This is a genomic window from Paenibacillus sp. cl130 (assembly GCF_900116035.1).
GTDB classification, from domain to species: domain Bacteria; phylum Bacillota; class Bacilli; order Paenibacillales; family Paenibacillaceae; genus Paenibacillus; species Paenibacillus polymyxa_B.
Map to the genome: position 1 here is coordinate 1 of NZ_FOYG01000014.1, position 57,671 is coordinate 57,671.

At 46.4% G+C, this 57,671-nt stretch carries 56 protein-coding genes, 1 tRNA gene, 1 rRNA gene and 1 riboswitch (1 of these 59 running past the window's edge); of the genes, 38 read left to right on the plus strand and 20 right to left on the minus strand.

The window, feature by feature from the left end; all coding sequences use genetic code 11:
- The first annotated feature begins 184 nt into the window (after window positions 1-184).
- The 11 genes from rrf to BM358_RS25015 all read left to right on the plus strand — a co-directional run bounded on the left by rrf (window position 185) and on the right by BM358_RS25015 (window position 9,103).
- A 5S ribosomal RNA gene (rrf, locus tag BM358_RS24970) occupies window positions 185-301 on the plus strand.
- A gap of 346 nt (window positions 302-647) precedes the next feature.
- Complete coding sequence (gene guaB / locus BM358_RS24975) at window positions 648-2,105, plus strand: IMP dehydrogenase (protein ID WP_028542610.1); 1,458 nt, start codon at window positions 648-650, stop codon at window positions 2,103-2,105.
- 328 nt (window positions 2,106-2,433) lie between these two features.
- The gene (locus BM358_RS24980) at window positions 2,434-3,822 is read left to right on the plus strand and encodes a D-alanyl-D-alanine carboxypeptidase family protein (protein ID WP_028542609.1); all 1,389 of its coding nucleotides are present in this window, start codon (window positions 2,434-2,436) and stop codon (window positions 3,820-3,822) included.
- Window positions 3,823-3,953: 131 nt separating this feature from the next.
- Window positions 3,954-4,835 carry a pyridoxal 5'-phosphate synthase lyase subunit PdxS gene (gene pdxS, locus BM358_RS24985; protein WP_025720037.1) on the plus strand — a complete coding sequence of 294 codons (882 nt, stop codon included), beginning with the start codon at window positions 3,954-3,956 and terminating at the stop codon, window positions 4,833-4,835.
- Between the two features lie 16 nt (window positions 4,836-4,851).
- Window positions 4,852-5,418 (plus strand): pyridoxal 5'-phosphate synthase glutaminase subunit PdxT, encoded by a 567-nt coding sequence (pdxT, locus tag BM358_RS24990; protein ID WP_028542608.1) that lies wholly within the window; start codon window positions 4,852-4,854, stop codon window positions 5,416-5,418.
- A 36-nt stretch (window positions 5,419-5,454) separates the two neighbouring features.
- Complete coding sequence (gene serS, locus BM358_RS24995; protein ID WP_025720034.1) at window positions 5,455-6,738, plus strand: serine--tRNA ligase; 1,284 nt, start codon at window positions 5,455-5,457, stop codon at window positions 6,736-6,738.
- A gap of 88 nt (window positions 6,739-6,826) precedes the next feature.
- Window positions 6,827-6,915, plus strand: a tRNA-Ser gene (locus BM358_RS25000).
- Window positions 6,916-7,059: 144 nt separating this feature from the next.
- A complete protein-coding gene (locus tag BM358_RS25005; protein WP_013308177.1) occupies window positions 7,060-7,401 on the plus strand; it encodes a hypothetical protein in 342 nt (113 codons plus the stop codon).
- A gap of 28 nt (window positions 7,402-7,429) precedes the next feature.
- Complete coding sequence (locus BM358_RS26615; RefSeq protein ID WP_007428073.1) at window positions 7,430-7,600, plus strand: hypothetical protein; 171 nt, start codon at window positions 7,430-7,432, stop codon at window positions 7,598-7,600.
- A gap of 72 nt (window positions 7,601-7,672) precedes the next feature.
- Complete coding sequence (locus BM358_RS25010) at window positions 7,673-7,828, plus strand: small acid-soluble spore protein P (RefSeq protein ID WP_028542607.1); 156 nt, start codon at window positions 7,673-7,675, stop codon at window positions 7,826-7,828.
- A gap of 198 nt (window positions 7,829-8,026) precedes the next feature.
- Window positions 8,027-9,103: a hypothetical protein gene (locus BM358_RS25015; protein WP_028542606.1), complete on the plus strand. Its 1,077-nt coding sequence runs from the start codon at window positions 8,027-8,029 to the stop codon at window positions 9,101-9,103.
- A 115-nt stretch (window positions 9,104-9,218) separates the two neighbouring features.
- On the opposite strand, the gene BM358_RS25020 is transcribed toward BM358_RS25015, so the two are convergent.
- Window positions 9,219-9,785 carry a GNAT family N-acetyltransferase gene (locus BM358_RS25020; RefSeq protein ID WP_028542605.1) on the minus strand — a complete coding sequence of 189 codons (567 nt, stop codon included), beginning with the start codon at window positions 9,783-9,785 and terminating at the stop codon, window positions 9,219-9,221.
- A gap of 60 nt (window positions 9,786-9,845) precedes the next feature.
- Window positions 9,846-10,346 (minus strand): tRNA adenosine(34) deaminase TadA, encoded by a 501-nt coding sequence (tadA, locus tag BM358_RS25025; protein WP_028542604.1) that lies wholly within the window; start codon window positions 10,344-10,346, stop codon window positions 9,846-9,848.
- A gap of 328 nt (window positions 10,347-10,674) precedes the next feature.
- Between tadA and BM358_RS25030 the strand changes: the two genes are divergently transcribed.
- Both BM358_RS25030 and rluF read left to right on the plus strand, forming a co-directional pair.
- A complete protein-coding gene (locus BM358_RS25030; RefSeq protein WP_028542603.1) occupies window positions 10,675-12,951 on the plus strand; it encodes a PAS domain S-box protein in 2,277 nt (758 codons plus the stop codon).
- 51 nt (window positions 12,952-13,002) lie between these two features.
- Window positions 13,003-13,704 (plus strand): 23S rRNA pseudouridine(2604) synthase RluF, encoded by a 702-nt coding sequence (gene rluF / locus BM358_RS25035; RefSeq protein ID WP_028542602.1) that lies wholly within the window; start codon window positions 13,003-13,005, stop codon window positions 13,702-13,704.
- 135 nt (window positions 13,705-13,839) lie between these two features.
- On the opposite strand, the gene motB is transcribed toward rluF, so the two are convergent.
- Complete coding sequence (gene motB, locus BM358_RS25040; RefSeq protein WP_025723781.1) at window positions 13,840-14,667, minus strand: flagellar motor protein MotB; 828 nt, start codon at window positions 14,665-14,667, stop codon at window positions 13,840-13,842.
- Window positions 14,660-15,454 (minus strand): flagellar motor stator protein MotA, encoded by a 795-nt coding sequence (gene motA / locus BM358_RS25045; RefSeq protein WP_028542601.1) that lies wholly within the window; start codon window positions 15,452-15,454, stop codon window positions 14,660-14,662. The genes motB and motA overlap by 8 nt, the downstream gene beginning before the upstream one ends.
- A gap of 187 nt (window positions 15,455-15,641) precedes the next feature.
- Between motA and BM358_RS25050 the strand changes: the two genes are divergently transcribed.
- Together BM358_RS25050 and BM358_RS25055 are read left to right on the plus strand one after the other, a co-directional pair.
- Window positions 15,642-15,935: a hypothetical protein gene (locus BM358_RS25050; protein WP_028542600.1), complete on the plus strand. Its 294-nt coding sequence runs from the start codon at window positions 15,642-15,644 to the stop codon at window positions 15,933-15,935.
- A 117-nt stretch (window positions 15,936-16,052) separates the two neighbouring features.
- The gene (locus BM358_RS25055; protein ID WP_007428083.1) at window positions 16,053-16,352 is read left to right on the plus strand and encodes a 4a-hydroxytetrahydrobiopterin dehydratase; all 300 of its coding nucleotides are present in this window, start codon (window positions 16,053-16,055) and stop codon (window positions 16,350-16,352) included.
- 78 nt (window positions 16,353-16,430) lie between these two features.
- On the opposite strand, the gene BM358_RS25060 is transcribed toward BM358_RS25055, so the two are convergent.
- The 4 genes from BM358_RS25060 to BM358_RS25075 all read right to left on the minus strand — a co-directional run bounded on the left by BM358_RS25060 (window position 16,431) and on the right by BM358_RS25075 (window position 21,012).
- Window positions 16,431-16,937 (minus strand): GNAT family N-acetyltransferase, encoded by a 507-nt coding sequence (locus tag BM358_RS25060; RefSeq protein WP_028542599.1) that lies wholly within the window; start codon window positions 16,935-16,937, stop codon window positions 16,431-16,433.
- A gap of 303 nt (window positions 16,938-17,240) precedes the next feature.
- Window positions 17,241-17,741, minus strand: coding sequence for a C40 family peptidase (locus tag BM358_RS25065; RefSeq protein ID WP_025723776.1), 501 nt, complete (start codon window positions 17,739-17,741; stop codon window positions 17,241-17,243).
- 5 nt (window positions 17,742-17,746) lie between these two features.
- Window positions 17,747-17,884: riboswitch (cyclic di-AMP (ydaO/yuaA leader) on the minus strand.
- Between the two features lie 276 nt (window positions 17,885-18,160).
- Window positions 18,161-18,988 carry a hypothetical protein gene (locus BM358_RS25070; protein WP_028542598.1) on the minus strand — a complete coding sequence of 276 codons (828 nt, stop codon included), beginning with the start codon at window positions 18,986-18,988 and terminating at the stop codon, window positions 18,161-18,163.
- Window positions 18,989-18,999: 11 nt separating this feature from the next.
- Complete coding sequence (locus BM358_RS25075; RefSeq protein WP_028542597.1) at window positions 19,000-21,012, minus strand: M1 family metallopeptidase; 2,013 nt, start codon at window positions 21,010-21,012, stop codon at window positions 19,000-19,002.
- Between the two features lie 124 nt (window positions 21,013-21,136).
- On the opposite strand from BM358_RS25075, the gene BM358_RS25080 reads away from it, so the two are divergent.
- Both BM358_RS25080 and BM358_RS25085 read left to right on the plus strand, forming a co-directional pair.
- Window positions 21,137-21,643, plus strand: a complete 507-nt coding sequence (locus tag BM358_RS25080; protein ID WP_028542596.1) for a YwhD family protein — start codon at window positions 21,137-21,139, stop codon at window positions 21,641-21,643.
- Window positions 21,644-21,813: 170 nt separating this feature from the next.
- Window positions 21,814-22,365 carry an NAD(P)H-dependent oxidoreductase gene (locus tag BM358_RS25085; RefSeq protein WP_028542595.1) on the plus strand — a complete coding sequence of 184 codons (552 nt, stop codon included), beginning with the start codon at window positions 21,814-21,816 and terminating at the stop codon, window positions 22,363-22,365.
- A gap of 9 nt (window positions 22,366-22,374) precedes the next feature.
- On the opposite strand, the gene BM358_RS25090 is transcribed toward BM358_RS25085, so the two are convergent.
- A complete protein-coding gene (locus tag BM358_RS25090; protein ID WP_025723772.1) occupies window positions 22,375-22,734 on the minus strand; it encodes a winged helix-turn-helix transcriptional regulator in 360 nt (119 codons plus the stop codon).
- A 304-nt stretch (window positions 22,735-23,038) separates the two neighbouring features.
- On the opposite strand from BM358_RS25090, the gene BM358_RS25095 reads away from it, so the two are divergent.
- The gene (locus tag BM358_RS25095; protein WP_025723771.1) at window positions 23,039-23,545 is read left to right on the plus strand and encodes a PTS sugar transporter subunit IIA; all 507 of its coding nucleotides are present in this window, start codon (window positions 23,039-23,041) and stop codon (window positions 23,543-23,545) included.
- Between the two features lie 99 nt (window positions 23,546-23,644).
- On the opposite strand, the gene BM358_RS25100 is transcribed toward BM358_RS25095, so the two are convergent.
- Window positions 23,645-24,394 (minus strand): MBL fold metallo-hydrolase, encoded by a 750-nt coding sequence (locus BM358_RS25100; protein ID WP_028542594.1) that lies wholly within the window; start codon window positions 24,392-24,394, stop codon window positions 23,645-23,647.
- Between the two features lie 142 nt (window positions 24,395-24,536).
- Between BM358_RS25100 and BM358_RS25105 the strand changes: the two genes are divergently transcribed.
- From BM358_RS25105 to BM358_RS25115, 3 genes are all read left to right on the plus strand, one after another.
- A complete protein-coding gene (locus BM358_RS25105) occupies window positions 24,537-25,082 on the plus strand; it encodes a histidine phosphatase family protein (protein WP_028542593.1) in 546 nt (181 codons plus the stop codon).
- 61 nt (window positions 25,083-25,143) lie between these two features.
- Window positions 25,144-25,494, plus strand: a complete 351-nt coding sequence (locus tag BM358_RS25110) for a YunG family protein (RefSeq protein WP_028542592.1) — start codon at window positions 25,144-25,146, stop codon at window positions 25,492-25,494.
- A gap of 84 nt (window positions 25,495-25,578) precedes the next feature.
- Window positions 25,579-26,169: a hypothetical protein gene (locus BM358_RS25115; RefSeq protein WP_028542591.1), complete on the plus strand. Its 591-nt coding sequence runs from the start codon at window positions 25,579-25,581 to the stop codon at window positions 26,167-26,169.
- Between the two features lie 228 nt (window positions 26,170-26,397).
- Here BM358_RS25115 and BM358_RS25120 read toward each other — a convergent pair whose 3' ends face one another.
- Both BM358_RS25120 and BM358_RS25125 read right to left on the minus strand, forming a co-directional pair.
- Window positions 26,398-27,210, minus strand: coding sequence for a pentapeptide repeat-containing protein (locus BM358_RS25120; protein ID WP_049828494.1), 813 nt, complete (start codon window positions 27,208-27,210; stop codon window positions 26,398-26,400).
- A gap of 118 nt (window positions 27,211-27,328) precedes the next feature.
- A complete protein-coding gene (locus tag BM358_RS25125; protein WP_028542589.1) occupies window positions 27,329-27,721 on the minus strand; it encodes a VOC family protein in 393 nt (130 codons plus the stop codon).
- 124 nt (window positions 27,722-27,845) lie between these two features.
- Here BM358_RS25125 and BM358_RS25130 point away from each other — a divergent pair, with 124 nt between their 5' ends.
- Window positions 27,846-28,895 (plus strand): hypothetical protein, encoded by a 1,050-nt coding sequence (locus BM358_RS25130; RefSeq protein WP_028542588.1) that lies wholly within the window; start codon window positions 27,846-27,848, stop codon window positions 28,893-28,895.
- Between the two features lie 135 nt (window positions 28,896-29,030).
- Complete coding sequence (locus BM358_RS25140) at window positions 29,031-29,495, plus strand: hypothetical protein (protein WP_028542587.1); 465 nt, start codon at window positions 29,031-29,033, stop codon at window positions 29,493-29,495.
- Window positions 29,496-29,641: 146 nt separating this feature from the next.
- On the opposite strand, the gene BM358_RS25145 is transcribed toward BM358_RS25140, so the two are convergent.
- The gene (locus BM358_RS25145; protein ID WP_028542586.1) at window positions 29,642-31,699 is read right to left on the minus strand and encodes a transglycosylase domain-containing protein; all 2,058 of its coding nucleotides are present in this window, start codon (window positions 31,697-31,699) and stop codon (window positions 29,642-29,644) included.
- A gap of 282 nt (window positions 31,700-31,981) precedes the next feature.
- Between BM358_RS25145 and speE the strand changes: the two genes are divergently transcribed.
- The gene (speE, locus tag BM358_RS25150; protein WP_028542585.1) at window positions 31,982-32,809 is read left to right on the plus strand and encodes a polyamine aminopropyltransferase; all 828 of its coding nucleotides are present in this window, start codon (window positions 31,982-31,984) and stop codon (window positions 32,807-32,809) included.
- Window positions 32,810-33,078: 269 nt separating this feature from the next.
- Window positions 33,079-34,371: an MFS transporter gene (locus tag BM358_RS25155; RefSeq protein WP_028542584.1), complete on the plus strand. Its 1,293-nt coding sequence runs from the start codon at window positions 33,079-33,081 to the stop codon at window positions 34,369-34,371.
- A 214-nt stretch (window positions 34,372-34,585) separates the two neighbouring features.
- On the opposite strand, the gene BM358_RS25160 is transcribed toward BM358_RS25155, so the two are convergent.
- From BM358_RS25160 to BM358_RS25175, 4 genes are all read right to left on the minus strand, one after another.
- Window positions 34,586-35,167 carry an LOG family protein gene (locus tag BM358_RS25160; RefSeq protein ID WP_028542583.1) on the minus strand — a complete coding sequence of 194 codons (582 nt, stop codon included), beginning with the start codon at window positions 35,165-35,167 and terminating at the stop codon, window positions 34,586-34,588.
- 13 nt (window positions 35,168-35,180) lie between these two features.
- The gene (locus tag BM358_RS25165; protein ID WP_025718465.1) at window positions 35,181-35,495 is read right to left on the minus strand and encodes a MazG nucleotide pyrophosphohydrolase domain-containing protein; all 315 of its coding nucleotides are present in this window, start codon (window positions 35,493-35,495) and stop codon (window positions 35,181-35,183) included.
- Between the two features lie 209 nt (window positions 35,496-35,704).
- Window positions 35,705-37,444: an ABC transporter ATP-binding protein gene (locus tag BM358_RS25170; protein WP_028542582.1), complete on the minus strand. Its 1,740-nt coding sequence runs from the start codon at window positions 37,442-37,444 to the stop codon at window positions 35,705-35,707.
- On the minus strand, window positions 37,441-39,195 hold the full coding sequence (locus BM358_RS25175) for an ABC transporter ATP-binding protein (RefSeq protein WP_028542581.1): 1,755 nt from the start codon (window positions 39,193-39,195) through the stop codon (window positions 37,441-37,443). Before BM358_RS25175 ends, BM358_RS25170 begins: the two co-directional genes overlap by 4 nt.
- A 153-nt stretch (window positions 39,196-39,348) precedes the next feature.
- Between BM358_RS25175 and BM358_RS25180 the strand changes: the two genes are divergently transcribed.
- From BM358_RS25180 to argS, 3 genes are all read left to right on the plus strand, one after another.
- The gene (locus BM358_RS25180; protein WP_028542580.1) at window positions 39,349-40,239 is read left to right on the plus strand and encodes a LysR family transcriptional regulator; all 891 of its coding nucleotides are present in this window, start codon (window positions 39,349-39,351) and stop codon (window positions 40,237-40,239) included.
- 92 nt (window positions 40,240-40,331) lie between these two features.
- Window positions 40,332-40,766: a YwiB family protein gene (locus BM358_RS25185; RefSeq protein WP_013308207.1), complete on the plus strand. Its 435-nt coding sequence runs from the start codon at window positions 40,332-40,334 to the stop codon at window positions 40,764-40,766.
- Between the two features lie 2 nt (window positions 40,767-40,768).
- Window positions 40,769-42,448, plus strand: a complete 1,680-nt coding sequence (gene argS / locus BM358_RS25190) for an arginine--tRNA ligase (protein ID WP_028542578.1) — start codon at window positions 40,769-40,771, stop codon at window positions 42,446-42,448.
- Between the two features lie 111 nt (window positions 42,449-42,559).
- Here argS and BM358_RS25195 read toward each other — a convergent pair whose 3' ends face one another.
- The gene (locus BM358_RS25195) at window positions 42,560-43,420 is read right to left on the minus strand and encodes a hypothetical protein (protein ID WP_028542577.1); all 861 of its coding nucleotides are present in this window, start codon (window positions 43,418-43,420) and stop codon (window positions 42,560-42,562) included.
- Window positions 43,421-43,546: 126 nt separating this feature from the next.
- Window positions 43,547-44,440, minus strand: coding sequence for a LysR family transcriptional regulator (locus tag BM358_RS25200; protein ID WP_028542576.1), 894 nt, complete (start codon window positions 44,438-44,440; stop codon window positions 43,547-43,549).
- A gap of 202 nt (window positions 44,441-44,642) precedes the next feature.
- On the opposite strand from BM358_RS25200, the gene BM358_RS25205 reads away from it, so the two are divergent.
- The 4 genes from BM358_RS25205 to BM358_RS25220 are packed head-to-tail and all read left to right on the plus strand — an operon-like array spanning window position 44,643 to window position 49,789.
- Window positions 44,643-45,641 (plus strand): ABC transporter ATP-binding protein, encoded by a 999-nt coding sequence (locus tag BM358_RS25205; protein WP_028542575.1) that lies wholly within the window; start codon window positions 44,643-44,645, stop codon window positions 45,639-45,641.
- Window positions 45,642-45,661: 20 nt separating this feature from the next.
- Window positions 45,662-46,732, plus strand: coding sequence for an ABC transporter substrate-binding protein (locus BM358_RS25210; protein ID WP_028542574.1), 1,071 nt, complete (start codon window positions 45,662-45,664; stop codon window positions 46,730-46,732).
- Between the two features lie 4 nt (window positions 46,733-46,736).
- Window positions 46,737-48,407, plus strand: a complete 1,671-nt coding sequence (locus tag BM358_RS25215; RefSeq protein WP_028542573.1) for an ABC transporter permease — start codon at window positions 46,737-46,739, stop codon at window positions 48,405-48,407.
- Window positions 48,404-49,789, plus strand: coding sequence for an MBL fold metallo-hydrolase (locus tag BM358_RS25220; protein ID WP_028542572.1), 1,386 nt, complete (start codon window positions 48,404-48,406; stop codon window positions 49,787-49,789). The genes BM358_RS25215 and BM358_RS25220 overlap by 4 nt, the downstream gene beginning before the upstream one ends.
- A 14-nt stretch (window positions 49,790-49,803) precedes the next feature.
- On the opposite strand, the gene BM358_RS25225 is transcribed toward BM358_RS25220, so the two are convergent.
- Window positions 49,804-50,964, minus strand: a complete 1,161-nt coding sequence (locus tag BM358_RS25225) for a S8 family peptidase (protein WP_028542571.1) — start codon at window positions 50,962-50,964, stop codon at window positions 49,804-49,806.
- A gap of 404 nt (window positions 50,965-51,368) precedes the next feature.
- On the opposite strand from BM358_RS25225, the gene rpoE reads away from it, so the two are divergent.
- The 6 genes from rpoE to rho all read left to right on the plus strand — a co-directional run.
- On the plus strand, window positions 51,369-51,920 hold the full coding sequence (gene rpoE / locus BM358_RS25230; protein ID WP_013308216.1) for a DNA-directed RNA polymerase subunit delta: 552 nt from the start codon (window positions 51,369-51,371) through the stop codon (window positions 51,918-51,920).
- Window positions 51,921-52,322: 402 nt separating this feature from the next.
- Window positions 52,323-53,924: a CTP synthase gene (locus BM358_RS25235; protein WP_028542570.1), complete on the plus strand. Its 1,602-nt coding sequence runs from the start codon at window positions 52,323-52,325 to the stop codon at window positions 53,922-53,924.
- 213 nt (window positions 53,925-54,137) lie between these two features.
- Window positions 54,138-54,506, plus strand: coding sequence for a response regulator (locus BM358_RS25240; RefSeq protein ID WP_013308218.1), 369 nt, complete (start codon window positions 54,138-54,140; stop codon window positions 54,504-54,506).
- A gap of 247 nt (window positions 54,507-54,753) precedes the next feature.
- Window positions 54,754-55,608: a class II fructose-1,6-bisphosphate aldolase gene (gene fba, locus BM358_RS25245; protein WP_013308219.1), complete on the plus strand. Its 855-nt coding sequence runs from the start codon at window positions 54,754-54,756 to the stop codon at window positions 55,606-55,608.
- Between the two features lie 240 nt (window positions 55,609-55,848).
- On the plus strand, window positions 55,849-57,102 hold the full coding sequence (locus BM358_RS25250; RefSeq protein ID WP_013308220.1) for a UDP-N-acetylglucosamine 1-carboxyvinyltransferase: 1,254 nt from the start codon (window positions 55,849-55,851) through the stop codon (window positions 57,100-57,102).
- Between the two features lie 258 nt (window positions 57,103-57,360).
- Window positions 57,361-57,671, plus strand: partial view of a transcription termination factor Rho gene (gene rho, locus BM358_RS25255; protein ID WP_028542569.1) — the beginning only. 1,027 nt of this gene lie beyond the right edge of the window; 311 of the gene's 1,338 nt are visible here — the first part of the coding sequence; its start codon is at window positions 57,361-57,363; its stop codon lies off the right edge, out of view.

Below are 57,671 nucleotides of genomic sequence, written 5' to 3' on the forward strand. Positions count from 1 at the left end.
TGACCAATACTAATCGGTCGAGGGCTTATCCTAAAAATAAAACGCAATGAGTTTCGGATCCAGTTTTCAGGGTGTAACCTTGAAAGTATGTACAAGTGACATACAATAAGCGCATGGCTATTCATTCACACGATAAGTGATGAACCGAATAACCATACGGTAGAATTTACGATGTGAATTCATGTTTGGTGGCGATAGCGGAGGGGTTCCACACGTACCCATCCCGAACACGACCGTTAAGCCCTCCAGCGCCGATGGTACTTGGACCGCAGGGTCCTGGGAGAGTAGGACGTCGCCAAGCAACAAGTAAAGAGGACCATGATCTCATTGAGATTATGGTCCTCTTTGGTATATTGCGGTACAAACCACTTATATAATTGCTTCTATGCTGCGCATTCAAAGAGGAGATATGCTCTTGTAAATAGTTATTACCTTTGGAAACGCTTATTTTTAAAGGTTGTCCTTCGTAGGAGTACAGTTGTTTGTACAGGGAAATACTAAAGGTTAGGGCTATTGATGAAGGCTTGACACCCCTATACCGCTTTGCTAAGATTGCAATAATATATTTTCAGAGAGCCTTGATTTGTCCATGTCGGACAGACAACAAGACCAATACAGACTAAACAATTTGAAGGAGGATCATCTTGGTGTGGGAAGATAAATTCGGTAAGGAAGGCCTTACCTTTGACGATGTTTTGCTGGTACCTCGCAAGTCGGTGGTTCTGCCCAAAGAAGTAAGCGTGGCGACTCGTTTGAGTGATAACGTAAAGCTGAATATTCCTTTGATGAGTGCTGGTATGGATACTGTTACTGAGGCAGTGTTGGCAATCGCGATGGCTCGTGAGGGCGGTATCGGTATTATTCATAAAAATATGTCGATTGAACAGCAAGCGGTAGAGGTGGATCGGGTTAAACGTTCGGAGAGCGGTGTTATCACCAATCCATTCTCATTGACTCCGGATCATTTGGTATCCGATGCTGAAGCAGTTATGGGTAAATACCGTATTTCTGGTGTACCTGTTGTAAACGAAGAAAACAAACTGGTGGGTATTATTACTAACCGCGATCTTCGCTTTATTCACGATTTTAACCTTAAAATCAGTGAAGTCATGACGAAGGAAGAACTGGTAACTGCACCTGTAGGTACGACTTTACAGGAAGCGGAAGTCATTTTGCAAAAGCATAAAATTGAAAAGCTCCCTTTGGTCGATGATGAAAATTATCTCAAAGGCCTTATCACCATTAAAGATATTGAGAAAGCTATTCAATTTCCGAACGCAGCGAAAGATGCACAAGGCCGTCTTCTGGTCGGTGCGGCTATCGGCATTTCCAAGGATACATTTGATCGGACTGAAGCACTTGTAAAAGCTGGTGTGGATATGATTGTAGTGGACTCTGCTCACGGGCATCATATTAACATTATTGAAGCAGTCCGCAAGCTGCGTGAAGCTTATCCTGATCTGACGATTGTAGCAGGTAATGTAGCTACTGGTGACGGAACGCGCGAATTAATTGAAGCTGGAGCATCGGTCGTAAAAGTGGGTATTGGTCCAGGCTCCATCTGTACAACACGCGTAATCGCAGGGATTGGTGTTCCACAAGTAACAGCAATTTATGATTGTGCAACAGTAGCACGTGAATATAATATTCCGATTATTGCAGATGGCGGTATTAAATACTCCGGTGAAATTACAAAGGCCATTGCGGCAGGGGCTTCTGCGGTAATGCTGGGAAGTCTTTTTGCAGGTACGGAAGAAAGCCCAGGCGAATCTGAAATTTATCAAGGACGCCGCTTCAAAGTATATCGTGGCATGGGTTCTATGGCTGCGATGAAGCAAGGTAGTAAAGATCGTTATTTCCAAGATGACGACAAGAAATTGGTACCGGAAGGCATAGAAGGACGCGTTGCTTATAAAGGACCACTTTCCGACACTGTTCATCAGCTGTTGGGCGGTCTTCGTTCTGGTATGGGTTATTGCGGTACAGCTAATATTGAGGAGCTTCGTAACGATACAAGCTTTATCCGTATTACAGGTGCTGGTCTGCGTGAGAGTCATCCGCATGATGTGCAAATTACGAAAGAAGCACCAAACTACTCTCTATAAAGTTCGGCTGTAGTAGACTTGACGACAGGCAGAGCGTATTTCGCTCTGCCTGTCTTTTTTTAGAGATACCCCTGTGATAGAATAGACAAGTGTCCGCCTTTATGACGAAATTAGTGATGAATTAGGGCACGTAGGTCTTTTGGACGATTCCTACCAGTGAAGAAGATTCGAGCAGGAAATGCTCATGACAGGATACAACTAAGAAAACGAAATAAAACTGGATTTTATAACGTTAAAACATTAACTACATTGGCCAAGTAGAGGCTGTAACCACCGTCTCGTTATACATAGCGGATCGGGTTGAGGTACGAGAGGAGTTTGTATTCATTTGAAAGCGAACAATTTAAAGGAAAATACAAAACGCAGCATGATTAAAAAGAGTGTGACTGCAGTCATGGTGCTTAATATGATGTATATGTCGGCATTGCCTGTTGTAGGCAATTTCGATTCTAGCGTGGCTACTTTTGCAGCTGGAGCGGCAACACAGGCAACCAATATTACGGGGACAGGTTCTATTAACCCCCCTAGTCTGGCACTACGTTCTGCCATTTTGATCGAGCCTTCCACGGGGCAAGTATTGCTGTCTATGAATCCAGATGAGCCACTTCCACCAGCAAGTATGACTAAAATGATGACAGAGTACATCGTGGCTGAACAGGTTAAGCAAGGTAAACTCAAGTGGACGGATAAGGTTACGGTTAACGAGAATGCTTCTAAGAGCATTGGATCACGTATTTTTTTGGCTCAAGGGGATCAACATACGGTAGAAGAGCTTTATATTGCAATGGCGGTAGGTTCTGCTAATGACGCCACAGTAGCCCTTGCTGAACGCGTATCCGGAACCGAGCAGGACTTTGTAAAACTAATGAATGAAACAGCTCAGAAAATGGGCATGAAAAATACGTATTTTATCAACTCGACTGGTTTGGACCGTGGTGATATGCCGAAAGGCTTCCAGCCGGATACAGACCGGGAAACTGTGATGACAGCGAGAGATGCAGCTACTCTGGCTGGTTACATCATTAAAGATCATCCGGATTACACACGATTCACCACAATTCAATCTTACAAATTCCGTCCTACCGACAAGGCGCCGATTATTAACTATAACTGGATGCTAGAAGCAAACAAAAATATTACTAACTTTAGAAAGTTTGCTTACCCAGGTTTAGACGGGATGAAAACAGGCCATACGGCTAATGCTGGCAACTGTTTTACAGGAACCGCTGAACGCAACGGAGTGCGTCTTATCAGTGTAGTTATGGGAGCTGATTCAGATGCACACCGTTTTACAGAGACAGCTAAAGTGCTGAACTATGGTTTTGATAACTTTGAAGTGAAGCAGGTTGTTGCTCCAAAGACGGTGGTTAAGGGTGTTGAGAATGTGCCAGTGACCAAAGGTACGGAAACAGAAGTACCGATCGTCACCAAGGATGCAGTAAGCTTTATTGTACCTAAGGGTGCGAGCAATCCTAAGGTAACCTTTACAACGAACATTACACCAGCAAGCTCTCTGGTGGCACCTTTGAAGCAAGGGGCCAAAGTCGGAACAATTACGTACACTTACAAGACAGACGGTGTGGATAAAGGGCAGACGAAAACCGTAGATCTGGTTACTACGACGGCAGTAGAAGAGGGCGGCTGGTTCCGAATGCTTTTCCGGGCAATCGGTGATTTCTTCGGAGATCTGTTCCAAGGAATTAAGAACCTCTTCTAAAAAAGCAAAGCTAGGCGACCTACCTTGTTTTTCATTACTTATTTTGCAGCTTGAAATGATTGTGTATTTGGCATTCGTGCGGTAAAATATTAAGTTAGAATCTAAACGTAACCCTTACAGGAGGCAACGACATGGAAACGGGAACTTCGCGTGTAAAAAGAGGTATGGCAGAGATGCAAAAAGGCGGCGTAATCATGGATGTCATGAACGCTGAGCAGGCTAAAATTGCAGAGGCAGCAGGAGCTACAGCTGTAATGGCTCTTGAACGGGTGCCTTCGGATATCCGTGCAGCTGGTGGGGTTGCTCGTATGGCTGACCCAACGATTGTGGAAGAAGTTATGAAGGTTGTTTCTATTCCTGTTATGGCTAAGGCTCGCATCGGTCACTTTGTAGAGGCAAAGGTACTGGAATCTCTCGGTGTTGACTATCTCGATGAGAGCGAAGTGCTGACACCTGCGGATGAAGTTTTCCATATTGATAAGCGGGAGTTCACCGTTCCATTTGTTTGTGGAGCCAAGGATCTGGGAGAAGCGCTGCGTCGTATTGGTGAGGGTGCATCTATGATCCGTACGAAGGGCGAACCGGGAACTGGGAATATTGTTGAGGCCGTTCGGCATATGCGTTTTATCAATGGTCAAATTCGCAAGGTGCAAAACTTGTCGAAGGACGAGCTGTATGCAGAAGCGAAAAACCTCGGAGTTGCTTATGAACTGCTGTTGGAAGTGCATGAGCTTGGCAAGTTGCCTGTGGTTAACTTTGCAGCGGGTGGTGTAGCAACACCTGCCGATGCCGCGTTAATGATGCATTTAGGCGCTGATGGCGTCTTTGTAGGTTCTGGTATTTTCAAGTCGGATAGCCCTGAGAAGTTTGCACGTGCAATCGTGGAAGCAACCACTCATTATACGGATTACAAGCTGATTGCAGAAGTCTCCAAGAATTTGGGGACTCCTATGAAAGGCATTGAAATTTCCAAACTGGCACCGCATGAGCGCATGCAGGATCGTGGTTGGTAAGAAAGAAGGGACCGGCATGAAAATAGGTGTATTGTCGCTGCAAGGCGCTGTAGCTGAACATATACGAAGCGTTGAACGTGCGGGTGCGGAAGGTATAGTGGTGAAGAAGATCGAACAGCTCGATGAGCTGTCCGGTCTTATCATTCCCGGTGGTGAAAGTACCACTATCGGTAAGCTAATGCGCAAGTATAATTTTATAGAGGCTGTACGTCAGTTTTCCAATCAAGGCAAGCCTGTATTCGGTACTTGCGCGGGATTGATTGTACTGGCTAAAACGATTCAAGGACAGGAAGAAGCACATTTGGGACTCATGGATATTACAGTATCGCGTAATGCATTTGGTCGCCAAAGAGAAAGCTTTGAAACAGACTTGAACATTAAAGGGATTGAGGAACCGGTTCGTGCTGTATTTATACGCGCGCCATTAATACAGTCTGTTGGAACGGGAGTAGATGTGCTGTCTGAGTATAACGGCGAGATCGTGGCAGCCCGTCAGGGTCATTTGCTGGCTTCATCCTTCCATCCGGAGTTAACAGACGATTACCGGTTACATCAGTATTTTGTGGATATGGTCCGCGAATAGGGGAAAGTCAGGTTTGTAGTGTAGGAGGGATTACCTGTGTTAGATATAAAGATTTTACGTAATGAGCTTGGTCGGGTTGAGAAAGCTTTGCAGAACAGGGGGAAATCTCTGGATCTGATTAATGGTTTTACAGATCTGGATGTAAGCCGTCGTGAGTTACTACAAGAAAGCGAAGGACTCAAAAATCGTCGGAACGTGGTATCCGGTGAAGTAGCCAAGTTGAAGAAGAATAAGGAAAATGCGGATGATCTGATTGCAGAAATGCGTCAAGTTTCCGATCGTATTAAAGAATTAGATGAGCAAGTACGCGAACTGGAAGTACAGATCGACGAACTGGTGATGTCTATTCCGAATATTCCTAATGAAACAGTACCTGTAGGTGCATCGGAAGAGGATAATGTAGAAATCCGTCGCTGGTCGGAGCCACGCGAGTTTTCTTTTACACCCAAAGCGCATTGGGAATTGGCTCAGGATCTAGATATTCTTGATTTTGAGGCAGCAGCCAAGGTAACGGGTTCTCGTTTTACGTTCTACAAAGGACTGGGAGCAAGATTAGAGCGTGCGCTGATTAACTTTATGATGGATCTGCACAGCAGTGAGCATGGTTATGAAGAAATGCTTCCTCCATACATTGTAAATCGGGATAGTTTGTACGGAACAGGTCAACTTCCGAAGTTTGAAGAAGATTTGTTCAAGCTGCGTGATACTGAGTATTATCTCATTCCTACGGCTGAAGTTCCGGTAACGAACTACCACCGTGAAGAGATTATGAATGCGGAGCAGCTTCCCAAATATTATGTAGCATACAGCTCTTGCTTTCGCTCGGAGGCAGGATCAGCAGGACGTGATACACGTGGCCTGATCCGTCAGCATCAGTTCAATAAGGTAGAGATGCTTAAGCTAGTTCACCCGGATACCTCCTATGAGGAATTGGAGAAAATGACGAATAACGCTGAGCGTGTTTTACAGCTGCTCGGACTTCCATATCGCGTGCTGGCACTTTGCACTGGAGATATGGGTTTTACGTCTGCCAAAACGTACGATCTGGAAGTATGGTTGCCTGAGAGTGGCATGTACCGCGAGATTTCTTCTTGTTCAAACACAGAAGACTTCCAAGCGCGTCGTGCAAACATTCGTTTCCGTCCAGATTCGAAGGCGAAGCCTGAATTTGTACATACGCTGAACGGTTCAGGATTGGCTGTGGGGCGGACTGTGGCTGCTATTTTGGAGAACTATCAGCAAGAGGACGGAAGCATCGTGATCCCAGAAGTCCTGCGTTCATACATGCGAGGTATTGAGGTTATTGCTCCTAAGCAGTAAGTGTTGCATTCTTAGAAATCCTGTGGTAAAATAATTTTGTTGCGCCTGAGTATGTTAAAAGGGAAGCAGCTTTATCCATTTACCACCTGGAGAGGTACCGAAGCGGTCATAACGGGGCGGTCTTGAAAACCGTTAGAGTGCAAGCTCACATGGGTTCGAATCCCATCCTCTCCGCCATATTTTAAATAAACCAAGTCATTCAAATACGATAGCTGATACATTGGCCTTTATAAGCTAATGATCAGGAATTGTGGAGAATGGCTTTTTTGTTGTATAAAAAGCTCGTTTTTTTCACACGTTATCAGATGTGGAGGTGCTGGCATGAATCGAGAAATGACAGTAGACCAGCAAAAGCTGGTAGAGGCCTGGCAGGAACAACTGCCGATTCTTTTGAATTCAGGGGACAAATCACAGGTACAGGCAGATGAAGCCAATAACCGGGCTATACGAATCCACATCGAGGTTGAAGGCCGACAAATGTACTCCTTTGATTTTGCATGTACTTATGTAGACTCCCGGGAAGTACAGGTTAGCTTAGTCGATGTAGAGCGGGACGGACAGTCTGTGGATGAACGAACAGATATCATTCAGCAGTTAGTGTCCGATTATACTCGGCATATTCACCAATGTGCCCAAACATTACAGTCGTTGACGCATTCGTAGGTCATGAAGGAATGAGGAGGAAGGCTACATGACAAAAGCCAAAAACGGACTGGATAAAAACCTGTCTAACATTGTTGATGATTTGGAGCAACGTCCAGTTAATAGTCATCAGGCACAGCAAGTGCAGCAGGATCGTAATGATCGCCGTCATCAGGATTCACTAAATCACGATAAAACGGAAGATCTACACCATCTATAGTCCTATTTTTAATGGTAATAAACGGATTCGTTGATGTACCAAAAATATAGACTGAGAATGGAGGATGCATAAATGAGCAAGCCTAAAGCCATTCCTGTTCCCGAAGCACAGGATTCTGGTGGAAGTAACGAAAAGCGTGATCGTAGTCATCAGCAGGAGCCGTTATCCGGTTCCAAGAAGGTGAAACAGCGGAATCACGTAGATCACCATAATAGAGAAGGCTCATAAGCAGGCAGACCTTTCTCCTAAAATATATTGCATAGTGTAAGACACCCTGGTTAGAGAGCCAGGGTGTCTTTGTGCTTATTGTAAGAAAATTTTCCAATAAGTGTTTCGCCGTTTGAGAATATGAGTTAAAATAGAAGGTGTGTATTTTTTTTGTTAGCATAAAAAAGGGGTTAATTACGAGAGGAGAGAATCTACACAATGAGTAAAAAGTTATCCGTCTTGGTACTCACTATGGTGTTGCTTTTGACGGTAGCCCTGGTAGGTTGTAGCAAGAAGTTAGAACCGAAGGAAGCTGTTACGACCGGTACAGCTAATGCAATGAAGTTGAACTCTTATGAATCCAAAAGTCAATTCACGATTAAGGAACTGACCATTACATCCGCTTCTGTTCCAAGTGAGCAAAGTGCAATGGTAACTAGCATGCTGAAAAATGCTGATATTACGCTGGATGGTGTATACCAAAAAGAACCTTTCCAATCTGAAATGACGCTCGGCATTCATTTGAAAGGTGATCTTTCCACCAGCTTCACGATTCCAATGGTAATGACTAAAGATAAACTGTACGTTAAAATTCCTAATATTCCATTTTACCCGCTTCCACAGGATGTTGTAGGTAAATTCCTGATCATTGATCCACAAGAACTGGCTAAACAATCAGGACAAGAATTTAATCCTGCAGCCATGGATCAGGAAAAATCGCAGAAATTTGCGAATGAAGTGATTGCTGCTATTATGAACGAGTATGATCAAGCAACGTACTTCTTTGATATTGATCCTAAAGACGCTAAATTGCCACAAGGCGTTGAAGCTAAACAAGTAGTTCAGTTCAAAATAACGAACGACAATGTGAAGCAAGCGACCAATACATTTATCACTAAGGCGCTTCCTAAAGTCCTTGATGTGATGTCTAAAGATGAATATGCTGGCATGCTTCAAGTGAAGAAGGAAGAGCTGGCTGAAGCGAAGAAAGAACTGCAATCCAACACCAGCGAAGTTAGCAAAAAGCTGGATGAGTTGAAAAACTATTTGACGGTGAAACAATTTGACATTAACACAGCTTTGAACAAGGATAACATTCCTGTGTATCAAGACCTAAATGCGAATGTAGAGATGAATGATCCGGCTACAAAAGACAATGTGAAATTGTCCGTAACAGGCTACACGCAATACAGCAAAATCAATGCTAAAGCAGCATTTAAAGTGGGTATTCCAACAGGTGATCAAGTCCTGACTATGGAACAACTGCAACAAAAAATGCAAACTGTTGCTCCTTAATTATGGGATGACATGATTGCAAAACATCATTTTTTTCGTATATGATGTAAGAAAACCGCTCGGCATAAGCCGGGCGGTTTTTTGTTTACTGTTAATGTTGTCCCTGTGCAGTCATTTAACTCTGCCACACGTCATCCTCAGCCAAAAGTCCAAACATCTGGTGATCCTGCCATGCGCCCTGAATCTGTATAAGCTTGCGAGCAATGCCTTCTGGCTGGAAGCCGCATTTTTTTAATACACGTTGTGAGGGATCATTATGCAAAAGGGTACCCGCTTGGAGACGATGTAGAGATAAGGCACGAAAGGCATATTGTATGATCAACTTTAAGGCAGCGGTCATATGCCCTTTACCCTGTTCATGATGATCCATCATGTAGCCGATATCAGCGAATTGTCCAACTCCACGTACTAGATTGGAAATAGAGATATAACCGATGAGCCGTTCTTCCTTTAAGAGAAAGATACCGAACACGTAACCTCGATCCTCATCGGCCTGATGCAATTTCTGACGGATATAATCCTGCTGTTTCTCTAATGTGAAAAATGAATCCTCGTAAAGCGGCTCATAAGGCGCATGGGAATCCCTATTTCGGTGCCTAAGGGCGAGAAGGGCTTCGCTATCCGCTAAGCTAAATGGCCGTAAAAAGATACCTTGAGGCGTATTATACAAGCTCATAGGCATGAGGTGATCTCCTTCCATGGGGAATTAGCAATGAGATGAAGTGTTTTGGAATTTTCCCCCTCAGGATGAAGATAGGGGAGGAGACAATTTGGCGGCCGCTCTTTTTTGCCGGAGATGCCGAAAAAAGCTCGTTAGCAGCGAGGCGCATTCCTCCTGCAGTACACCACTAGTTACTTCTGTACAGTGATTAAACCGAGGCTCCTGTAATAAATTCATCAGCGTGCCTGCGCAGCCTGCCTTGGGATCTGTAGTTCCGTATATCAAATGGGGAACCCGTGATTGAACAATGGCTCCGGCGCACATTGGACACGGCTCCAGAGTGACATACAGCCTACAATCCAGAAGGCGCCAAGCACCCAAATGCTCACTGGCCTGACGAATGGCAACCATCTCTGCATGTGCAGTTGGGTCAGCATCCGTCTCGCGCAAATTGTAACCGCGGCCGATGATTTCATTATCTTTTACGATGACAGCTCCGATGGGGACTTCACCTAACGTTTCTGCCTTATACGCTTCCTGAATGGCTTCTTTCATCCAATAGGCGTGATCCATAGTGGTCACTGGGAAAATGCTCCTTTCAAACGCGGAATTATCCAACGAACAAATATTCCGTTGTTAACATGATGTGAATAAAATTGTGGATAACACGGCACTTGTCCACAGGTTTATCCACAGTTTATAATAAAATCTGTGTATTTGTGGACTACCTGTGGATGATTATCTTCTTATATTGTAGGCAAACGCCCGTCTATTGACAATACTGTACACAAGGTGTGTATTTATGTATATCCGGTAAATGTAAATGCTGGTATCAGAGGCGCTATTACGGTATCATTGAGTTAGCAATTGCCAGTAATCGCCAGCATACGGCAAGAGGTGAGAAATCAGTGTGTCGATAAAAATCAGAATAACGATCATTTTGTCGGGGTCCGTCTTGTTTATCCTGTTGTTAAACATCGCACTCAATTATTACACGACCCACGAAAATCTAAGAAGTGACAGTGAAACTAAAATGGTTCTGACCGCTAAAATTATCGGAGGAGCTATCGAACAAACCCAACATAGCTGGGAGGCCGTTGACAAACAGCTCGGATATAATCTGTGGCTTTCTGCCACGTTGGCTGCCAATCAGCTCGATCCTGACATCCGAAATATTCAGCAGGAACAGCTTCAACAGATAGCCACACTCCACAGGGATATTAATATTTCTTTGATGATTCGAGACGGGCAGGGGTATAAGGTTGTCAAATCCTCCGATCCTAAAGAAGTAACGCCATCCGATCCATTGACCGGGCATTGGAAAAATGCAGTTGACCAATTATATGAGCATGGACAGGCTGCAATGGCGCAAGGTCAGAAACTGGATCATTTTTGGACCGGATCATTTGACTACACGGGTTCAGACTCCTCACATATTAATAAATGGGGATTTTATTATGACCAAAAACGTAACTACTTAATTCGAATTTCCTTTCAGGATACTTCAGTACAAAATTTCATAACCATCCTGAGTCCCGATGAGATCGTAAAGCAAACCCAACAAGTGGATTATCGCATCATGGAGATTACAGGAATTAACCCTGCAACCTTTGGTGGCGCTACGATGGACAAGAACGGGAACGACTGGAAATACTATTACATGTACAACAAACCGATCCAATTCGGCACGTATCAACTAACGAGAGTGCAGGAGGATCGTTTGGCCGTGTCCAGGGCTATCATCTCGGGGGAGAGTATTGTACAAGACTGCTATATTAAAGGCGAACGGGTTCTCGTCAGTTACATACCTTTTTATCCGGCTAACCGTGATGCCTATGTTATCCGTATTGTTATGAATTATGATACGATCACTTCTGTTATTTCCAAGCAATTGATTAGTTTAATTGCCATTTCTATTGTCCTTTTAGAGGTTGTGATCATTGGAAGCTATGTGCTTGCCAGTCTGTTTGTCCGTCCAATTCAGTCGATTCTGGGCAAAGTGAACGAGATGGCTGATGGTCATTTTGATACACGGCTAGAAATCAAGGGTGGTCATGAGCTTGCACAGTTGGGTGAGCGCATCAATGCGATGGCCTACAATTTGGGGGTGTACACGAGAAGACTCGAACAGATGTATGAAGAGAACCGTTCTGTAAAGGAGCATCTGGAATCGGTTATTAATCAGACAGCAGATGCGATTCATGTGACTGATGAGGAGGATCGTGTCGTTCGGGTCAATCATGCCTTCGAAGCTTTGTACGGCTGGACCAAGAAAGAATTGGTTGGTCGTAAGCTGGAGTTTGTACCTCCGCAGCAACAGGAGGAGTATGAATTTCAGAAGAAGAGCCTGCTTCAGGGAGAGAGCATCGTATCAAGTGAGTCTCTTAGAATGCGTAAGGATGGAAGTACGGTAGAGATTAGTATGAGCACGTCGCCTATTCTGGATGAAGAAGGCCAGATTTTGGGGTTTATCTGCGTGTCGCGTGATATCACGGGTCGCAACCGGATGGAGGAGCTGTTGCGCAGATCAGAGAAACTGACAACCGTCGGACAACTAGCGGCAGGCGTAGCGCATGAGATTCGTAATCCGCTAACCACGCTACGTGGCTTTCTCCAACTACAGCAGCAAAATCAAGTGTTGAATATGAAACACAACGATATTATGATGTCTGAGCTGGATCGCATTAATTTGATTGTAAGCGAGTTTTTAATTCTGGCGAAGCCACAGGCGGTGCATTTTCAGAAAAAAGATGTTCGCTATATTGTGAGCGATGTGATTTCTTTACTAGATAGTCAGGCGCATCTGCTGGGCATTGTATTCAATCTTCAGGTCACGGACGAGCCTGCCCTGGTATACGCCGAAGAAAATCAGTTAAAACAGGTATTCATTAATTTACTTAAAAATAGCATGGAGGCTATGAGTAAAGGTGGTATCATCACGATTCATTTGTTCTTGGAGGGAGAAAGCGTTAAAATCTTCATACGGGACCAGGGAACGGGTATTCCTGCAGAAATGCTGTCCAAGCTAGGAGAACCTTTTTTCACAAACAAAGAAACAGGGACAGGACTAGGACTTATGGTCAGCCAGCGTATTATACAGAGTCATAAAGGCACACTGGATATTGAAAGCACAGAGGGAGAGGGAACGACAGCCCTGGTGCAGCTTCCGATTGCCAAGCCGGAGTAACGGGCAGGGGCGCAGGAGGAAGTGTGTTAGTAGAAATGGAGGGTACACAGGTTGCGCATTAACAAGTTTATCAGCGAAACCGGTTTTTGCTCGCGTCGGGAGGCGGACAAGCTGGTAGAGAGCGGCAGCGTGACGATTAACGGCGAAGTGGCCGTGCTGGGTAGTCAAGCGGAGGAAGGCGATGATGTTCGCGTGAACGGCAAGCCACTGCGCGAGAAGTCCGATCACGTCTATATTGCATTGAACAAGCCGGTGGGCATTACAAGTACAACGGAGAGCCACATTAGAGGCAATGTTGTTGATTTTGTGGGGCACCCGCAGCGGATATTCCCGATTGGACGCCTGGATAAGGATTCGGAAGGTCTCATTTTACTTACCAATGATGGAGACATTGTGAATAAGATTTTACGGGCAGAAGGCAAGCATGAGAAAGAATATATCGTAACAGTGGATCGCCCTGTCATACCGTCTTTTGTGCAGGGCATGTCCAGCGGGGTGAAAATACTCGGCCAGCGGACGCTACCTTGTGAGGTGACGCGTGTATCTGAGTATGTATTCCGTATTATCCTGACTGAAGGGAAAAATCGTCAGATCCGGCGTATGTGTGCTGCCTTCGGTTATGAAGTAAAAAAACTGCAACGGCTGCGAATCATGAATATTCGGTTGGGGTCCCTTCAGAAAGGTGCCTGGCGTGATCTGACAGAGGCTGAGAAGCAGGAGCTTGGCCAGATGCTCGATTATACGCTTAGCTAATGCCAGAGGAGTTTCGTATAGCCTACAGCGTATGATCGTGTACCTGACAGGGCCAGAAGTACAGGAAGCATAAACAAAGAGGCACCAGCTGCATAAAAATGCGGCGGTGCCTTTGTTCATATAACATATGCATAATCAACCTTCACTCGAGCTTGAGGTAGGACTGATGACTTGTGTCCCGTTCTGATATTTGCGGAGAACAGATATTTCAACACGACGGTTTTTGGAGCGTCCTTGACCATCTTGATTGCTTGCCAATGGACGATACTCGCCATAACCGATGGATACAAACTTGGTTGGATCGAGATCTGGATTGAGCAACAAGATACGCAAGAAATTCAGAGAGCGCTTGGCGCTCAAATCAAAGTTGGACGGGAACTGGCTGTTGGAGATCGGTACATTATCCGTGTGACCCGATACGATAACATCATAGCCAGGGAACTGCTGAAGCATACTAGAAATAGACTTGGCCAGCTTTCTTGCTTCCGGCTTTACTTCGGCCTGCCCGGATGAAAACAAGGCATTATCACTAATGGTGATCATCAGCTGTGATTGGTTCAGCTTGGTATTCAGCAACGGGGTCAGGCCGTTATTTTGAATGTATTGATCCATTTGTTTTTTAAGTTTTTTTAAATCTTCTTCTTCCCGCTGGGCCAACTGTTTTTGCAGTTCAGAGGTAGAAGTAGCCTTCGATTTTAAGGGTTGTGATACTTGTTCTTTATTTTTGCCCATATCCATGGATTGTGACGACGGATTCGCGGCCGAGTGATCCAGCACGCCAGTGCCGCCACTAAAAGCTGCACTCAGGGATTGAGCCATAGTTTCAAATTTTTTGGCGTCGAGCGAGCTCATACCGAATAAGACAATGAAAAGAGCCAACAGAAGGGTCATTAAGTCGGAATATGGCAACAGCCAGCTTTCGTCAGCATGCTCTTCATGCGGTTCATGTCTCTTTTTACTCACTGGAATCGCCATCCTTCTGGGTCAACGTAGCCCGTTCGGTCGGAGTCAGGAAGATCGTCAGTTTCTGACTGATGGCAATCGTCGATATCCCCGATTGAATGGAAAGCAGACCTTCGACCATCATTAATTTAAGCTCCACTTCTTTTTTGGATAACCGTTTGAGCTTGTTGGACATCGGATGCCACAGGACATAACCTGTAAAAATACCGAGCAACGTCGCAATGAAGGCTGCTGCAATGGCATGAGAGAGCTTTTCCATGTCACTAAGGTCGGCCAGAGCGGCGATCAGACCTACAACCGCACCGAGTACCCCGAGCGTTGGAGCGTACATACCAGCTTGAGAGAAGATCAGCGCGCCAGAGCGATGTCGGTCCTCGGTAGCATTGATATCCTCCATCAGAACGTCCCGTACGAATTCCTGATCATTTCCGTCAATAATCATTCGCATGCCGCCACGCATAAAGGGATCGTCGATTTCCTCTACCTTAGATTCCAAGGCAAGCAGACCTTCACGACGGGTAATGGATGCCCACTCGGTAAACGTACCGATGAGCTCTTTGCGGTCTAACAGTTTTTGTTCGGTGAAAATAACCTTGAACAGCTTCGGAATCCGTTTGATTTCTGCCATCGGGAAGGCCATAAATATACTCGCTGCCGTTCCGACGAAAATAATCATGTAAGCAGCGGGATTATTGACCAGATTGACGACCGGAGCGCCTTTTAAGATCATCCCGACGACCAGTGACATAATCCCGAGCACAAGTCCGATAATGGTTGAAATTTGCATGATACACCTCATCCATGAGAATAGATTTTGAATCCTTTCATGCCGCCGGGGTCGTCCTTGCCCCAAGCGCGTCATTACAAGACGGATTATAGTATTTATCGACAAAACTCTCTTTTTTGTTAAGTGCGAATTTCCGGTATAATAAGGTGATTATGTATTGAATGGCGGAACCATTGGAGGAAATGGCATGGGAGTAAAGCATGGGCGTGAGTATGAACAAATTTTGAACGATTTGACAGAGGCTGTGGGACGCATCCCAGACAGCTATGAATTTTTTGAGATGGAAGCAGAAGATTGGGACAGGCTGGACCCGGCGGGACGCCAGGAAGTCAATGAAGCTTTGGCAGAAGACTTATTTTATGCACTGGGTACAGAGCCCATAATCACTGTAGGCAGTGGCGTTGTGATCTATGAGCCGGAGCAGCATCGTATCTATGTACTCATTGGAGACGAGGAGCTGACGTCAGTCCCTTTGATTTGAGGTCCGTCTTATGGATTTATCAACGGGGCCGTGGTAATATGTACACCAATATATCGTAGTTTTGGCCGTATTTAAGCGGTCGAAAGGCTTCCGTATAAACGGGGAGGAGTTCGTAACATGCCTTTTACACAAGAAGAGATTGAAGCACATCTGGAGAAACTGGAGGGCTGGGAACTGGAGGAAGGACGTTGGATCGTTCGGAAATATAATTTTTCCAGTTTTATGAAAGGGATTGCATTCGTGGATGAAGTTGCCGCTATATCTGAAGCATTCAATCATCATCCATTTATTACGATTGATTACAAGACCGTGACTCTGCGTTTGACCTCTTGGGACGACGGCGGTATTATGGCCGTGGATATTAAGGAAGCCCAACAATATAATGAAGCTTTTGAAAAAATGCGCAGCAGTCATTGAGCTTGTAATGATCTGTCGTATGATGATAAAAGCGCCTTCGCTATACAACATCGCGGTTGTATGCCGAAGGCGCTTTTATCATAGAACCTGGGTTTGGTGCTCGGGACGATATACCATACAAAAAAACGGTTTTTTGCCATCGGGAGTCTGGCGTTCATAGGTATCTGTAAGCTCAAATCCAGCCGCCTTGTAAGCCCGGATAGCGCGCCCATTCCAAGTGAGTACCTCTAGATCAATTTCATTCTTCGGGTTGCGTCGTTGGGCTTCCTCTGCAATGGCACGGACAAAATCAGCGCCTTTGCCATGTCCGCATCTTTCAGGATGCATTCCAAGACCTAGCCGGGTCACACCGATCATAGGAAAATATTGAGCAAATCCCGTCAGCTTATTCTCTTCATCCAGTACGGCAACATATTGCTCTTGACGAAGCGTGGGACTTCCAAATTCGACTTCAAGCGCCTTCATTTGTTCCCAGGGGAGCCAACCGTATATATTATAAGGTGGGTCATAGCGCCACTCACAGATTGCAGCCGCTTGATGCTCGTCCATCGGTACGATCCGATAGTTGGATATTGAGGCCGGCATGTGTTCCATCCTCCTTTTACAGGTACTTCAATCATTAACAACAGATTGTAGACAAGTTGCAGGGGAATGGCAAGCGTGTTTATTTCATACTCAAGTCGGGTATACATTCAATAAGAAGGAATTACTGCTCATATGCTCCCCCAGCGCTGACGGTAAAACCGACGATGTTCGCTAAAATTGAAACCTTTTGAGGCTTCAGTTCGTCAGTAATGATAATAATTGCTGATGTTGTGGACATAAAAAACCGCAATTCGATTCCGGCCAGAATCAAATTGCGGCTAGGGTTAGCTTGCTGTGCGTTAGTTATTCTACGTTGTCGTCATCAGGAATTTCTGAAGCTACAGAATGGTAAGCGTCTGTGCTCATAATTCTTTTTGCACCGACATAGCGGTTAGCGTAATAATTTTCGTTCAGTGAGCTAACTACTACACCACGTGAAGTCGAGGAGTGGGCAAATTTCCCTTCACCTACGAAGATACCTACATGGGAAATGCCTCTTCCTGTGGTGTTGAAGAACACCAGGTCTCCAGGTCTCATTTCATCGCGGGATACAGAAGATCCCATTTTGAATTGTGATCCGGATTGATGCGGAAGTTTAATTCCCAGTTTGTTGAATACATACATTGTGAAGCCGGAGCAATCGAATCCCTCGAGTGTAGTGCCTCCGCTTCTGTAGCTCGTTCCTTTGGCATCTTGAATGACCTGGTCCATCTTAGAGTCTGCATATGCACTGCCGCCACCGAATGTAAAAGATGTAAAGGCAATGGCAAGACCCATAGCTGCGATCGTTAGCTTCTTCTTCAAAAAAAATATACCCCTTCCAATGCCTGCGAGGTTAGCTTAAGGATTCGGTAGAAGGTTCCCCTATGACCACTCTGTTGCGAGATCAATTCACCCAAACTGGTTCCCCCGCTTCCTAGGTGCCAGGAATTAGGCTTAACTTAAGATGTGCACCTTGGAGAGCAGTATTCACAATAACGTTATTTTTGAGATAAAGGTTACAATAAAGATTACAAAGTTGTTACTATCAGTTCACTGCGATTATTGTAACAAAGACGGCTGGCTTTGGCAAATGTTTCATTGCAAAAAGTTACAAAAAAAATCTGCTCCTAATGTCCAAGGAACAGATGTTGTTAACAGTATTCAGTTATGTGTCGTTTGCGCGGATATGAATCAAGATTTTTCGACAGACGGAAATGAAGTAAAAAACATAAAGGCAGGGCTTAACTTCTACTGGAGATATCGGTATGCCATAGTCTGTACTGCGAACTGATATGCCACAGCCTGACCAGACTAGTAACAAAATGATACGATTGCTGGAGAATGAGCGCCAGCATGCCAGTCCAAATCATCGCCACGGTGCCAAATAGACCGAAGACCAGCAGCACACAAGCACCAAGCAAAAGAGATATACCGACAGCTGGAAGGAGCTGGCGAAAGAAGGCGAGCAGGGACGATAGTATGGCGTGACCACCGACAGTCCCCAGTTGCATATACAGGATGCACTGCCGAATGAACCATCCGTATGCCATCCATCCCATGACATAGGGCAACAAATGCAGCAGATAAGAGGAAGATTGAAGTGCTCCTGCTACAATAGGGTAGAGTCTCGGTACTACCCAAATGGCGGGAAGCAGCAGCAGTCCCAACTCGATGATGTAATACAACAGCGACGACATGCCATGGCGTTTCATACCCTTGAAAAAGGACAGGCTTTGCGGTTCAGTCGCATCGGTATGCAGGCTTTGATATATTCCGGCTCTAATGAAGGGAGTGATCAGTATGCGTAGTACAGTCGCCCCTAGTAGTATCCACAAATACACATGTACTTCCCGGCTGTCCATCAGAGCAATCTGGCTCTCCATCCAAAACAAGGTCTGTCCCAGCTCGTTTTGACCCTGATCAGGATAACGGAGCAGTAGCGGGATAACGGCAGACTGCACCAGCCGATAGAGAAACACCCCCCACAGTAGTCGATACAGAAATAAAATGATAACGATATAGAATCGTATGCGCACCAGCGCCCAGCCCTCTTTTATAACAGTCCGCATCTATAGACACCTCACCATGACAGACTTCCAAGCAGTGTTTCTAACAGCTTGGTTACACTTACATTCCAACGGGTTTGTTGCTTTTCGTCCAATTCGGCTTTTAGGCTATTGTTAATGTGCTTGTTCTCCAGTGCAATGGTATATAGAGGATCAAGGGTTACATAGGAAACGGGAGAAGTACTTTTGATCCGAAAAGTTGTGCTTTTGCCTGCGCCGTCCCAAGCCTTGAATATCGTGGTACCATCCTTGAAGGTAAATTGGACAGGGATCTTGGGATAATCCGCCCCTTTTTTGCTGACCGTCACGACTGCTTCATATCCATTCTCCAGCTTGTGGTTCGTGATATGATCCACCGAAAAGTCCGCCATCTGGCCGTCATATACATACTGTTCAAAATAGTGGCTCCATGAGCGTCCGGTGGCTCTCTCCACGATACGTTGAAAATCCTGGGAGGATGGATGCTTGAATCGGTACGTCTGGACGTAGGTCCGCATAATCCGATCCATTTTTTTCATACCCACCTGACGTTCAATGCCCCGTAGTACCAGCTTGCCTCGAGAGTAGGCGTTTTGCGCGTACTCAGCAGCCGAGCCGTACTTCCATGACTCGCGGTTTAGCGGCTGTGGGGAGGCTATCTGTCCCGATTGTAATGGCAAGTTGGGGGTAAGCCCATATTCTTGCTCCATAAGCCGCTCCTCTGCATAGGAGGTGAAGCCTTCATCCAGCCACGGCTCCTCAAATTCGTTATTGGCTACCATTCCGTAGAAATATTGATGTCCAATCTCATGAACTAATGTTCGTTCCAGACTATAGCCAGGATTTAGATTACCCGCAGCAGCGGCTGTGATGAGTGTCGGATACTCCATACCGCCGGCTCCATTGCCTGATTTGGGTGGAACCACGATGGATAGGGTGGAATATGGATAAGGCCCGTACCATTTGCTGTAGTACGAAAGAGCGGCCTTCGCTGCGCTCATATAGCGCCCTTTGAGCTCCTTGTGCGACGGGTCAAGGTAGAGCTTGATTTTGACACCAGGGACTTCAGCAGAAGAAAAGGGTTCTTCTACGGTTACAAAGTTGGGTGAAGCGGACCAGGCAAAATCGTGTACATCATCGGCATAAAATTGATATATTTTTTGGCCGTTCTGTCGGACGGCACCACGGGTGGGAAATCCGGTCGCTGCTACGATATGAGTTTCAGGCACCCGAATCCGTACGCTGTAAATTCCAAAATCGGCATAAAACTCGGAGTTACCATGATACTGGTGGAGGTTCCAGCCCTCCTCGGCGCGTCCACGTTGTCCTGCAGTCTCGTAGACGCTGAGCTTCGGGAACCACTGTCCTGCCATTACAAAATCATCTGTCGCACCCATACGAGCGAAGATGGCGGGCAGTTTTACCTCAAACTTCATATATAATGTGATTTCTTCGCCACCTCGTACCGGCTTGGGTAGACGCACCTTCATGAGCGAACGGTCGCCTGCGTTACCGTCATCTGGCTGCACATATTGGATGCGGTGCATGAGAGATAAACCGTCTTCTGTTTTTAGTTCAGTCAGCGTCATGGAGCCAAAGCCGTCTTTGGGCATGGTGTCTCCGCGCAGCTTTCCACCGGATTCCTTCATAAAGGTGGTTTCCATGGAAGAGAAGGCATTCGGGTATAGATGAAGATACAGATCATTCACGGTTTTCTTGCCCGGATGCCTCCAGGTCAGTGTCTCAGTGCCTCGCAAAACCTGTCCTTTTTCCAGAGACACATCAATGTGGTACTCTACCACCCGTTTGCTGAGGATTTCTGTAGCGGGCTGTGGAGGGTTCTTGGGCAGGTCAGGCAGGATGTTTGCCCCTAGAGGCATGCCCATATTTGGGGCAAGCGCAGACTCAGACAGGGAGCCGTATAGTGGTTGGCCTATGGACTGCGGGTCTGATTGCGATTGGGGCTGCCAGGCAAACCATAACGTCCCTGCGAGGAGACCGAGGGCTAGTGTAGACAATAAAACGATTTTAGTGCGTGCTGGGGTCATACAATGGATACCTCCCGTTGACAAGCATCTACAGCATGTATATGTTTGCTTTCAGGAGATTATTAGTTAAAATATTTATAGTGTAGAATGAGTGTGAAGACGGAAAATGGAGGTCTAGTGACGCATGAGTGAAAATCAGCCGGACGGCAAAAAACAGATTGCACTGAACATTGTCAGTGGCAAGAGTAAACATAAGGGTTTCGGCGCAGGCTCAATCGACCTGAACAGCATGTCTCCGGTCATCATTGACCGAGGAGAGGCAAAAATTGATATCGGTGCCATGCATGCCAAAAGTAAAGTAGAACGTGGTATCAAGTTCTCTACGAATAAAGAGGATGTACCGAACGGACGCCAGGTATGGCTCGTATGGGTAGCCGTGGATCGTACGCCCGAAGGACGTATGTACGGCGGCGCCACCGCCTGCGAGATGCTGATTGACGACGAAGCCAAACGCGGCTGGAAAATCCTCGCCGATCACGTCAACCGTATGGATTACGCGCTCAAGCGTCGTTTCATGCTGGATGATCTCGGCAGCGAAGATAGAGCAGCGCTTAAAAGCCTGCTAATTTCGCATAACGAGGAATGGTGGGACGCTTCGCCTGAGGAATTGAAGCAGGCGCTGGAAGGATAGGCCCAGCGTTAACGCAGTAAAAAAAGCAGCCACTTCTGTGGGCTGCTTTTTTTATTTATCTGAGTTGACACTAACCTTTTAGTAAGTAGTTGTCCTGAAAGTGCATACTTACATATTTGTAGCGCTCACTTTATACTCAAAAATAAATAATACTTAAGGAGGACAATTCTTTGAAAACTCTTGTTATCGTTACACATCCAAGCATCGAGGCATCTGTCATAAATAGGCGATGGGTAGAAGAACTCAAAAAATATCCAGAAAAGTATACTATCCACGAATTGCATAAGGTTTACCCTGACGGGAACATTGATGTGGAAAAAGAGCAGCACTTCATTGAATCACATAGCAATCTCATTTTACAGTTCCCAGTTTATTGGTTTAACAGTCCGCCTCTCCTTAAAAAATGGCTTGACGATGTTTTTGTTTATGGCTGGGCTCATGGTTCAAATGGAGGTGACAAATTAAAGAATCGTAAGGTTGCTTTAGCAGTATCTGCCGGAAGTAAAAAAGAAGATTATAGTGAAGAAGGAAGATATCGCCATACACTTGAGCAGCTATTATCTCCTTTTGAAACAACCTTCCTATATTGCAATGCAGATTATCGTTCGTTCTTTGCGTTTTATGGTACAGAAAAAGAGTCTGGCGAAAATGAGATTGGTACGTCCGAAAGCGAATTGGAGAAAAGCGCACGAGATTATTTGAATTTTATTGACAGCCTGTAATAGGAATGTCTATTGCTGTCCGTCCTCCAGAGCTGGCAAACCATTTTCCTCTCCCCACTCGCACATCATATTTAATAATGGAATGAGAGAAAGGCCACGTTTAGATAGTGAATATTCAACTTTTGGAGGGATCTGGGGAAATTCCTTGCGTATGATAAGGCCATCTGCCTCTAGCTCTTTTAACATGATGCTTAGTGTTTTGAAGGAAATGGTACCGATACTTCGCTTCAGCTCGTTATGTCGCATAACCTTATTTTCAAAAAGCCAATATATAATGATCATTTTATATTTACCGCTTATTAAGGACAACGTATATCCAAAGCCAGTGTCTTTTAGGACCACGCCAGACGGAACACAGGGTTCACTCATAAATTACACTCTCCTTTAGGTAAGTATATAATATGAATGTGCATACTTTACAACTGATCATTATGCAATTTTAGTGAAAGGATGTAAAGTATGCTCGCTATAAAATGTTTCTGTATCTTTAAACGGAGTGATTCTAGAAACGGAGAGGAGCATCTTGACATCCTGGAAAGGCATTCACTATAATTCAGATAGAAATCGCTTCCACTCCTTTTTTTATTCATTTTGTGGAACCGGTTCCTTGAAAGATGTAGTTAAGTCCTATTCACTGTTTATGAATGTAATCTCTAAATAAGGTGGCATCGTTATGTTTAAATGGTTGAAAAAGAAGGCGGCTCCTCGTATTGAAGAATTCGACATGGTAGCACCAATCAAAGGAAAAGTGGTTTCCCTTGAAGAGGTTCCAGATCCTGCGTTCTCTACGAAGGCTATGGGGGAAGGCATCGCTATTCATCCGACTGAAGGTAAAGTGACTGCTCCTTTTACGGGTAAAGTCGTCCACGTGATGGAGAAAAGTAAGCATGCTCTGATCATTGAGCATGAATCTGGTGTACAAATTTTGATACATGTCGGGATTAATACAGTTTCCCTCAAAGGACAAGGGTTTAACCCTCACGTTCAAACAGGAGATAACATTAAAGCAGGGCAATTACTGATGGAGTTTGATCTAGACGCGATTCAACAGGGGGGATTGCCTGTAATTACTCCGGTAATCGTTCCAGACGGGCAAGAGATGATCAGCCATGTGGAAATCTTGGAAGGAACATCTGCCTCTTCAGAAGTACCCGTATTAAGAGTCCACTTAAAAGCCTAGTTCTCATTCAGAAAAGACTAACCAGGAATTCCTGGTTAGTCTTTTCTTTAGATGATTATCTGATCGGTCAAGGATCGGGTATGACCATGTAATCAAAAGCTAGGATTCACATATTTCAGATATCCGCTGATTACAATTGCCTTCGTACAGCCCTCCATGAAAGCAGATCACTTTTTTAATATCATAAGGCAGCAGGTTTTTAAGAGATTCTTTGGCCATATTGAAATCACAGCAGTATTGCGGGTCTGGAGCCAATAATTTGCTGCTTACTACGCGTAGGGCATCTCCTGCAATCAGGGTTTGACTGGATTTATGATAGAAACTTAGGTGTCCTGGTGTATGACCAGCAGTATCTATAACTATGATCCCCCCACAGAAGGACAATTCCTCTCCGGCAACGATGGTGGAGTTTACAATAGCCTTTGGGGGATTTTCAAGTGTACGCCGGAATGCATGTCTCCATTCTACCGGAACGGATTCGGGCATGGAGCTTACAGCTTGATCTATTGCTTCTGGAGTCAGCTTTATAAGCTGTTTTTCTCCTTGTATATAAGGCCTTTCGATAGAACTGGCTAATACTTGAACTGGGGATGAGGAAGCCCGGATTATATCTGTTAAACTGCCGATATGATCAAGATCCTGGTGTGTTATTAATATGGAGGTAAGTTTATGGATTGCTAATCCGGTGTCTAGAATAGCCTCATGTAAAAGTGAGAGTTGCCCGGGGTAAGTCGTATCGACTAAAATCATGTTATCTTCGTCCCACATTAAAGTGGGGTGAATACTCTCTATACTTCCCATGATGTTAGCAGAAACCTGGAGTATGTGTATTCCCTTGTCTAATTGCATCGAATCCCTCCCATAAGAGTTGATGTAATACAAAGGAATCGTATCATGAAATCCAAATATGTAAACCAATATTATAACATAAAAATAATTATTTGTAAATATGCACAATTTTAAATTTGTGTGACAGTTAAGGAGTGATGACGTGAAGAAAATTTATTTTGTCAGACATGCCCAAGCAACCGGACAGGAACCAGATGCCCGACTCACCGATGAAGGTACCCGGCAAGCTGAGCAGTTGGCTGATTTTATGGAGAATGTAGGTGTGGAATATATTGTGTCCAGTCCATGGAAACGGGCCGTGCGAACCATTCAGCCCTTGGCTGAGCGTAGACAGTTGCAGGTATATACTGATCTACGTCTTCAGGAACGTGTATTAAGCGGTGAGCATCTGGATCATTGGCTGGACGTGCTGGAGCAGACGTATTTGGACGAGGACTTGAAGCTGGAGGGAGGAGAATCATCTCGTGAAGCAGCAGATCGAGGAATCCAGCTTGTCCAGGAGCTTATAGAGCGGGCGGAAAAAACGGTTATCATTGTAACTCATGGAGCTTTACTATCTCTTCTCATTCGACATTACGATCCGCAGTTTGGTTTTGAGGAGTGGAAAAAACTTTCGAATCCAGACATATATTTGCTAGAACTGAAAGAAGCAGAAGCCAAGATTCATAGAGTGTGGAATACGGGTTGAAATAAATAAAGCACGTTCACCATAAGTGCAGAATGGAATCGAAGAGGGAGGCGCATGTTGAATGCAAACCGTTTTTTTAGAATTAGAAAAGGCGTTGTTTCAAGCTTGGTCTTTGGAGTCTAGCTCTAAATGGATAGCAAATAATCCTGCGGCTGGACAATGTGGTGTCACAGCGCTTGTCGTTCAGGACAGGCTTGGCGGCGATATTTTGAGGACATGGCTGGATAGTGGTTGGCACTATTACAACCGCATTGGTGAGGACATTATAGATTTTACGAGGTCGCAATTTTCAATCCCTCCACAGTATCAGGATGTATACTCCAACCGGGAGGAGGCTTTTTCGGACACCAATGCAGAGCAGTATACAGCTTTAAGTCGGAGATTAAAGGAATTTCTGAACGAAGAAGAATAAGGGGATTTTGGTGCATCTTCTGTAGCCTTGATTTATATTAAAATGTTTCCGTAGCCAAATAGGCTTTGGGAGTAGGGAGAGAGTATGATTAACAAATATATAGCAGTTGCGGTTATCGTTCTTGCGATTGTTTGTGGCTTGGTACTGAATGCTTCTAAACAAAATCCAATAACATTGGATCAACAGGAAACAGCCCCAGAAAGTAAAAAATATTCAGGTGAGAAGTACATAACGAAATATACTTATAAAAAAATTAATGATCAAAAGGCTTCATTGATGACATCCAATATTCTTCATGCTACATCGCTGGAAGAGGAGACTGTTGCTCAGTTTAGAGGAGCGCTAATTACTTTATTTGGAGAACCTCAAAGGACATCAGAAAATTTTGAAGAAGCATATGAGTACATAATTAAGGCAACAGATCCAAATGGGCAAAGCTGGATATTGACTGCATACGAGGGACCAGGAGGCCCAGCTATAGGAGGGGACACCGAGAAAGAGTCTATAGAAGAAGTCGCGCAGGATTTGCTGAATCTAATTGAAGCCACAAGGCCCGCTAATTTCGAAGATGTGGGCTATTATGAGGATACTGGATCTACTATTCGTTATGGATGTAAGGAACAAGTCTGTTTTCATCAGGAAAGCACTACAGAGCAATATGCACCGGATAAGTGAAAGTACGGAGTGAACAGTAAAATTTTTGAAGATAAAAGCTGTATTTACGTTATAAAATGAGCTATACTGAGGTAAGAATAGTAAAGGAGTCGTGCGCTAACACGACTCCAGTATACAACCACTGCTTAAAGAGCAGTCGGCAGTAGGGTCCAACAATAGACCGTTACCTTTGTGGGGGGCGGTCTATTTCTTTTTCATGTAGGTAAGCAATGTTTCTTTAGAAAAAAACTAATGCAGCCAATGGCCGGGAATGCTTAGAGAGGGGGGCAGTTTGGTTTTACAATTGCCCTTAGCCGAATTTAATTGCGCTTGTGTAAGGAAAATACTTCCTTCCAGATTAGCTCCACTTAAATCAGCGTCTCTAAAATCCGCACCGATAAGGTCGGTCATTCTCATATCGGCTTCTCGGAGGTCAGCAGCAATAAGTAAAACTCCTCTCAAATTGGCACCCCTAAGATTGGCGCCTCTCAAATTTGCCCCGATAAGGTCTCTACTCCTGATTTTTTTATTATATTTATTGCGCTCTAAGTTTTTCTTACCTTTTTCTCGTACTAACTCACTTGTTTGTAAAAGTAAATCATTGACTAACGCCCTATGGGTTGGTACATGAAGATTTATGAGGGATTTTGGATCTTGATCCGTAAGCTGCTCGGTTTTCGCCATAGCTTTTTGTAAGTCTGTATAGATGGGGTGAGTTTCTTTTAAGTTAAGGGCTTCATTTAGGTAATAAAGCATTTCATGAAGCTGTTGCATGATGGGAAATATACTGAACATTTCCTCAGCTATTGCCGGGTGGTCTCGCCAGCTTTTTCCGTTGTATGTAACTTGGGAAATTTTTTGACCTGCTCCAAAGCAATCATATACCGTACAGCCTCGCAAGCCGTTGTTTCTTAGATTCTTATGAATATCACAACGATAATCCGCATTTAGGTTTTGACAAGGAGTTCCTCCATCCTTATTAAAAGCAAAATCAGCTGATTTTGCATAAGGCAAGGCTACACAGCATAAACCAAAACATTGTTCACAATTTGCACTATACAATAAACACACATCCTTTTACTGGCACCTATTAAATATAATATTACCAAAAAAAGATGGAGCATGGTCTATTGTTTTTTCATAGACTTCTAGAGTCTGCTGGATCGTTTAGAGAAGAAATTTAGTCTTTTGCCAGGTTCAATTGCCATGAGACTCCGTATTTATCTTCAACCCACCCAAATTGTTGGCTTACGGGAGAGGCTTCAAGGGGCATTAGAACTCGGCCTTCCTGAGATAGCTGGTCAAACACGCTATGGATTTCTTCTTCCGAATCACAAGTGACGAGTAGCGATAGAGCTGGGGTAAAAGGGTGTTTGTTGTGATGATTTTGGTCAATAGCCATAAAAGTCTGCCCTTTGAGGTTGAATACGGCATGTAACACGGTTCCATCTTCCTGATGAAAAATGCTCATAATACCAGACGGCTTAAATACAGAGGTATAATATTGCATGGCTTCTTCTGCTTGACCTGAGAACATGAAAAATGTTGTAATTTTTGGACTGGAATCTTGCATGAGATCAACTCCCTAGACTGGATCGTAGATGATAACATCTTTCCTCTTTTTTAATAGAAATATTCAACAGTGGAGAAGTGCTTCATAAAGAAAGGTATGCAAACATGGGAAAGGGGAAAACAGGATGATGGACGCGACAGCAGGGCTTATTGATATGTTCGGCTCAGGCAAGAAGCTGGACGCCAGCATCATTTCCGCTTATACGGATGTGGTTGCCCAATATGGGACCATGGAGGATGCTTGGGAGTTATACAGGCTTTTTGTAGAAGATCCCCATCATTATATCCGGGGGTTACTCCTCCAGCCGATCATGAGATGCGGGGATGTTACTTTGGCGCAGGATATGTATGAGCGTTACGTTCAAAATCAGGCATCCCCAGAACATATACCTGACGGTGTGCTGTATGTGCTAGGTTATTTGGGTTATGTGGAGGCTGCTGCTGATCTTGTCGCTTTGGTGAATGGGCCATATGGAGTTGCGTCTGTGGATGCCTGTTTGGGACTGGTACATCTTCCATGCGAACCGTATCGTGAACAACTAGCGGCTGAATTGGAAAAAGTGTTGGATCAGAATTTGTTTAATGAATTCTTACCTCTGTTAAGCTTTAAATGCACTACTGAAGATATGATTCCGCGATTGGTACATTGGGGAGAGCAACATGCTTCCGTAGACTGTAATGCAGGAATTATTGCTGGAATAGCATTGTTTGGAGAAGGGCAGAAGGATACGATTCGCTCTATCCTGTGGAATCCGTTTTGGGAGGCTCATGGAACGGCTACAGGCAGTTGTGTGTGGTCTTATTTTGCTATGCAGCATGTAGGGCTAACCTTTAGGGAGCTCGTTCAGGATATAAAAAGCTACGATGCATCCAAAGAAGATGTACAGGCATTGGAATATCGTTTGGACGTGCTATATGAGATGTTGGAACTCAAGCTAAGCTATACAGCCCGACCGATCCGGTTCGCTCGCAGCAATGAGGAATCATTTGGTCAGCTATATAGCGATTTGTTTAGCTGGTCTAACGAACATCACGATGACTCTATTATAGGCTGGATGAATGAACAGTTGGGGGTTGAGCACCGACTGCTGGAACGGTATTATGAGCTAAGGAAACGAGTCGAGATTAAAATGGTGCATGAAATTGAGCTGGAGCATGTTCAGAAAGGGAGTTAATCGTAACAGGAAATAAGAATTTTTGATGTAAAAGGACGAAATAGCGGAGTTTGGCGGCGATATGGGGATTCGCCCAGTCCGCGGGCTGATGTCCCGCATAGGATACATCAGCCTAGAACACAAGGAGTGAAACACATGTCTTTACTGCCACAAGTTCCTTTCGGAACGCAACCGGGTACTCCGGGTCCATTCACGCCGTCAGGTCCTTCGATTCCACAATTTCCTGATATGCAGGATTCCTTCCCATCTCCGATAGGTCCGCCACCAGGCCCAGGGCCATTTTCGCCACAGCCGTTCTCACCGCCGCCGCAGGGGCCATTCGGTCCGCAAGGTGGGCAGCAAACTCAAGCACCAACTTCCCCACCACCGCAATTTACGCCACCGAAGCCGCTGGTTTCGGCGTATGCGGTTGACCCTGGAGCCATTTTCGGTTGTTTGTTCCGCAACACGTTTGTATGGCTGACGAACGGGGAGCGTTTCTGGATGTACCCTGTCTTTGTAGGCAGGACATCCGTAGCGGGTTTCCGGTGGAGTGGTCGTTTTTGGTTTTATTACGGTGTAGACACTAACCGTATTGAGTCGTTTAGCTGTTATTGGTAATCGCGCAGCTTTAGGGAAGAGCGGGGCTTAACGGGATGATGGCTGATGGCACTGGCAAGAGAGGTAAATGGGTAAATGAGGTAAGTGAAGCGAAAATAAAAAGACTGAGAGAGCGCTCATCGCGTTCTCCCAGTCTTTTTTTGCTATTAATCCATCCACCAACGCTTAAAATTGCCCCACCACGATTTCTTTTCGGCTTGTCGCTCCGCTTGGTCAGTTGGCGTTGCTGCCGGTGGGTTATTTTGCCCCGACAGCGTCTCCTTTGGCTCCGTGCCGCTGACGAATACCTCCAGCCGCTTGTCCGGGCTGTCCGGTGCAGCCAGCTTGCCGCTGGCCGGATCAATATAAGCGCTGACTACGCCGTCAGGGATAGGGAAGATTTTGGGCGGCACATTCTCCAGCGCTTTCTCCGTATATTGCGCAAAAATCGGAGCCGCCCGTCGGGCATCCTGTGTGCTGATGGCCTTGCCCTTGTCGTAGCCGACCCAGACAGCGGTGGACAGCTCGGGGGTAAAGCCGACCATCCACGCATCGGTGTTGGTCGTGCCGCTCTTGCCAGCGACCGGGCGCTTGATCAGCTTCGCGACCCGGTTGCCGGTGCCGCCTTCTTCAAACACGCCTTCCATGAGGCGTGTGAGGACGTAGGCGGAGGCGGGCTTCACCACCTGCACGGGCGCGGCTTGGGGCGCTTCGTACAGCGACCGCCCGGCCGCATCGGTGATGCGCAGCACTGCCACCGGAGCCACCTTTTGCCCGCCGCTGCCGATGACCGAGAAGGCCGAGGCCATCTCGAACGGGCTGACGGGCGACACGCCCAGCGCCAGCGAAGGTACGGGCTTGAGCTCGCTTGTAATGCCCATTTTGCTGGCGAGGCCCATGACCTTATCCGTTCCCACCTTCAAAATGGTGCTAACGGCATAGATATTATCGGACGCCGCAATTGCGCGCCGAAGATCTATTTCGCCCAAATATTTATCTCCAAAATTTTTGGGCTTATAGGTCTTGCGGTTGTTATCGTAGTGGAACAACGTCGGTCGGCTTTCGAACTTGGACGTACTCGTCAATTCGCCGGAATCCAGCGCGCTCAGATACATAATCGGCTTGAAAGCGGAGCCTGGCTGCCGGGTTGTGGCCAGCGCATGATTATATTGATTCCCGACATAGTTCGTTCCACCGACCATGGCCTTGACATGTCCGTTGCGCGGGTCCATGGAGATTAACGCGGTTTCCAGTCCGTTGCTGCTCTTCATGCCCTCGTTTACAGCCGCCTCGGCTGCTTGCTGCATGTGCATGTCCAGCGTGGTATAAATGCTCAGGCCACCATGCTCAAGCACCCCTTCGCTAATCCCAAGCTGATGAGTCGCCAGTTGGCGGACGTAATCGCGGAACCAGGGAGCGGCTTCCACTGTCCGGCGCTGGCTCTCGGGCCGCAGGGCCAGCATTTCCTCATAGGCCTTGGTGGCTTCGGCCGGAGTAATTTTGCCGGTGAGCGCCATGGAGTCCAGTACAATTTTCTGCCGATCCTTTGCATTTTTCATATGATTATACGGTGAATAGTAGGTCGGTCCTTTCGGAATACCTGCTAACAGGGCGCTTTCGGCCAAATCCAGATCCTTTGCGGATTTACCGAAATACATTTGCGAAGCCGCTTCAATGCCATAGGCGCCGTGACCATAGTAAATTTCGTTCAAATACATTTGCAGCAACTCATTCTTGGTGTACTTCATTTCAAGCTGTGCGGTATAAATGGCCTCCTTGGCCTTGCGAGTCCATGTTTTCTCATGAGATAAGTACAGATTCCGTGCAAGCTGCTGAGTCAGCGTGCTGGCCCCTTGCGACATATCCCAGCGGGTCAGATTAACGATTACCGCCCGGCCCAAACCTTTGAAATCAAAGCCAAAATGATCGTAAAACTTCCGATCTTCCACAGCCAGGGTAGCTGCAATCAAATCGGGTGAAATGTGATCAAGCTGGACCGGAATGGATTCTTTGCCTCCAGCAGAGAAAGTGGCGATGACTTGCCCTTGACTATCGAGCAGACGTGAATTCCGATCCGTATCCGCGAGCGGAAGGCTGGTCGTGTACAAATAGGCGAGCAGGATGCAGGCGGCGATGACCGTCAGAATAGTGAGAGACATCAGTCCTTGAAAGCATCGAAGCCAAAGCGGTTTACGCTTGGGGGATCGCCCGGTCGTATCGGTCATCATGCCACCTCCTTCCATAGTTGATGTTCTCAGTATAGTCAATCCGAAAGTGTCTATTCATCAGATACACACACGTGTCTATTTTAAACAAGATTAAATCTCCAAATTGCTTTTGCAGTCCATTCAGGTATCACTTATAATGCAAAAAGTGTGAAATTCCAATGCGTTTGGTACAATAAATATAGCAAACTCGGCGTTTGCGTGTTGCTGATATAAGGAAAGTCAACGTTTATGCTACCGGATTGCCGGACACATACTTTGATCAGAAAGAAGGTTGGAATGATGGACTTGTGGTTTACGGAGAAGCAGACTCCCTCTTTCGGCATTACAGCAAAAATCAAACAAACCTACGTCTCTGAGAAAACAGATTTTCAGGATCTGGCTATGATCGAGACTGAGGAATTCGGCAATATGCTTGTTCTGGATGGCATGGTGATGACAACGGTTAAGGATGAATTTGTGTATCACGAAATGGTAGCACATCCGGCCTTGAATACACATCCGAATCCGAAAATAGTTTTGGTTGTGGGCGGTGGCGATGGCGGCGTTATTCGTGAGGTTATCAAGCACCCTGAAGTGGAGAAGGCTGTATTGGTTGAGATCGACGGTAAGGTGATTGAATATTCCAAAAAATATTTGCCTGAAATCGCAGGAAAGCTGGACGAGCCTAATGTAGAAGTGCTGGTCAATGACGGATACATGCACATTATTGAACACAAAAATGAATACGACGTCATTATGGTCGATTCGACGGAGCCGGTAGGTCCGGCAGCCCCGCTGTTTGAGCGCGGGTTTTACCAAGGTATTTTTGAAGCGTTGAAGGAAGACGGCATTTTCGTTGCGCAAACGGATAATCCTTGGTTCAAGGCAGACCTGATTCAGAAGGTCAACAAAGATGTGAAGGAAATTTTCCCGATTGTGCGTGTGTATGGTGCGAACATTCCGACCTATCCGAGCGGTCTTTGGACATTCACGTTGGGTAGTAAGAAGTATGATCCGCTCGAAGTAGACGAGACCCGAATTCCAGAGATGGACACCCGATATTACAGTCCGCGTCTACACAAAGCGGCGTTTGTATTACCTAAATTTGTGGAAGATTTAACGAAGTAAACATTTTAAGAAGCGCCTTAGTGGTCTTTATTGCCTGTTTTTGGGTGAGAAAGAGCGCTATAGGCGCTTTTTTGTGTTGGATAAGATTTGGAAAAGGCTATGAAAGCATACTGGACACCGGATTTCCTTTTAAGATAAAAGAAGGAAATTTAAGGGTGTGCGTAGAATATACAAAAAACCAGACAATTAACAGATTTGTAATATCAACAAGGGAGGTTTGGTTATGGAAATACATAAATTGGCGATGTACCAAAGAGGGGGAAACTTTTTTGATCAGACGCTCTTTTTATTACCTGTGGGGGTCTCAGACGATCTCCAACGTAGCAGATATCATCTACATGTTGAGTGTAGTGGTATTGGTGTTCAGTTCAAGTAATTCCTTAATGACGACTATTTTAATCCCGTTGTTCCGATTGTCTGCCCAAGTGCTTAGTGGGCTCGTTGCACCGATCGTCCTCGGCCGATTTCGGCTGACGCGCGTGTTGCTATTTTCCCAGTTTGGGCAGTTTGTCATTTTTACGCTGCTGCTGCTTTATTTGTGGATCGTACCGGAGCAGAGGTCGTTTCTATTTATTTTTGTGATGGTGTTTGGTATGTCTTTTCTGGATGGCTGGACAAATCCTGCGCGTAATGCGCTTGTACCCCGTTTGGCTACGGGTGAAGGGCTAATGCGGGCCAACGGCATGGTAGCGGTCAGTGATCAGGTGGTCAGGTGTGCAGGCTGGGCGTTGAGCGGAATTATTGTGGCTTGGCTGGGTTCCCTGAATACGCTTGTGATCGCATCCGGTTGTTATCTCGTAGCTGTAACTGTCACGTCCTTCGTCCGCGATCCACTGGATCAGAAGGAATTAAGTCTTGAAGCTTCGGATTCCTCAACAAATCTAGTAGAACCTGCAAAGGGAAAGGAAAAAGGCTCCCATTGGAAAGAGCTTGGGGAAGGCTGGAAAATCATTTGGCACAACCGTCGTATTCGTTCTCTGATGATCGTCGATAGTGTGGATAGTATTGGGGGAGTCTCCTGGCTCGGCGTATTTATTTTGGCGTACGTCAGTCAAGTGCTGCATCGGGATGCAAGCTGGTGGGGCTTTATGAATGCGTCCTTTTTCTCGGGCACGATCTTGGGTGGATTGATTGTCGTTGGCTTGGTCAAGCGATTGCAAAAGAACAGCTTTTTGTACATGCTCGGAGCGTTACTGTTGTATGTACTGATTACAATTGTATTTGCGCTGAATACAATCCCCGTTGCTGCACTTATTCTTTTTGCTGTATCAGGCTTACCTGTTCAAATGGCTGGGATTATTCGCCGCACCTTGCTGCAAACCAGTGCACCGGCAGCCCAGCTGCCCAAAGTGATGGCGGGAATTGATGTGCTTACAAATCTCGCTTTCGGTCTGTCCTTGTTATTTATGGGCTGGTATGCAGACCGTTTCGGTATGGTACAGGTGTATTTGTTGGCCGCGGCTATGACGACCATTGCTATCTTGATCGGCTGGTTGTATCGCAGGGATTTTCAGGAAAGTGAGCAAATGGACCATCCAACCGCTACGGGCGCTGGGATTTAAAATTGGGGTTCTCGTTAGGCGTGACATCATTCATTGGATGACTACATAATTAAATGCAGTTGTAAAAGTGAACGTGACGATTGGGGAGAATAAAAGCCTGCAATTCTCCTCAATTTTACAGGAACACCACTGGAATAACGTTGACGGTGGTGTTCCTTTTATAACTATTAAATTAATTGGTATATCTGTTGAGCAGTATGTGCCATTCCTAATGTCAGGTCCGTTTGCTTTTGAGATATGTTTTGACGGCAGGAGGAGTGTAATTTGTAAATTGCCGTAGGATTCCTTGCGGAGTGGTATCCGTAATTACCATCGCACGATATTTTTCCTGCATAAATTGTTCCTCAGCCATACGATCGAACAAGGTAATAAGAGGATCGTAATAATGGTTAATGTTTAAAAGACCGCATGGCTTTTCATGCAAGCCTAATTGCGCCCATGTGAAGATTTCAAAGTATTCTTCCATTGTACCTGGGCCACCTGGTAAAACAATGAATCCATCCGCAATCTCTGCCATTTTAGATTTTCGTTCGTGCATGGAATCAACAATGATTAATTCGCTCAGGCCATTATGTGCAATTTCACGGCTTTGCAAAAAGTGAGGGAGCACACCGATGACGCGACCTCCTGCATGAAGTGCAGCGTCAGCCACTGCACCCATTAAACCAACACTTGCTCCTCCATAAACCAGGCTTATTTCCTGTTCGGCAAGTGCCTTGCCCAGAGCAACAGCATGCTCTCGATAAATCTCAGACGCTCCATTACTGGAACCGCAAAAAACAGCAATGCTTTTCATATGAGATTCTCCTTTATGTATATCTTTTTGCAAGTTTTTGCTGGTGTGTTCGAAATATATCCTCCAAGGTGATGTCATACTTGTTGGCGATCACGATGAGATTACCCAGTACGTCTCCAAGTTCTTCAGTTAAATGGTCCTTGTTCTCCTCGAATGAACCATCGATCTCATCAGGCCGGTCTCTGCCGATCTCCAGGGCGCGAATAGCTCTCGCAACCTCCCCGGTTTCCTCTGCCAAGAAACCAATTCGGACAAAGATATCCAAATCAGACCAGTTTCTCTCCTGATAATATTGCTTGACCCACTTTTGAAATTCATTAATATCCATATTCAGCCTCCCAACTGAAACCCATGCATAGGTGTTGGCTATACACAAACCATAAGGTATAGATGAAACAGAAACGTTTGTTCGTGTTTTATTATATAATATAAGAGGCGAATTTATCAAAGAAAAATTAAAAAGCCGTTTGCTTAAAAAGCAACCGACTTTTTAAAAGAACGTTGACCTTAATGATGCGACCGTATCCGGTCAGTCTTTTAAGCCGTAGTGAACTGGCTGTTATAGAGCGAGGCATAATGGCCGCCGCTGGCAAGCAGTCCCTCATGGGTACCGCTTTCGACGACATCGCCGTTTTTCATGTATAAAATCAAATCCGCTTCGCGGATGGTCGATAGTCTGTGGGCGATCACAAAGCTGGTGCGTCCGGCAATCATTTTCATAAATGCTTTTTGGATACGCGCTTCTGTCAGGGTGTCTATGCTGCTGGTCGCTTCATCCAGGATCAGCATAGGTGGATCGACCAGGATCACCCTCGCGATGGTAAGCAGCTGTTTTTGGCCTTGCGACAGGCTATCGCCCGATCCGCTGATGACCGTATCATAGCCATGAGGCAGTCGTTTGATGAAACTATGCGCATTGGCAGCTGTTGCAGCCGCGATGACTTCTTCGTCTGTAGCCTCCGGCTTCCCGTAAGCGATATTGTCCCGAATGGTCCCGCTGAACAGCCAAGTATCTTGAAGTACCATACCAAAGTTAGTCCGCAGGCTGTCCCGGCTCATGTCGTTGATATTCACCCCGTCGATGGATATCGAGCCACTGTCCACATCGTAAAACCGCATGAGCAGATTGACGAGTGTGGTTTTACCAGCTCCGGTCTGCCCGACAATGGCCACACGAGTGCCTGGCTTAACCTCCAGACTAAAGTTCGTAATGAGCGTACGTTCCGGATTATAGGAGAATTTGACATGATCAAAAAGAATCGTGCCTTTGCTGCGCTCCAGCTGTACGGCGTTCGATTTTTCCGGCTGCTCTGGCGGTGAGTCTAAAATCGCAAATATGCGCTGAGCAGAAGCCGTAGCTGCCTGGAACTGAGTCAGCACACCCGTAATTTCATTAAAGGGCTTGGCGAACAAATTGGTATAAATTAGAAAGCTCGACAATCCGCCTACCGAGATCACGCCCAAAATGATGGAGATACAGCCAATCATGGCGGTGACTGAAAAAGTCATGTTGTTCACCAATCGGGTGGAGGGGTTGGACAATGATCCGTAAAACTGCGATTTCACCCCGGCTTGATACAATTGTTCGTTTCTGGCGGAAAATTCCTCAAGCGAGCGGTTTTCATAATGAAAAGCGGTAACTACCCGTTGTCCGCCGATCATTTCTTCGACGTAACCGTTCAGGCTTCCTAAAATTTTGGCCTGTTCGCGGAACATACGCTGCGACCTTGTAGTAATGAACCGTGCCACGCCATATGTGATCGGGGCAGACACCAATACGACCAACGTCATGATCGGACTGATATACAGCATGAGTACAATGGAGCCTATAATTGTAATAATCCCGGTAATCAATGTGGAAAATCCTTGTAGCAATCCATCCGACACAGCATCCATATCGTTCACAAAACGGCTAATGCTGTCTCCTTGTGGATGAGTGTCATGAAAGCTTAACGGAAGGATATTAAAATGATCAAATAATTCCCGCCGCATATCATTTACAGTCTGAAAAGCAATCCGGTTCGTCAAATACGTGAGCAGCCAGCTAAATAGACTTCCTACTACATATACAAGGCCTAATCCAGCTAGAATCTGCGCAATACCTTTAAAATCCACTGCTCCCTTATCCACCATGTGGTCGATAGCTTGACCAATCATGTAGGGTCCGATCAGACTGGCAAGCACGCTGAGAAACGCACTGACGATGACCCAAAATGTTGTTGTTTTATATTGACCCACATAGGTTAACAATCTTCTCCAGGTTTCCTTGCCACTCATTGGTCTACCTCCTGCGTTGAGAGCTGGGAATGATTAATTTCCTGATATACATCTGAGCTGCTCATCAACTGTTCATGTGTGCCGATACCGACAATCCGCCCCTCATCAAACACAATTATTTTATCAGCATGCTGTACGCTGCTTACTCGTTGCGAGACCAACAGGACGGTCATACTGGTGCTATTTTCACGCAGCGATTTGCGGAGGGCGGCATCGGTAGCAAAATCAAGTGCGCTTGAGGAGTCATCCAAAATGAGAATTTGCGGATTGCCGACAATAGCTCTGGCAATGGTAAGTCGCTGCTTTTGTCCTCCCGACAGATTAAGCCCCCCTCGGGTGATCGGAGCATCGAATTTCTCCGGCAAGTTGGAAATGAACTCATCTGCTTGCGCGATTGCTGCGGCTTGAGCGACTTCCTCATCGGTGGCGTGTTCATGCCCCCAACGGATATTATCCGCTATAGTTCCAGTGAACAGCAGCGCCTTCTGAGGAACAATACCGATTTTCTGCCGCAATTGCGCAAGCTTATACTGCCGTACGTCAATGCCATCAACCTCTATACGACCTTCTACTACATCATAGAAGCGGGGAATGAGATTCACGAAGGTGGATTTCCCCGAACCTGTTCCTCCGATGATGCCGACCGTTTCACCGGGATAGATGTTTACCACTACATCGCTAATTGCCAGTTGCCCTGTCGTATTGTATCCAAAGGAAACATGATCAAAAGAGATGGCTGGTATAGCGCCATGCTCAGTTGTTCCCTCCCTGTCTATAGGTGTAGAAGTAGCAGCAGTGTCGGAAATCGAAGCTTGCGTGTCTAGGACCTCCTGAATCCGCGCTGCTGAAGTGGCAGCCTTGGTGAACAAAATAATTAAATTGGTCACCACAATCAGAGCCAGTAAAATTTGCGTAATGTAATTAATAAAGGCAATAATCTCCCCTTGTGTAAGAGATCCATATTGGATATGGATGCCGCCGATCCACAGGATTGCAATAATAGCTCCGTTTACCACCAGCAAGGTGGCAGGGCTTAGCAAAGCAGAAATACGTCCGACACGAATAGCGGTCTGAGTCAGGTCATCTGAAGCAGTGTTGAATTTAACTCGTTCAGCTCCTCTTTTGGCAAATGCGCGTATGACCCGTACGCCTGTAAGATTTTCGCTTAGCACCAGGGCGATTTTATCCAATTTTTTCTGATACCGACGATACAGTGGTGAAGCCTTCGTAATGACCACATATAGGATCAAAGCCAGAACTGGTGTAGCCGCCAACAGCACCAAAGCCAGGCGGAAATCCAGAATCATTGACATGATAATAGCCCCGATACAAATAAAAGGAGCACGAATGACCAGACGAATCAGCATCGCTACAGCCGTTTGAAGCTGATTGACATCATTCGTAATCCGGTTGATGAGCGAGGGCGTACCGAACTTATCGAGATCAGCATAAGAAAACGATGAAATATGCTTAAACATCGTATTGCGCAGCGTAGTTCCGAATCCTTGAGAGGCACGGGCTGCGTAAAACTGACACACTAATGAACTGCCAAAGCCCAGTATAGTCATGAGTAACATCAAAAGACCCATCTGCCAAACATAATGGGTGTCTCCTTTACCTACGCCATGATTGATCATTAAAGCAACCATAGTAGGCAGCAATAGTTCCAAGATGGCCTCAATCAATTTAAACAGAGGCCCAAGAATCGTTTCCTTTTTATAGGGTTTCAAAAAAACAGCAAATTTCAGCAAATAAACCATCACCTAACCTAAATAATGTATATAGCCTCATGCCGCAATAGCATAACTGAATTTGATTATGGCACATCCCCAACCATATGAATAATATTTAATATATATTAGAGGTATAGGTTTTACATATATCAGTACCGGAGGTCCATAAGGATGGAATTGAGACATCTCAAGTATTTTTTGGCGATCGCAGAGGCCGGACAGATTACAGCGGCAGCCAAAAAGCTGCAAATCGCGCAGCCTCCTTTAAGTCAGCAGCTCATGCAGCTAGAGGAAGAGCTTGGTGTAAAGCTCGTGCATCGAGGCTCACGAAGTATCCAGTTGACGGAGGCCGGCATCATTTTACAGAACAGGGCCAAGCAGATCTTGGAGCTGACAGATGCCACAACGAGAGAAATCAACGATTTTGCCTTGGGGATGAAGGGGACGCTCACCATTGGAACGGTCTCCTCTTCCGGCGCAGCCCTGATGAAAGACAGGCTTTCCGAATTTCATAAAACCTATGCGGGTGTAAAATTCGAAATTCATGAGGGAAATACCTTCATGATTCTTGATCTTTTGAACAAAGGAATTGTAGAGGTCGGTATCGTCAGAACCCCTTTTAATACCACCGATTTAGGGTGCAGATATGCGTCCTCCGAGCCGATGATAGCAGTGATGACAGAAGAACATGACTGGAACCCCGAACAGAAGACCATCCCGTTGTCTGATTTGAAAAACAGGCCGCTCATCGTATATCGCCGCTTTGAACAATTGATCCACGATACCTGTATGAAGCATGGCTTTGAGCCAAATTTCTTTTGCAAAAACGATGATGCTCGCACCACGCTTCACTGGGCTAATGAAGGACTAGGGATCGGTATGATTTCGCGGTCTGCGTTGTCACTCGGAAGCAATAACCAGTTAATCGTTAAGGAAATTATGTGTGAAGAATTACATACGCGTGTGGCGGCTGTTTGGCTGAAGGATAAATACATGTCTTCTCTAGCCTCTCGATTCATTGAAAGTTTTAGCCAAGCATCCGATGAAGCTGACTTAAGGTAGCTAAATTTTTTGGATGAAAGCATCTTTTTGTAAAAACTCATTTGAATTGCAATCGGGAACTGGATATAGTAGTACAGTAGGATAGCAATAGAATGGAGTTTGAATACATGCCACATAATGCAAAGGTCCGAATCCGTCTTCATAGTCATCATGACGGAGAAGATGTGGTACAGGAACTTCCCGGAGAAGCGATCGTGCGTGGGAAGCATCTATATATAAGGTACGATGAGCCGCAAGAAAGTCCTGAGGGCGGTACGACACGGAACACAGTCAAAATCGGACCGGATGAGCTAAAGCTGATTCGTCACGGTGAGGTACAATCAGAGCAGTCGTTTGCGCTGGGACGCAGGTTGCCTGGATTTTACCGCTCGCCTTATTTAAACCTGAACATGTCTGCGCATACGCAGAAGCTCGATATTCGGATGGATGGATTCACCGGACATGTGAGCTGGACCTATGATCTGTACGTATTTGAGGATTTCTCGGGGCATTTTGCCATCAGTTTGCATATACAGGAGGAGCAATAATCATGACAAGCAATCCACTGGAACTTATTAATCAAAAGGTAACCTCAGCAATTGAGGCGGCGGTGCTGGCTACCGGAATCGTGAGCCGCGAAGAGCTGCCGACCATTACGCTGGAGGTACCGAAGGACAAGTCACACGGTGATTTGGCCACCAACGCCGCGATGCAGCTCACCCGCATTGCGAAGAAGAACCCACGGCAAATCGCTGAAGATTTGATCGCGAATATGGATTTAGCTTCTGCTTCTATTGAAAGTGCGGAAATCGCTGGACCGGGCTTTATTAACTTCCGCCTGAACAAGAGCTACCTTTATGCTGTTATTGGACAGGTGCAGGAGCAGGGGGCAGATTACGGGCGTATACAGGAAGGTGCGGGCAAAAAGGTGCAAATCGAGTTTGTTAGCGCCAATCCGACGGGTAGCCTTCACTTAGGTCATGCACGTGGTGCAGCCGTAGGGGATGCTCTTTGCAACGTGCTTGATTTTGCTGGATACAAAGTAACTCGTGAATACTACATTAATGATGCGGGTAACCAGATTTACAACATGAGCCGTTCTATTGAAGCGCGTTATTTGCAGGAGCTGGGACAGCCTGCGGAGATGCCGGAGGATGGTTACCATGGTGAGGATATCATCGGGTTTGCCAAGGAACTGGTGGCCGAAAAGGGAGATTCTCTGTTGTCTATGGAACCGGGAGATCGCGCTGCTTATTTCCGTGACTACGGTCTGGAAAAGGAACTGAACAAGATCAAGCGCGATCTGGAACTGTTCCGTGTACCTTTTGACTCCTGGTTCAGCGAAACGTCGCTGTATGAAAACGGTGAAGTGCTTAAAGCGCTGAATGAGCTGCGTGACCGTGAGGAGATTTACGAAAAGGACGGAGCTACATGGCTGAATACGACCAAGTACGGCGACGATAAAGACCGCGTCTTGATCAAAAATGACGGTACATACACGTACCTGACTCCGGATATCGCTTACCATCGCGATAAATATGCTCGTGGGTATGACACGATCATCAACATTTGGGGAGCGGATCACCACGGCTACATTCCACGGATGAAGGCAGCAATGGAAGCACTGGGCAATGACCCGGATAAGCTTAAAGTGCTGATTGCCCAAATGGTCAGCTTGTTCCAAAATGGGGAAAAAGTAAAAATGTCCAAACGTACCGGCAAGGCCGTGACGATGGAAGATCTGATGGAAGAAGTGGGTGTAGACGCGATTCGTTACTTCTTCACTATGCGCAGCATGGATTCGCACCTGGATTTTGACATGGATTTGGCGATTTCCACCTCCAATGAGAATCCAGTATTCTATGTGCAATATGCGCACGCACGTGCATGCAGCGTATACCGTCAAGCCGAAGAGCAAGGTATTGCTGTGCTGCCGTTGGCAGAAGTTGACTTGTCCAAGCTGACGGCTGAGCATGAATACGATCTATTACGCAAAATCGGCGAGCTGCCGGAAGAAGTATCGGTGGCGGCTGCAAACTTTGCACCACACCGTATGATTCGCTATGTCTACGAGCTGGCTTCATTGTTCCACAGCTACTACAAGGCAGAGCGCGTCATCACAGAGGATGCCGCTCAAACGCAGGCACGCTTGGCGTTGTTTGGTGCGGTGCGCACTACCATTGCCAACGTACTGAAGCTGGTGGGCGTGTCTGCACCGGAACGTATGTAAGCAAGCAACTTTAACATCTTGACCTTGTAGTCATATAAATAATAATAAAAGGAACCGTTCGTATCACCCTCAACAGGGTGGCGCCTCGGTTCCTTTTTATGTTGGATTAGCTTAGTAGCGTTCCAGTACCAAATTCGTTTTCAGGGAATCGGCGGGAACCAGCCATCCTTTGGATTGCAGCAGGTTCATCAGCTTGGTGCGGTTGCTGGCGGCAACACTGTAATCCGAGGTTTTGAAGGAGATTTCGATAATATTTTCTATACCTGATCCGTTTGCGCTGCGAATAGGCCATACTTCAACGTCGGCATCCAATCCCTGAAAGCGACCCTCGTATTTACTGACCTGTACAGGACCGCGTACTCTGGAGTTTGCCAAGGTTTGTTTACCCCAATTGCTGTTTTTCCAGTTTTGCAGCTTGCCCGGAAGATTATCCTGCAATTGCTTTAATGCTTGATCTGGGGAAGGCAGAGCCAATCCTTTGGAGGCGTTTGTCTTCTTATCATTGGAAAAGCTTAGTGTTTGCTTGCTGTATCCCCAATCCACCTCAGCCTCATAATTATCATCAGATGCACTGAACCCTTCTTTATTCGCTTGGGTGAGCGCCGCGTCGATATTTCCATTTGTGACCGTATAGCGCTTTTTGTAGGTTAATTCATAATTCTTTTTGTCCTCTTTTTTACGAAATCTCACGTTCCAGCCCTCGTCATTCAATTGCAATGAATTTGTATCAAAATACTCGACGCTCAATCGTTGTGCATCTTCGCTAATTTGAAACTCGTTCACGATGCCACTTTTTAATGAGCCATCCGCATTGAGGACCTGAGCCGTATCCAGTAGCAGCTTCACCTCATAGCTTGGTGTGGCATTGGCGGCAGCTTGTACCGGCTCGGCTCCTTTCCATCCTGTTACGAGCAGCACTGCACTTAGAGTTACTACCGACATCAATTTGGTGATACGAAGGCCTGTTTTCATTTCATCCTCTCCTGTTCGTCCGAATAGGTTACACGCTACACTTTACGGGTGTATTGTCAGTCGTATGTCAAAGCAAGAGGGTACTCCGGTTAAAAAATTACATAATTTCTATATGACAGGTAAGATTTAATCTTGGTTCCATGAACAATATTCGGTGAATCTGTGAATGAGCGCCGAGCGATGGCGGTCTTTGTTGCTGACCATATAGATGTACCGCTCAACAGACTGCCCCGGAATAGGTCTTACAACCAGTAAGCCCCGCTCAACCTCTGACTGAACGGCAATGCGAGAGACAAAGGAGATGTGTTCTCCCAGCATAACCGCCTGTTTGATGGCTTCCAGTGAATCCAGCTCCAGATAGGAAGGAAGTCGCCGACTCCCACGCTCCAGCCATTTGTCGGTCACGTGGCGTGTGCTGGATTCCTTGCCATGTAATACGAAGGAGGAAGAAGCGATAAGCTCGGGTGTCAAATCGGTTTCGTTGGCGAGCGGATGAGTGGGTGAGCAGATGAGCATCAATTCATCTTCGCCCAAGGATTCGGAGAGTAGCGTTGGGGATTGAAACGGCTCTGCCGAAATGATGCCAAGGTCAATTTCGTGGCGGGCAAGCATGTCCTTGATCACGGGCGCTGTTTTCACGGACAAGGCGATGTGAATGCCCAGATGCTCACGGGCAAAGCGGTGCAGCACAGCAGGAAGCAGGTAGGTAGCGGGTACATAGCTTGCGCCAATACGTATACTTCCCCGCTGGAGCGTATCGAACTCGCGGACGACTCGCTCAGCTTCAGCAGCCAGTGCATTAATTTTAGTGGCATAGTGCAGCAGCGCATTTCCAGCATCCGTCAGGATGATTTTACCCATACGTGTGTCAAACAGCTTCACTCCGAATTCACGCTCCAGATTTTTCATATGAAAAGTAACGGTGGGTTGCTTTAGGCCAAGAAGCTCGGCGACCGTGGTAATTTTATGGTGCTTATTCAGTAGCTCTACAATATGTAACTTTAGAAGACTTAAGTTCACTTAGAATGCCTCGCTTTCAGGTTAATCGAACAATCATGCCTACTTCTTTGGGGAGCAGCATCAATCCCCTCTATATAGATTAAATCTATGAGTGTTAACACAATTCATTGAAATAATTAATTTTGTTTTAACTTTCCAATAACACAGGTTGCGAATTCAAGTCTTACACTGGGGTCAGTCAGAAGAACAGGCAGGTAATGCGATGAATCAGGATCTATATATTCACGGATTAAGTAAAACCTTCAGCCAAATAACAGCGCTGCATGAGACGAATCTGGTAGTACGACGGGGCAAATTCACAACACTGCTCGGACCGTCCGGCTGTGGGAAAACAACGCTCTTGCGCTTGATTGCTGGCCTGGAGATACCGGATACTGGCACAATCACGATGGGAGAGGAAATTCTTTTTTCGGCAGAACGCAAAAAGGATATTCCCGCCCATCTCCGCCACTTTGGCATGGTCTTTCAGGATTTCGCGTTGTGGCCGCATATGACGGTGTTTGAAAATGTGGCCTTCGGCCTGCGTGCGGGCAAGCGTGGGAAAGGGTTCGCTAGCGCCCGAGACAAGGAACTGCGGACAGTGGTGCTGGAGGCGCTCGACATGGTCAGATTGTCAGGGATGGAGGATCGGTATCCTCATCAGCTGTCCGGTGGTCAGCAGCAGCGGGTTGCCTTTGCAAGAGCGGTTGCTATCCGGCCTCGACTTGTTTTGTTCGACGAGCCGCTCAGTGCGCTGGATGCGGTGCTACGGGAGGAGATGCGCATTGAGATGCTATCGCTTGTGCGCGATCTGGGGCTGACCGCCCTATATGTCACCCATGATCAGATCGAGGCCATGTCAATGTCTGATGAAGTGGTTGTTATGAAAAGTGGGCATATTTTGCAGACCGGAACACCAGAGGTGATCTACAGTTGCCCAGCTCATACAGAGGTAGCGAGGTTTATTGGCAAATCCAACTGGCTGGAGTCAGAACGGACACTATTTCGTCCTGAACATGTCCGTTGGGAACAGGAGCAAGCGGATCAGCATGCTTTTACAGTAGAGATCCTGCATGTCAGCTATGTCGGCGATCGTTATGAAATTCGTATACTAGCCGAGAACGGCGAGCAATGGACTGCATATCATTCCATCCGCTTGCCCATAGGTCAACAAATGCACATTTGGGTATCACCGCAACACATCCACCAACTTGAAGCATAGGGAAAAGGGGTAAGTATAAGATGATGAATAGGCATGTTTTTCGTACAGGATGGAAAAAAGGGACGATGCTCGCATTAACATTGACTTTTGGACTCGCTGTGGCGGGTTGCGGAACAGCAACGCCATCTAAGGATGGGGCGCCAGATAATGGATCAGCAGGACAAGCTGAGGCGGCATCCACCGATCAGAAGCTGGTGGTCTACAGCGCAGGCCCGGATGGACTGGCGAAAAAGCTGGTAGCAGGGTATGAGGCGCAGAGCGGAGTTAAGGTAGAGTTGTTTCAGGGAACGACAGGAAAAATTTTGGCCCGCATGGAAGCCGAGAAGACGAATCCAGTAGCGGACGTGGTTGTGCTGGCATCGCTTCCGTCTGTACAAGGCTTGAAAAAGGAAGGACTTACGCTGCCTTACCTGGATGCCAAGAACGCAGACAAGCTAAACCCAGACTGGTCCGATAAGGAGGGCAACTACTTCAGTACCAGTGCTTCTGCTCTGGGCATTGCGTATAACACGAAGCTGGTGAAAATACCACCAACTTCATGGGCTGATTTGGCGAAGCCTGAGTACAAGGATCAGGTTAATATTCCCGATCCATCCCTGTCCGGCTCTGCGTTGGATTTTATGACAGGCTATCTGAGCGCCAAGGGCGATGGAGGCTGGACGTTGTTCGAGCAGTACAAGGCTAACGGTGTTGCTATGGCTGGTGCCAATCAGGAAGCGCTGGACCCCGTGATTACCGGAGCTAAAGGTATAGTCGTCGCTGCGGTCGATTACATGACCTACAAGGCTAAAGCCAAAGGCGAGCCGATTGACATCGTCTATCCGACAGAGGGAACAGTCATCAGCCCACGTCCTGCCGCAATTCTCAAGTCAACGCAGCATGAGCAGAATGCGAAGGCATTCATTGACTATCTGTTGTCGGACGAGGCACAGAAACTAGTAGCAGATGCCTCCTTACTCCCGGGCCGCACGGATGTCAAAGCCGACAAGCGTGCCAACCTGGACGAGATTCCATTGTTGAAAACCAATTGGGAGTGGATGGGTGAGCACGGATCACACGTGACGGAGAAGTTCACGCAAATGTTCAAGTAAGCCGATGGGAGGCTTATCCGTTAAACACATCAGAGCGTGGTGTCTGACGCTGGCTCTGATCGCGCTTCTTTTCCTGATTGTGATGCCGTTGCTGCAAATCTTTATCCAAAGTGTGTATGTTGATGAAAAATTTCAATGGGATGCGCCTTTTCGAACGTTAGCTGCTTCACCATTTGCGGGAGTGCTATTCAGCTCGATTTGGCTAGGCATCTGTGTGATTGCAGGAACGACGGTACTTGCGCTTCCGCTAGCATGGATCATGTCCAACACTCGTCTTGCACACTGGCGCTGGTTGGATGTCGTGTTGCTGATTCCGTTTATGACCCCGCCCTATATCGGTTCCATGGGCTGGATTCTGTTCATGCAAAAAAACGGATATCTGGAGCAGTTGTTCCCGGACCTGCATTTCTTAACGCCGTCCTTCTTCAGCCTTGGTGGCATGGTGATGATCATGAGCCTGCATCTGTTTCCATTCCTGTACCTGCTGCTGCGCGGGGCGCTGGTGAGGATTGGCGGGAGCCTGGAAGAGGCGGGTGCCGTAATGGGCGGCGGCTTTCTGTACAGATTCCGTCGAATCATTTTACCGCTGCTGCTTTCAGCTTACGGAATGGGCGCGTTGCTCATTTTCGTTAAAACGATTGCCGAGTTTGGCACCCCTGCTACCTTTGGGCGACGTATCGGGTATGAGGTCATGACTTCGGAAATTCACAAATATATTTCCAGCTGGCCCATAGATTTTGGCAAAGCGACGTCAATGGCCTCGGTGCTGTTAACCGCCTGCCTGCTCATGTGGTATGCGCAATCGGTGATCAACCGAAAGTTTACGTACAGGCTGGTAGGTGGTAAAGGTTCGCGTCCGTCCCGTCTTCGTATATCCGGCTGGACTACGGGGCTGAGTGTTGCATACATTCTATTGTTGCTCATTGCGTCCATTGGCATTCCTTATTTTTCAATTCTTTCAGCCTCGACGATGAAGCTGAGGGGAATTGGGCTCGCCTGGGATAATTTGACGCTCGACTCTTACAAGGAACTGCTGTCTTGGGGATCAGAGAGCATGGAGGCGCTCCTGAACAGCGTATTTCTCTCTTTGGGCGCTTCGACGCTTGCTGTGGTGCTGGGCACTTGGTTTGCGCTTGTCATTGGCGGCTCACGCACAAGAATCCAACGGACGGTTGATGCATTTAGCTTGCTTCCGAATACGGTGCCGGGAATTGTTATGGTGGTCGGCCTGATTTTGTGGTGGAACTCACCATGGATGCCGATCCCTTTGTATAACACATACGGCATGGTCATTCTGACGTATGTTATCTTGTTTGTTCCTTATACGGTGCAGTATGTCAAAAGCGCCTTTACGCAGGTGGACACTGGTCTTTTTCAGGCGGGACAGGTATTTGGCGGGCGACCGTCTTACATATTCCGCCGGATTGTGCTGCCGCTGATTGTACCGGGAATGCTCGCTGGTTGGATGATGACATTTACCATTGCTTCACGCGAGCTGGTAGGATCGTTGCTGATTTTGCCGCCATCCGTTCAGACGTCTGCAACCTACATATTTGCACAATTTGAGCAGGGACAGGTGTCACTTGGGATGGCGATGGCCGTCATATCGGTCGGAATGACCACACTGCTGCTAATCTTAATGGAAAGCTTAAACTCGCAAAGAAAGTGGAAATGATCATGACCAAGCTTAGGATTTGGGGAGGAGCGGGCGAACATGGCCGCTCCTGCTATGTTTTTGAAGGAACGCAGCATCGCGTCATGCTGGATTGTGGCGTGAAAAAGGAAGGAACTGGACAATATCCGGTTTTTCCGCCGCAAAAGGCGGAGGGACTGACCACTGTATTGCTGTCTCATGCACATGAGGATCATTCCATGGCGCTTCCCTTACTGTACAAGTATGGATACCAGGGGGAGGTCTGGACGACCAAGGCTACCGCTGAGCAGTTAGGCTCCTATTTTCGCTCCTGGCATACTTATGTTGAATCGAGAGGAGCCGAATTGCCATACGACGTACAGGATATCCAATCCATTGCTTATCGCTATCTAGAAGATGAAGCGCCAGCAGGAGAATGGCTTGAGGCTTGTCCGGGTGTGAGAATCATGTGGGGACGCAGTGGACATTTGGCTGGTGCAGTGTGGTATGCGGTAGAAATGGAAGGGAAGCGGTTGTTTTTTTCTGGAGATTACAGCCGCGAATCTGAGCTTCTTGCTGCCGATGCGCCAGACTTGGGTGTTGGGGAGGGGTTGCATGACCTGCCTGAATGGAAGTCAGAGCCCAATCTAGCGGACATATCCATTATGGACAATGCCTATGGCATGGATATAGACCCGCAGCCTGTTAAGCTGGAGCGGCTGAGGGTCGAGATGGAGCGGATATTATTGTCTGGTGGTCATGTGTTGTTGCCGGTGCCTGTCTTTGGCAGAGGACAGGACTTGATCGTATGGGCTAGCGAGCAATTCCCTACACAGGCAATGATTGTAGAGCACGATATATGGCAGGGATTGAAACAGTTAGACCGCTGGAAAGAATGGCTGCGTCCAGAAGCTCCAGCGCGAATAAAACATGTGCTAAACAGTGACAGGGTCTTCGTGCCTCGTGATGCTGCTGAACGAGTGAGTCTGCTGGAACAGAACCCAACGGCTATTATCATAACAAGAGACGGCATGATGGATTCCCCACAGGCGCGCTGGTACTATCAGTTTCTATCGGATAACCGCAACATGGGGGAGGGTGAAGATAGCGGAGAAAGCATTAGCAACAGTGTTATATTGACCGGGCATGCTCCACATGGTTCTTTTGGCAAACATCTGTTGGAACGTGCAGATCAAAATGACAGCTGTGTAGCTCGGCATTTGATTTACAAGGTGCATCAGGGATTATCAGATGTGCGGCAAATGCTGAAGGAGCTGCCTAGCAAACAGGTTGTACTCGTTCATGCGCCAAAGCTGCAGACTGACCTGGTACGAGATGAGTTGATAAGAGCAGGAAATCGTGGGTGTGAAAGTCCTGCCAGAAAAGTTCATTCTTTGGAGCCGGGCGCTACACTAGAGGTTTAGCATCACATCATCATTTACTTCGTGCCCTCCTGCATCAATCGGAAGGCATCGACTTCGCCAAGTTTGGTGGAGATAGAGCTGCGTCCAGCGCTTTTACGCAGGCGTAGCGGTGTGGCGGTACGCTTAAGCAGCGCTTTGATTTCTCCAGGCTCCAGTTCCGGTCTCAGTGAAAGGAGAAGTGCGATGCTTCCGGTCACATGGGAAGTAGCCATAGAGGTACCGCTCATTTCGTGATGCTTGCCATGGATCCAGGAGGAGGTGATCTTTTCGCCCGGTGCGTACACATCTACAAATTGCCCTCGGTTGCTGAAAGGTGCGATGCGTCTGTATTTGTCAGTAGCCCCCACTGAAATCGTCTGGGAATAGCGGGCTGGATAGTCAATACTTCGGCGCTTGCCCTCATTTCCCGAGGACGCTACAATCACGATGCCGTTATGATATGCTTTATTCACCATATCAAGTAGTGCCTTGCTGCGCGACTTCATACCAAAGCTCATATTGATGATATCGACACGATTTAATACACACCAGTCGATACCAAGAATGATATCGGAGACGTAGGCAGCTCCATTATGATCAAATGCTTTTACGGGATGAATTAAAGCCCGTGGTGCTACGCCGACCATACCTTCGTCATAGTTGGACGCCGCGATAGTTCCAGCAATATGAGTACCATGGCCATTATCGTCATAGGGTAGCATGGTTCGGTTAAGCAAATTAATACCTCTGGCGAGAGAATGACGAAGATCAGGATGTTGAAAATCCGCTCCTGTGTCAATCACACCGATTCTGACCCGATTCCCTGTCGAGGAAGGCCAAGCCTTGTATGCACGTACCTGTTTGACTCCCCATGGCATGTAAAGGTTCTTTTCTGCTTTTGGTATATGAGCAGTTTCAGCGTGGACCTTCATGCGGGTATCTTCTTCAACGGTAACACCGTTGTGATATTTGCCTAGCCTGTCTCCCCCTGAAAGCGGAGCGATTAAAGCGCGGATTAGTCGGGCCGGTTGTACTTGCCGTAATCCCGCAAGCTCGGGTTTCAGCTTCCTGAGATAGGACAGGCATTCCCGGTATTGGTGAGGCTTATCGAACGTGATGATCTGTTTGTTCCGTCCACTGCCGGACGGCTCCGAAATACCCTCATGCAAACGCTGCAAAAAATCCGGATAGTCCATTTGAGACGGTCCCCCTCCGATGAGCCATGCTGAGGTATTGTATGAGCAAGCGTCAGCTGCGGCATGGGAAACCTGCCCCTTTTTTATGGAAATAGGCCTGCTTGTCGTGTCAAAGTGACCGTGGACACATACGATACATGGAGGGCATAAGCTCTTGTGCAACAACTTTGGGGGGTTCTCCCGGAGCGGGTACAGTCGAAGACGGGGGGGACCCCGTCTTTTTATGTGTGCCGTCTTGTTTAGAGGGATATTACTGGAAATTATGACGATACCCATCTTTAACTTGCAATTTGCTTCCAAATAGGTTTTACTTAGTTTTGATAATGGATATGTTAGTATTGCATGTATCGTGTATGCTCTGAAACATGTTCTTGTGAATTACGTGTGAGAGGAAGTGTCCCTAGGTGAGTACCCCACTCAACTTGAAGATTGACCCGGAGAAAGTCCACGAGACTCCAATGGTGGATTTGGCATTTATGGTATTGAAAGCAGCCAATACTCCGTATTATTACCGTGACCTGATGAAGGAAGTCGCCAAATTGCGTGGCTTTTCCGACGAAGAAATTAATGACGTTATTGCTCAGCTATATACTGAAATCAACATTGACGGGCGTTTTGCCTGTGTCGGTACGAATCTGTGGGGCTTGAAACGTTGGTATCCGGTAGATAAATCCGAAGATGCCCTGACAGGAGCCAAGCGTCCTCGTATTATTAACGACGAAGACGATGACGATGAAGATGACTATCATGAGGAAGAAGAAACATACAACTCTGATGACGACTTCGATGCAGATAGCGAAGACGAGGATGGCGAAGATGAGCTGTTCGACGGAGAAGAAGATGATGATGATAGTGATGAAGACGTGGTTATAGACGATGAAGACCTCAGTGATGAGGAAGATTCAGAAGATGAAAATGACGATGAGTCGACGGAAGACGACGATTCGCTTCGTTAGGAACAGGCTGTAAGGGGAGATGCGTTCTCCCCTTTTTCATGACCGTTTTCTTGAAAACCTCTTCTGATTTAAAGCTTTCAGGTAGATTCTCTCCAATCTGGTTCAATGGACAAATTAACACAGATAACTTCCTTGACAGCGGATTGGACACGGGGTAAACTATTGCTTGGGCTTATGATTGATTCACTTATATGTTTGCTTTTTGTATAAAAGTGCCCCGTACTACGGGAGTGCTTTTTTGTTTTTTATAGGGGTGTTTTCACTCATGAAAGAGGGCTAAGGGCGGCGGACATGGAAAATGATTCCGCTGCCTTCTTCATGGATGATAATCCGTGCAAACGGGTTACGATAACATCATAATGTCGCCTGAATTTTGCATCTTATCTAGGAGGGTTTTGAACAGTGACAAAGTATATTTTTGTGACAGGCGGGGTTGTGTCTTCCTTGGGCAAAGGGATTACGGCAGCTTCACTGGGGAGGCTTTTGAAGAACAGGGGACTGAAGGTAACGATTCAAAAATTTGATCCTTACCTGAATGTCGATCCGGGTACGATGAGTCCTTACCAGCACGGTGAAGTGTTTGTAACGGATGATGGTGCGGAAACGGACCTTGACTTGGGACACTATGAGCGCTTTATTGATATTAATCTGTCCAAGAACAGCAATGTCACAACAGGCAAGGTATATTCCAGCGTAATCAGCAAAGAACGTCGCGGAGAATATTTGGGCGGTACGGTGCAGGTTATCCCTCATATTACGAACGAAATCAAGGAGCGCGTGTACCGTGCAGGCCGTGAAGCAGGTTCGGACGTAATTATTACAGAAATCGGCGGTACTGTGGGCGATATTGAAAGCTTGCCATTTTTGGAAGCTATTCGTCAGCTCAAAAGCGAAGTTGGGCGCGAGAATGTAATGTACATTCACGTAACGCTCATTCCTTATATTAAAGCTGCTGGTGAGGTTAAAACCAAACCAACTCAGCACAGTGTAAAAGAATTGCGCAGTATCGGTATCCAACCGAATGTCATTGTTTGCCGTACAGAGCATGAACTGTCCTCCGATATGAAGGCAAAAATTGCATTATTCTGCGATATTGATGCGAATGCAGTGGTAGAATGCCGCGATGCTTCAACCCTCTACGAGGTTCCGTTGAACCTGCGTGAAGAAGGCTTGGATGAAATCGTAGTTAACCACCTCAAGCTGACAACACCTGCACCAGATATGACCGAATGGGAAGGGTTAGTTGATCGAATCAGCAAGCTGGATAAAACGGTTGAGATTGCTATTGTTGGTAAATATGTTGCATTACATGATGCGTATTTAAGTGTGGTTGAATCACTTTCCCACGCTGGATTTGATGCGAATGCAGACGTAAAAATCCGTTGGGTGAACGCTGAAGAAGTGACGGACGAGAACGTAGCTGACATGCTGGGCGGCATTGGCGGCATTCTCGTACCGGGTGGCTTCGGCGATCGCGGAATTGAAGGCAAAATCAGTACCATTCGTTATGCACGGGAGCAAAAAATTCCGTTCTTCGGCATTTGTCTGGGTATGCAGGTATCTGTCATTGAGGTTGCCCGTTCCCTGGCTGGTCTCGAAGGAGCTAACAGCTCGGAAATTAACCCAGCTACGGATTATCCTGTCATTGACTTGCTTCCTGACCAAAAAGACATCGAAGATTTGGGCGGTACGATGCGTCTTGGTTTGTATCCATGCAAACTGGCGGAAGGTTCCCTGGCTTCGGCTTGCTACAACGACGAGCTGGTGTACGAAAGACACCGTCATCGGTACGAATTCAATAACGAATATCGTGAAGTTATTGAAAAAGCAGGTCTTCGTATTTCCGGTACTTCACCAGATGGACGCTTGGTGGAAATTGTGGAGCTCCCAGAGCATCCGTGGTTCCTGGCGGTACAATTCCACCCAGAATTTACTTCCCGTCCGAATCGTCCACAGCCTTTGTTCCGTGAATTTGTAAAGGCAGCATTGCAGCTTCAAGGTTAATGCTACGGCTTGTAAGACCTCCTCAGGGAGGTCTTTTTTTATCCCGTGCTTCCTGATTATGAAAGAATATTCCACAATTATGTATAAGAGCAGGATTTCCTTTTTGCAGGAGTGAATATAGTTTTAGGTATGGGACGGATATTGTACGTCATCGGACGCTGTTATGGCAATAGCTGCATGATCCTCGTTTTAAGATCTTAGGAGGTTAAAACATTGGAAAAGAAGAAAGTATTAATCGTCGATGACCAGAATGGAATACGAATTTTATTGATGGAAGTGTTCGGAAGTGAGGGTTATGAGACCTTTCAGGCGGCGAACGGAAAAATTGCACTTGAAATTGTTGAGAAGGAACCACCTGATCTGGTTCTGCTCGATATGAAAATTCCAGGTATGGACGGACTCGAAATTCTGAAGCATCTAAAAACCATGAATCCTGATATCAAGGTTATTATGATGACAGCATATGGAGAACTGGACATGATTAAAGAGGCGACGGAGCTAGGTGCGCTAATGCATTTTACCAAGCCCTTTGATATTGACGAAATGCGGATCGCTGTGAACAAACAACTCAGAGGTGATTAGGTGAGTCACTATGGTTGAGAACTCTGTTAACACAACAGGGTTTTTTGTTTGTGATTATGGGAAATACTGAAAGTAAATCCTCTCCTTATACAATTCTATGGAAAAACGGCGTCCTGGGCGTGATTTTTGTATGTGTTGATATGCAAAAGCTTGTTTAGTATTTAACATGGGTTGTGGTATAATAAGCCCGTATGTGATGTCGGCTAAAATATAGACAAACCCAAACACCTTTAGGAGGACTGTAACCATGCCATTGGTATCTATGAAAGACATGTTGAACAAAGCACTCGAAGGAAAATATGCAGTAGGTCAATACAACATTAATAACCTGGAGTGGACTCAAGCTATTTTGGGCGCTGCTGAAGAAGAAAAATCCCCAGTAATCTTGGGTGTTTCTGAAGGCGCAGCACGTCACATGGGCGGATTCTACACTGTTGTTAAAATGGTAGAAGGTCTTATTCATGACATGAAAATCACCGTTCCAGTTGCGATCCATTTGGACCACGGTTCCAGCTTTGAAAAATGTAAAGAAGCTATCGACGCTGGTTTCACATCCGTTATGATTGACGATTCCCACAGCCCGATCGACACAAACATTGCTACAACGAAAAAAGTGGTAGAATATGCTCATTCAAAAGGCGTTTCCGTTGAAGCTGAAGTTGGAATGGTTGGCGGTCAAGAGGATGATGTTGTCGGCGACGTAATGTACGCTAAGTTGGACGACTGTCTGCGTATCGTTAACGAAACAGGTATCGATACACTGGCACCTGCACTGGGTTCCGTACACGGACCTTACAAAGGCGAGCCAAACCTCGGATTCAAAGAAATGGAAGAGATCTGCAATGCAATCAAACTTCCACTCGTTCTGCACGGTGGTACTGGTATCCCAACACATGACATTAAAAAAGCAATCTCCCTGGGAACTTCCAAAATCAATGTAAACACTGAGAACCAAATCGTATTTGCGAAAGTGGTTCGTGAAGTGCTTGCTGAGAAACCGGATGCTTATGACCCACGTACATTCATCGCTCCAGGTCGTGAAGCGATTAAACAAACCGTTATCGGTAAAATTCGTGAGTTCGGTTCCAACAACAAAGCGTAATAATGAATCAACTGGTCGTGCTTCTGCACAGGCTAGATGCATTTTTTAGTTGTAACTGTAGTTCTACTGCACAAAATATTTAAATCTGTACAGTTGAATAGTTTGGTATGGAAAGCACACCGCTTAGCCGGTGTCTTTCCATTTTCACCACTAAAAAAAGTTAAAAGTTTATGATTTGAGATTATTGTTTGAGTTTATTGTTTGACCGACTGCAAAACACGTAGGGGGACCCTCAAGCTTATGGAAAAATTGATGATCACCGGTGGACGGCCGCTTCAAGGTACAGTTTCCATCAGCGGTGCCAAAAACAGTGCCATCGCCTTGATTCCCGCAGCCATTCTGGCAGAGTCGGAAGTCATTTTGGACAATTTGCCACTGTTGAGTGATGTGGCGGTGTATTCCGAAATACTGGAGGAACTTGGTGCAACGGTTACCTGGGAAGGTAGCCAGATGAAAATAGATCCTTCCTCTATTAAATCCATTCCTATGCCGAATGGGCCTGTTAAGAAATTACGAGCCTCTTATTATATGATGGGAGCCATGCTGGGCAGATTCAAGGAAGCGATCATCGGTTTGCCAGGAGGGTGCAATTTCGAACCCCGGCCCATTGATCAGCATATTAAAGGTTTTGAAGCGCTGGGTGCCACGGTTACGAACGAGCACGGTGCTATTCATTTGCACGCCAAAGAACTGCGCGGAACCAAAATTTATTTGGATGTTAGCAGCGTAGGCGCTACCATTAATATTATGCTGGCGGCAGCACGTGCCAAAGGCGCCACAATTATCGAAAATGCGGCTAAAGAGCCTGAGATTATAGATGTAGCAACCCTTTTAAACTCCATGGGGGCCATTATTAAAGGCGCCGGTACGGAAACGATTCGAATTGAAGGTGTGTCGGAGCTGCATGGCTGCCGTCATTCGATCATACCTGACCGTATACAAGCGGGCACATATATGATTGCCGCTGCGGCAACCCGTGGAAATGTATTGATTGACAACGTAATCCCCAAACATATGGAGGCTCTCACTGCAAAAATGCAGGAAATGGGCATCGGCATCGAGGAATATGATGAAAGTATTCGCGTACTGGGTGCACCTTCCTATGAACATGTCGACGTTAAAGCCTTGATATACCCCGGATTCGCCACAGATTTACAATCTCCCATGACCAGCTTGCTTACCCAAGCACAGGGTGTCAGTGTATTGAGCGATTTTGTGTACAGCAATCGTTTTAAGCACGTTCCTGAGCTGGTGCGAATGGGGGCTAAAATTCGCGTAGAGGGTCGGTCCGCCATTATAGAGGGTGGTCAACTGAATGCAGCTAAAGTAAAAGCAGCAGATCTGCGCGCCGGAGCGGCCCTTGTCATTGCTGGACTTACAGTAAGCGAAGGCGTAACCGAGGTGACGGGTGTCGAGTACATTGACCGTGGTTATGATCACCTTGTCTCCAACCTGCGTCTTTTGGGCGCGGATGTATGGCGGCAAACTGAATAATTAAACCATGCAGTTTTTTCGAACTCCCGGACGGAAGCAATAGAACGGGCAACATCTATGCAGCCGCTGCTTGATAAAAGATTGTGGTTCATACCTAACAATCTTTTATCGGAAAACCGGAATAATTCGGTATAATCCAGGCAGGTGGCTGCATAACTTTATTTGTTTTGGTTAAAATTATGTTAATGGTGTTTATGATATCATTGTCTATCATTTAGATGTATGAATGGACTTAATAATTGAATAGGTGGTTATTATATGGATCTGCAAATTTCCGATCTGGAAGAAATGAAGCTGACCGACCTGTACAAGCTGGCCAAGCAATACCAGATCCCGTACTACGGAACGCTCAAAAAGAAAGAATTAATTTTCGCTATCCTGCGCGCACAAGCTGAGAAGAGCGGATTGATGTTTATGCAGGGGGTTCTGGAAATCCTCCCCGAAGGTTACGGCTTTCTGAGGCCGATCAATTATCTCCCGAGTACCGAAGATATTTACATCTCTGCTTCACAAATCCGCAAGTTTGACTTGAGGACAGGCGATCTTGTTTCCGGTAAATGCCGAACGCC

Excerpts from the sequence above, each read along its gene's own strand:
- pdxS (WP_025720037.1), top strand. The coding sequence starts at position 3,954 with ATGGAAACGGGAACTTCGCGTGTAAAAAGAGGTATGGCAGAGATGCAA.
- pdxT (WP_028542608.1), top strand. The coding sequence starts at position 4,852 with ATGAAAATAGGTGTATTGTCGCTGCAAGGCGCTGTAGCTGAACATATA.
- BM358_RS25005 (WP_013308177.1), top strand. The coding sequence starts at position 7,060 with ATGAATCGAGAAATGACAGTAGACCAGCAAAAGCTGGTAGAGGCCTGG.
- BM358_RS26615 (WP_007428073.1), top strand. The coding sequence starts at position 7,430 with ATGACAAAAGCCAAAAACGGACTGGATAAAAACCTGTCTAACATTGTT.
- BM358_RS25010 (WP_028542607.1), top strand. The coding sequence starts at position 7,673 with ATGAGCAAGCCTAAAGCCATTCCTGTTCCCGAAGCACAGGATTCTGGT.
- BM358_RS25015 (WP_028542606.1), top strand. The coding sequence starts at position 8,027 with ATGAGTAAAAAGTTATCCGTCTTGGTACTCACTATGGTGTTGCTTTTG.
- BM358_RS25020 (WP_028542605.1), bottom strand. The coding sequence starts at position 9,785 with ATGCCTATGAGCTTGTATAATACGCCTCAAGGTATCTTTTTACGGCCA.
- motA (WP_028542601.1), bottom strand. The coding sequence starts at position 15,454 with ATGCAAATTTCAACCATTATCGGACTTGTGCTCGGGATTATGTCACTG.
- BM358_RS25050 (WP_028542600.1), top strand. The coding sequence starts at position 15,642 with ATGGGAGTAAAGCATGGGCGTGAGTATGAACAAATTTTGAACGATTTG.
- BM358_RS25055 (WP_007428083.1), top strand. The coding sequence starts at position 16,053 with ATGCCTTTTACACAAGAAGAGATTGAAGCACATCTGGAGAAACTGGAG.
- BM358_RS25060 (WP_028542599.1), bottom strand. The coding sequence starts at position 16,937 with ATGCCGGCCTCAATATCCAACTATCGGATCGTACCGATGGACGAGCAT.
- BM358_RS25070 (WP_028542598.1), bottom strand. The coding sequence starts at position 18,988 with ATGCGGACTGTTATAAAAGAGGGCTGGGCGCTGGTGCGCATACGATTC.
- BM358_RS25075 (WP_028542597.1), bottom strand. The coding sequence starts at position 21,012 with ATGACCCCAGCACGCACTAAAATCGTTTTATTGTCTACACTAGCCCTC.
- BM358_RS25080 (WP_028542596.1), top strand. The coding sequence starts at position 21,137 with ATGAGTGAAAATCAGCCGGACGGCAAAAAACAGATTGCACTGAACATT.
- BM358_RS25090 (WP_025723772.1), bottom strand. The coding sequence starts at position 22,734 with ATGAGTGAACCCTGTGTTCCGTCTGGCGTGGTCCTAAAAGACACTGGC.
- BM358_RS25095 (WP_025723771.1), top strand. The coding sequence starts at position 23,039 with ATGTTTAAATGGTTGAAAAAGAAGGCGGCTCCTCGTATTGAAGAATTC.
- BM358_RS25100 (WP_028542594.1), bottom strand. The coding sequence starts at position 24,394 with ATGCAATTAGACAAGGGAATACACATACTCCAGGTTTCTGCTAACATC.
- BM358_RS25110 (WP_028542592.1), top strand. The coding sequence starts at position 25,144 with ATGCAAACCGTTTTTTTAGAATTAGAAAAGGCGTTGTTTCAAGCTTGG.
- BM358_RS25115 (WP_028542591.1), top strand. The coding sequence starts at position 25,579 with ATGATTAACAAATATATAGCAGTTGCGGTTATCGTTCTTGCGATTGTT.
- BM358_RS25125 (WP_028542589.1), bottom strand. The coding sequence starts at position 27,721 with ATGCAAGATTCCAGTCCAAAAATTACAACATTTTTCATGTTCTCAGGT.
- BM358_RS25130 (WP_028542588.1), top strand. The coding sequence starts at position 27,846 with ATGATGGACGCGACAGCAGGGCTTATTGATATGTTCGGCTCAGGCAAG.
- BM358_RS25140 (WP_028542587.1), top strand. The coding sequence starts at position 29,031 with ATGTCTTTACTGCCACAAGTTCCTTTCGGAACGCAACCGGGTACTCCG.
- BM358_RS25145 (WP_028542586.1), bottom strand. The coding sequence starts at position 31,699 with ATGACCGATACGACCGGGCGATCCCCCAAGCGTAAACCGCTTTGGCTT.
- speE (WP_028542585.1), top strand. The coding sequence starts at position 31,982 with ATGGACTTGTGGTTTACGGAGAAGCAGACTCCCTCTTTCGGCATTACA.
- BM358_RS25160 (WP_028542583.1), bottom strand. The coding sequence starts at position 35,167 with ATGAAAAGCATTGCTGTTTTTTGCGGTTCCAGTAATGGAGCGTCTGAG.
- BM358_RS25165 (WP_025718465.1), bottom strand. The coding sequence starts at position 35,495 with ATGGATATTAATGAATTTCAAAAGTGGGTCAAGCAATATTATCAGGAG.
- BM358_RS25170 (WP_028542582.1), bottom strand. The coding sequence starts at position 37,444 with ATGAGTGGCAAGGAAACCTGGAGAAGATTGTTAACCTATGTGGGTCAA.
- BM358_RS25180 (WP_028542580.1), top strand. The coding sequence starts at position 39,349 with ATGGAATTGAGACATCTCAAGTATTTTTTGGCGATCGCAGAGGCCGGA.
- BM358_RS25185 (WP_013308207.1), top strand. The coding sequence starts at position 40,332 with ATGGAGTTTGAATACATGCCACATAATGCAAAGGTCCGAATCCGTCTT.
- argS (WP_028542578.1), top strand. The coding sequence starts at position 40,769 with ATGACAAGCAATCCACTGGAACTTATTAATCAAAAGGTAACCTCAGCA.
- BM358_RS25195 (WP_028542577.1), bottom strand. The coding sequence starts at position 43,420 with ATGAAAACAGGCCTTCGTATCACCAAATTGATGTCGGTAGTAACTCTA.
- BM358_RS25205 (WP_028542575.1), top strand. The coding sequence starts at position 44,643 with ATGAATCAGGATCTATATATTCACGGATTAAGTAAAACCTTCAGCCAA.
- BM358_RS25210 (WP_028542574.1), top strand. The coding sequence starts at position 45,662 with ATGATGAATAGGCATGTTTTTCGTACAGGATGGAAAAAAGGGACGATG.
- BM358_RS25215 (WP_028542573.1), top strand. The coding sequence starts at position 46,737 with ATGGGAGGCTTATCCGTTAAACACATCAGAGCGTGGTGTCTGACGCTG.
- BM358_RS25220 (WP_028542572.1), top strand. The coding sequence starts at position 48,404 with ATGATCATGACCAAGCTTAGGATTTGGGGAGGAGCGGGCGAACATGGC.
- BM358_RS25225 (WP_028542571.1), bottom strand. The coding sequence starts at position 50,964 with ATGGACTATCCGGATTTTTTGCAGCGTTTGCATGAGGGTATTTCGGAG.
- fba (WP_013308219.1), top strand. The coding sequence starts at position 54,754 with ATGCCATTGGTATCTATGAAAGACATGTTGAACAAAGCACTCGAAGGA.
- BM358_RS25250 (WP_013308220.1), top strand. The coding sequence starts at position 55,849 with ATGGAAAAATTGATGATCACCGGTGGACGGCCGCTTCAAGGTACAGTT.